We start from the raw sequence: 57,671 nt of genomic DNA, 5'->3' as shown, positions 1-57,671 counted from the left end.
ATTTCGTGAAACCAAATGTGCGAGCAGGGACCAGGCCAGTTCCGGATGTTTCTTGTAAACCTTAAGGTAATAGTAGGTCCTCGTAACATTATTTAAGTTTCCTAGATATCGTTTGGAGAGGATTTTTTCCTTTACTGTCTCTATACCAGGCCATGACAAAGGTACCGCCCTCCTTACTAACTCTTTAATCCAAATTGTATAGTGCCTTTGTATTAACCGAAAGGTAATAATTTCCTATTTTTATAATTTTCTGGAAACTCAAGAGACAAAGGGACGGTTCTCGTGCCTCATTTTGGTAGAAGTCATTTTCGGGATTTAAGTGATTACCAAGATTTCTTCCAATATAAAAAGGCAGTTCACAATTCGAAGGGTAGAAATTTGGATTGTGAACTGCCCCCCTATATAAACAGTTCTGACAAAATAATAAAAACAGAGTAGAACTAAGTCGCCTACTCTGTTTTTTAAATTAATTCTGCTTAATGTTTTATATAGTTAGAAACCTCAATTAGGTTAAGATCCGGGTCCCTGAAATATACTGAATTGATTCTTCCTAATGCACCAGTTCTTTCTATCGGCCCCTCAATAATGGTAATTCTATGCTTTTCTAGTGATTCTATTATTTCTTCTATAGGAGTATCCGTAATAAAACATAAATCAGCTGAGCCGGGTGTAGGTCTTATTGCTTTTGGCTCGAACTCCCTCCCACTTTGATGCAAATTTATTTTTTGATTTCCAAATTTAAGTGCTTTTCTGCCTTCACCAAAGGTTTGAACCTCCATACCCATAACTGAAGAGTAAAATTTACATGTAACTTCAATTTCTTTAACTGTTAAAACTAAATGATCTAACCCCTTAATATTCATCACACACACCTCTTAAAAACAATTCATTTTATTCAAAAACGTACTGAATCTATGCTGATACTTAAAAATCTTTCATGATTAGCTCAAAAATATCACAATTTTTTCCAGCTGCCAATATAGAAATTAATCTTGATTTTTCTTTAATCCCAAAGAGTAAGAGTAAAAGCGCAAAAAAATTTCCATAAAATTTAACAATTTGTTAAGAAATGATAAATTACGATTTCTATATATTAGGAGAAAAGGAGGTGTGTGCAGGAATGTCAGATGAACCACAAGAACTACCTCAGGAAGAACCTCAAGAGCAACCTTTAGAACGGAATCAAGAAAACATCAAAACTCTTAAAGATGAGATTAAAAATGAAATTAGAGAAGAATTAAAAGAAAAATTCATCCATTCTCGCAAGAAAAGAAAGCATCGAATAATTTATTCTGTTTGTGTCTTTGCACTCGGTGTTTTAATTGGCTTTGGCGGCGGAAGGGCAACTCATTCAGAGCATCACTTTGACCAAGTACACAAGGGACACTTTGAACATGGTAAATTTCAAAAATGGCATGATATGCGAAAATAGTTATATAAATAAATACAGCCTGGGAAGAAGTGCTCCCCTTCCTAGGCTGTATTTATTTGTATTTTAGTGTTATTTTAGGTAGCTTTGATATTTTAATTTGCCCATACCACAATTAGAATTAATTAAGTTTTCCTTGAAATTGATCATTTTTTTTCATTTCATGAATCGTCTCTTCAATTTCCCGGACAAAATATTTAAATACCTGATGATTCCCTGAATCACTAAAGTTCTTTTTATCAATTGAATTAAGCAGCCCAATAACTGCTTTAAACTTTATATCATCCAAAAATGGGATTTGGCTTTCCCCGTAGATTTCACCTTCAACTTCCACCTCCCCTTCGTCATTCTCCAGCCTAAATCTGAATTTTTCCGTGTTATCAGCGTTCAATTAAGCTCGCTCCCCTATTTAGATGCATGGGGACGGTTCTCGTGTCTCATTAGCGCTCGAAAATGAAGCACGAGAACCGTCCCAGTGTTTCACCCTTATATTTTTTTAATGATTTGCAAAAATATACACAGATAACTATCAATAATTAGGGCAAAATAATATAACTGAATACTAAAGAAAGAGGGTCTTAGGATGTTTTATACCTATAACCTATACAGTTCGGATCAATTGGGATTTACTAACTCTTATCACATCCAAACCGAATTGCCACCGCATAAATTTCGGGCCATTATGATGGAATTTCGGCGTGGAGGAAATAATGATCCTCAGGCATTTGTGAAATACATGCGCGAACATTTCCCCGATAGTTTTCGTTTGTTCGAGTATGATGATGTTGTGCAATATGATGCCGACCAAGAAAACTCGGTTATCCTTTCCAACCTTTTAGACCAAAATAATCAAACTATTTAGGGCTGTTGAAAAAATAGGTTCAACAGCCTTTTTACGGCTGCGAGGAAACCATATAGGAGTGGAATTAGAAATGAAAGGAAAAAGTGTCAAGACGATTCATGTTCTGTTATTACTGGTTGTAATCACCGTTTTAATTTGGTCACTTATCAAACCTGCAAGCTTCATGTCATGGACATTGGAAGCCACTCCTGCCATCATCATATTAATAATCGCAATATTAACGTTCAAAAAGTTTCGTCTTACTACCCTCTCTTACGTCATTATCTCTATTATGGCGATATTGATGTTTGTCGGCGGCCATTACACCTATTCAAAGGTTCCTCTATTTAATTGGATAAAAGATACTTTTGATTTCAAAAGAAATCACTACGATCGATTTGGACATTTTTTAAAAGGCATGTCGGGCATCGTAATTAGAGAATTATTATTAAGGAAAACCCCATTGAAAAAAGGGAAATGGTTATTTTGGATTGTGACAAGTATTACTCTAGCCATTTCTGCTATGTATGAAATCATTGAATGGATAAGTTTTATTATACTCCAGGGAGGAAAAACAGCTAAAAACTTTCTAGGCAACCAAGGTGATATATGGGATGCACAATGGGATATGGTATTAACCTTAGCTGGTACCATCATATCCTTACTACTTCTTTCCAAACTACATAATAAGTTGTTGCGAAAAGAATTAGGAAAGTGATGCATGGGGACGGTTCTCATGCATCACTTTCGCTAGAAAATGAGGCAAAAGAACCGTCCCCGTGTTTCATTCCTTTTTAATATGTTCCTCTATTTGTTCCTTATGTTTTAAGTCATGCTCGATCATTCCTGCAAAGTATTCTCCTATTGTCATGTGTTCTCTACCTGGGTAAGGTTCGGTGAATGTTTCTTCGGGGACCTTTTGTAAAAAGGATACAAGTTCCTTACGAACAGTGATAAATTCCGTAATAAGTTCCTCTTTGGAAATACCTGATCTAGCATATTGTGATGCATTTTTATTTACAGCTTCTACATCTATAGTTAACGCTGGAAATTCCTCATTAAGATAAATACAGGCTACTCGATTGGTTATTAAAAATTTGTCCCATGAAATAAAATGGGAAATGACATCTGCAATCCCCCATGCCCCTTCTTTAAAAGGCATAAACCAAAGATCATTTGAAATTTCCTTTAAAGAATCAACCCATTCTATTAAACTTATTTTTTCTTTAATAATTTGATCTTTTCTCATTTTTCCTCCTTCTTCTTAACTCTAATTTTCTTGGTTGATAAGTTAAGAATGTTGCGCCTCTAATAAATGGCGAATAAGTCTTTGCTCATTTTCTCTTGCATCATCAAGGTGAAAAGCATGTGAAGATTTCTCAGACCAATATAATGATTTTCCTTTTGGGGCATCAAGTACTTCAAAATAACGAGTGATTAGTTCAGGTAAAACATGTTTTTCTTTGCTACCGTGGATAAACATAACAGGTACATTTAAGGCTGGCACCTCACTGAAAAAATCAAATGTATTGATATCGTGAATCATTTCATCAGTATAGGAAAGCTTAAAACCTCTCACAAGGGAGTTATAAATATCCATAAGAGAATAATCCGGCGAGCGCAGCATGATTTTTAACCCCGAAAAAAAGGTAGCAGACTTTTTGTCACCCGCATCATAAAACATAGTACGATATTTTAACTGCCATTTCCTGATAACAGCCCACTGTTTAAAGTCCTTCGTATAAGGCGGTTCTCCTACCGCCGCAAGCTCCGCTAGCGCCTGTTTGTTGTTTGTCTCAGTGGCCATCTCAATCAGCCACTTATAGCTTAACTTATCATTTTCAACCCAGCTTGTAATCTGGGAAAAACCCGTATAAGAATAGTATTTTTCCGGATATTTGGACGCAAGGCTTAGTCCGATCACACTTCCCCAGGAATGAGCTGCTAGATGCAGTTTGTCTTGCTTAAACCGAGATCTTAAATAATCTGTGACATCTCTGGCATCATTGATAAATTGTTTCAATTGCATGGTTTCTTTTGGTATATCTTTGGAAAAAGATTTTCCTGTACCGCGTTGGTCCCAAAAAACCACGGTGAAATGTTTAATTAATTCTTTGGTGTTCATGACCAATGTGTAATCAGTGCCTCGATTTGATACACCAGGAACAGGCATACTGGGACCTCCATGTATAAAGAGCAATACGGGACTTCCTGGTTTTTCCGTCTGAATAAGAATGCTTTGATTTATACCGCCAATGGGAATAGTTTCAATTTGGCTAATTCCCTTTTCCGAGATCGTATAATCACTTTTTTTTAAAAGTTTCATTCGTGTTTGAACCCTCCATCTTTGCATACATTCAAAATATATGTCTTATAGCCTAATTATAACTTAATTGGGGTTTTCTGGATTAACAATTTTTCCAAAATAGAATTAAATCTCGAACATAAAAAAACTGCCAGAAGATTTCTATCAGTTTTGAGACACGGGGAGACACGGGGACGGTTCTCGTGCTTCATTTTTGCTAGAAAATGAGGCAGAAGAACCGTCCCCGTGTTTCTTTTTAGGGAAAATAATAGAAAAATAGAGTAGTCTTCTAGGGTGGATTACTCTTCTTTGAACGGAATCTCGCTCAATTATTTTTTCTTATGTTCTCTTTCCCTTTTAACATATAACGAATGCCTTTACTCGCTTTAATATTTTTCTTCCCGGGTAAAGTTCATTGAATTTTTCTTTTGGGATTAAGTCAGCTAAAATAATTAGAAACTTCACTAATGTTTACGGTTACATATTCACTTGGATAGTTCACAAATAATAAGAAAAATTCTCATTAGAAGAGGCGATACTACCTTAAAGTATCGCCAGTCTTCATTCTATCAGTTATTATTCCTTATAAGTTTTCATACTGTGATGACAACTTTTCCTTGAGCATGCCCCTGTTCAAAATACCTGAAAGCTTCTTCGACTTCACTCATCTTAAAAGTTTTATCAATAACTGGTTTTATTTTTCCGGCTTCAAGGAGTTCTTTTATATAAATTAAATCATTTTGGTTTTGCCTTTGTAATAAGCTAGTCATTTTTTTCCTTCCAGTAAGCGAGAACCAAGGCCCTAAGGTCATTGTTTGAAACAGCTGTGCACCCGAACCTCCGACGTGAACAAAAGTTCCATTAGCATTTAAAGACCGCTTATAAGCTGTAATCGGATGGTGTCCGTTAACACCGAGAATCAAGTCATACATCTGTCCTTTTTCGGTAAAATCCTCTTTTGTATAATCAATGACATGATCAGCCCCAATGGAACGAAGGATTTCTAAATTTCTCGTACTGCAAACACCTGTTACTTCTGCACCAAAAGATTTGGCAAGCTGTACCGCGAAAGTCCCAACACCACCAGAGGCACCATTTATCAAAACCTTCTGTCCCATCTGAATTTTGCCTTTATCCCTAAGACCTTGTAAGGCTGTAACTGCCGCCATCGGTACCGCAGCAGCTTCCTCAAATGTTATATTTTCTGGTTTTAATGCCAATGCATTCTCAGGAACAGATACATATTCAGCAAAACCACCCCAGCCAGCTCTGGAAAGATCTCCAAATACCTCTTGGCCTGGCTGAAACTGTTTAACATCTTTACCAACTGCTTCAACCCGACCTGCAATGTCACCTCCGGGTATGGAGTATTTTGGTTTTAGAAGACCGAAGGCAAAACGGGCTAAGAAGGGCTCTCCTTTCAGAAGTACTAGATTACCATAATTTAAGGATGCTGCATGAATCTTTACCAGTACCTGATGGTCCTCAGGAATAGGTTTATCTACTTCTGTCTGATTAAGAACATCAGGTGAACCATATTTGTTATAAACGATGGCTTTCATTAATTTCCCTCCATATCCCTAAGCCTTTATTTTGAGGAACTCGTTATCTTTAGAGGAGCTTCAAATGCTTTTTTTTGTAGTCAAGGCAGCAAGCGCAGATTCATTGAATCCTTTAACGATGAGCCATACGGCTAAAATCATTTCATTAGCAGCTACTGGCAGCGACAATAAAACACCCCAAACCGAAACTTGTTGGATGACTCCGAACATTTCTAACAACGCTGCTATAAAAACAAGCGTTGCCCCTGTCATACCCAAGATGGGTATGAATCTTGGTACGAGCTTTGATTTATAAAATATATAACTGTACATCATCGTATTTATGCCCAGCATGAAATTGGGACCAAGCATAAATGTCCAGTCATGTATTGCTTTTAGTACAGTACCTGAAGCATGAAAAGAGGCAATATCCGGAGCACCCGCCGCTGCAAATTCTCGGCTTAAGGTTAATAGGGACAGGACGCTTATTACACCAACCGTAATGATAATCGCTTCAAGAAATCTGAAACAAACATGCCAAAGAGCAATCGTTTCATTGTACCTTCTTAAAAAAGGAAACATAGTCGTTGCCGTACCAACCGCTGAAACGACAAGAATTAACTCCATAAGCGCTCCCGTTATCACCTGGCTTGCGTGTTCCGAACCTTTAATCAGGTAATCAGGACCCGTTAAGATAGGATTATATAAGTTTAGACCAATTACCGCCGTAACTGCCGCAAGAATAAACAATACTCCCACAATTTTCGCAGCTTTTTTATTTGAATTCATTTACTTATCCCCTTCTCTTAATAAATTCAAAAACGGTAAAGCAAAAAACCATCAAATTTCTTACTTATTTGTGTTTTCCCCATAGAAGAATACCTCTTCCAGCGGTAAGTTAAAGGCGCGAGCAATGCGAAAAGCAAGTTCTAGTGATGGGGAGTAGTTTCCCTTTTCGAGTGCCACGATGGTTTGTCTTGTAACGCCTACCTTGTCAGCCAGTTGCTGCTGGGTCATTTCATTATGGTCAAATCGTAATCGTCTAATATGATTGCCGACAAGATGTTTACCCATTATTAGACTCCTTTCCGATAGTGATAAAGTTTCGTAACGGATCCAGTCACATCGGAAATGAACCCCGAAATGATCAGGATCATGAACATGAACTGTGACGGCTGAAAGATAACCAGCGATCCCATTGCAAGTAAAAAGCCGAGTATAAAGACAAAAAAAGAATTTCGGTTCGCTTTCAAGTCAATTAACTTATCCAGTTCATCTGCGAATGTTGGTTCTTTTTCTCCAGTTGTCATTCTAAATAGGATATTGAAAAGAATGCTGATAATAATGTGGGCGACAATTGAAAGCAAAGTCAGGATGAGGACGAATGAACCCCAATAGCGAAAGGTTTCCAGCGACTCAAGCCCACCTTCAGGGTGACGTGGGTACATGTACAAGCAATAAGTTCCGAAAATGAGTATGGCGCTGATTAACGATACGATGCTTTTCTTTTCTTGATAGGTCATGGTTTCCCCCTTATTTTATTTTTTTCTATATTTAGTAAAATATGTTATACATAATGTAATATAAACTTTACATAAAGTAAAGTATAAATTACAAAAAAATACCGGATATTGCTAAATGGGCAATGTTCCGGCATGTGCTCTTACATTTTTCTGTCTTTCTAAAGAGGATTAGGGCAAATTTAATTAAAAATGTCCGCTATGTTCGTATCATCATTTTTGAAAATATGAAAAAACAAAAAGCCACATGTGGCAATAGATTTTTTAAATAATTACACTTAAATTTGTTTTCCAAAAGTAGAACCCTTGATGCATGGAAATGCACGGGGACGGTTCTTTTGCCTCATTTTCGCTAGAAAATGAGGCAAAAGAACCGTCCCCATGCTTCATTCAAAATGAATAGATTCCGCCCGATTTAATAAAAAGTCTGACGGATCTTTCCCGTATAAATATAATCGGTGCATCGGTCTTGTCATCGATACGTACAACAATTTGATGTCCAGGTCTGCTTGTGAGTATGGTTCTTCCAAGCAAACAAGTAAAACGGCATCGAACTCCAAGCCTTTTGATAAATAAGAAGGCAAAATCACGATATGCCCCTTCTTCATTTCTTGTTTTTCTTCTAATAACTGAATTGGAAGTTGGCTATTTTCCAAGAGTTGTTGTATTCTCTGGCATTCTTTATCGGTACGTCCAATAATCGCAATGGAGTGCAGCTCTTCCTCTTTGAGTGAGGATATATCGTGTTCCAGCAGCATCCTAACCTGTTCCAGATTCACAGGATCAATTTTTTTATAGCTCGGTTTTTGGCCATGACGAATGACCGGTTCGACCTTCGGCAATTCCTGATCAATCAATATCAGGATATCATTTGCCAAGTTCATGATTTCGACGGTTGTTCGGTAGCTTTTTTGCAAGGCTTGATAATTCGCATTTGGGAAAATCTCCTTCAGTACAGGTGTCCAGCTATTCAAGCCGCGATAGGAATGGATGCCTTGTGCCAAATCCCCCACGATGGTGAACAAGTCTGTTTCAAAGCCTTCTTTTAATGCAGCAAATTGAAAATAGCTGTAATCCTGTGCTTCATCAATGAAAATACTGCGCATTTTATGTTTTTCATCAATGCCTTCTAGCTTTGCCTGCATATAAAATAGCGGGGCTAAATCCTCAAGCTCGTATGCACCCCGTTCAAAGATACGCTGACAATATTTACTTAGAACCTTACATTCTTGATCAGTCAGAGTGGTGGAATGCTTTTGAAGCAAATCTGGAGATGTCATTAATTCCTTATACAAGGTAAAAATATCTTTCATGTCAAATGCATCCATATATTTTTTTACAGCGACCTTTGCCTCCTGATCGATCCTCTTTTTCCGTTGATCTTTCCTCTCCATCAGAGTGACCACTTTTTGCTTTCTTTTTTCTGGATCCTGCCTCCAGTTATAAAGGACTTTTTCAAGTGCTTCTTCGTATTTCTTGTTCAGTTTTGATAACATAATTGATTTTTTCCTTTTTAGATCATCTTCTAAAAGGTTTTTTATTTTTCCAAGCCTTTTGTAGATTGGTAAGTACGTATATTCTTTTAAAAATAGTCTTTTAAGCTTTTTCCCCTTCATGAGAACGGAAATTTCAATCACAAAATCCTCTTCTGGGGCAAGATTGCTTTCCAATTCCTTGATATATCGGTTGATTAATTCTTTAAATTCAAGTGAGCCTTTATAACTAGATACCCATTGCATCGATTTATTGGATCCGTTATTTTCAAGGAGCTTCATCAGCTTGGAGTTAGGTGAAAAAAGTTTTATTTTCTGGCCTAGACAGCTTCTCATAAAATCGATATAGGTGGTTTGATTGATTTTGTTGACACCGAGTTCTGGTAAGACTGCAGAAATATAATCAATAAACAGTCGGTTTGGCGCGAGTATCATTAATTTTTCTGGAGGAAATTGAAATCCAAAGGAATAGAGAAAGTAGGATATTCTATGGAGTGCGATCGTTGTTTTCCCGCTTCCGGCCGCTCCTTGAACAATGATGGGGTGCTTCAATGATGCCCGAATCACTTCATTTTGCTCATTTTGGATGGTCGCGACAATTTCTGTTAAGCGATTGTCCGCTTTACCTGACAAAGATTTCTGCAAAAGTTCATCGTGTGTGGTTAAATCGATGTCACTGATTTCTTTTAATAATCCCTCAACAATGTCATATTGCCTCTTTAAGGATAGATACCCTGTTTGGGTCTCACCATATGCTTCATAGGACACCTCTCCGAGCCGACCATCATAGTAGACATTGGCAATCGGCGACCGCCAATCCACAATTATAGGTTGCTGTGTGACCCGGTCAAACAGTGACACCTTGCCGATGTACAAAATTTCCTCTTTTTTCGTACTGTCGCTAGTGAAATCAATCCGTGAAAAATATGGTTTGCCAATCACACTCTCCAGTCTTTTCAATTCACTTTCGGCTAATTCAAGAAAACTTGCATTGGCGAGGAGATCCGTGTAACTCGTACTGCTATCCTTAGAATTCAGTTCAGCAAAGGATTGCCTCATATTTTCAACGAAAAATTCTCTATTCCCATGCGAAATTTCCAAAACAGTCCGTATATATTCCTTCGTAAACTCTAAGCGCTCCAGTTCTGCTTGATAATCTTTATGGCCACTTACAGAAACTTGATCTTTAGTTCCCATCCTATAATCACCTCACTAAGTGACGCACGGGGACGGTTCTCGTGCATCACTTTCCCTAGAAAATGAGGCATAAGAACCGTCCCCATGCATCAATTTTTAAATTTGAAAATCTCATCCACAGCTTGGTGGTATCCACCCGATTTTTGAAAAGATTCTCCGATGCTTGCAGCAGCTTTTTGGTAAGATGGTTGTTTTAATACTTGATCCACAGCTTCACTGAGTTGATTTGCAGTCAGGTTTTGCATTTGTAGTGTAATACCGGCCCCGAGTTTTGCAACTTGCCCTGCGATGATTGGCTGATCCGCGCTTTGCGGGATGACAATGAGCGGAACCCCGTTATAGAGACCCTCATGAACACTGTTCATTCCGCCATGAGTGATGAAAACCCTCGTGTATTTCAATACTTCTGTTTGTGGAACGTAATTTTTGACAATGAAGTTCCTAGGAATCTCCCCTAAATCGGATAAATGCGTTTTTTCCCCAATAGACATGATAACAGTATGGTCAGTGTTTCCAAATGCCTTAAAACAAAGCTTATAAAAATCTATTGCTTGGTTAAAGACAGTACCGAGTGAAATGTAAATTAGGTTTTTTCCCTGAATTGTAGGTAGGTCGAAGTTTTCTTGCATTGGTCGTAAAGAAATGGATGGACCCACAAATTTGTACGACTGGTCAAATGTTTCTCCAAAGGGTTGAAACTCCCTGGTTGTATAAACGATGGTAAGTGGTGCCGGGTTACAAAAAACTTCGTAAGGAGAATGGATCTCCACATCATATTTTTCTTCCAATTTTTTTGTGAGGTTCTGATACTCATCATGAATTTCCGTTGGGATATTTTTTGAAAGATGGTCCAACGTTTGATCAAATGATGCTTTTGTCTGTGCAAAAGAAGTACAAGAATTAACGGCCGGAAGTTTCAGGATCTGTGCAAGTATACGTCCACAGCCAAACATGGAATCGTGGATGATATAATCAAACTGTTCCCCTTCGATTTGCTCCAGAACACTAGGGATCATGATATCTGCCGTTCGCAAAAGACCGTTGATTCTTTCGAGTAAATACTTTCTTCCACCTGAAATAAAAGCTTTTATAAATTTATCACCATCAAACGTTCTTACGGTAGCTCCCGTCTTCTCAACACGTTCTCGAAAAGCCTCTATCGTAAAGTATACTACCTCTTCTCCACGCGAAACAAGCTCCCGCACAACTCCAAGAGTCGGATTAACATGTCCTTCAGAACCACCATTAATAAACAAAACACGTGCCATTATTAACACTCCTTTACTAATGAGGCATGGGGACGGTTCTCGCGCCTCACTTTATCGACCAAAGTGAGGCAAAAGAACCGTCCCCATGTTTCATTCTCTCCATCTAAATAGAGTTAAATCATAATGTTAATTTTTTGACCATATTGTACCAGATTACTCCGCCATGCTCTGATTTTGAAACGCCCATGTTGTTATAGCCAAATTTTTCATAGAAACCAATTAAGTCTTCTTTACATGTAAGTGTGATGGTCTCACGTTTTTTTGCAGTTGCTGCTTCTTCAATATGAGCAAGTAGCGCTGCCGCTACACCGCGTGTTTGAAAATGCGGAGTAACCGCTATTCCAAGGACACTTTGATGTCCGCCGGTCAGTGGATTAGCCTTAATTTCACGAAATAAGTCATCTGTAATATATGGTGTTTCAATCACAGGTCCATTAACAAAACCCACAATCGCACCTTTCCTTTCAGCCACAAAGAAACTATCTGGTATTACACGAATCCGCATTTCAAACGTTTCTTTCGTCGCAGCCTCTTCTATTGGAAAACACAGGCTTTCAATGATAGTTATCTCAGATAGATCTTCCATTTTAACATTACGGATATTCAACATTTTCAATTTGCCTCCAAATTCCAATAACATCTTGATGCTAATTCCCATTTGCCCCTACAAAATATAAGACTTCCACTTTATAAATTATTATTATCTCCATCTACTACTATAATAGGTTTTTGTTCAGAACAAAAGTAAAGTTTTAGATTTTCGAGGCACACGTGAGGCACGGGGACGGTTCTCGTGCCTCACTTTCTCTAGAAAATGAGGCAAAAGAACCGTCCCTGTGCATTCCCTGTGCATTCAAAATTGTACAAGCACTTTTTTTGAATCGGAATATACTGAAACCGAGTTTGAATGTTTGGGGGTGAGACTATGAAACCATGGTTCAACACTGATGGTATTAGTGAACGGGAAGATCGTTTGAAAAGTTCCATGCGTATGGTTTGGGAACAGCACGTATATTGGACAAGGTTGGTCATCAATAGCATAGCTTTTAATTTACCTGATTTAGCCGCGAATACCGCACGACTTCTCCGGAATGCCACAGATATGGGAAATTTATTAAAGCCTTTCTATGGAAATAAAATAGCAGCACAGTTCGCCAACTTAATAAGGGAGCACCTGGTTATTGCTGCTGAACTGGTTACAGCTGCGAAAGCAGGCAATCAAAGAGCTGTGGCAGATGCACGGAAAAGATGGTATGCGAATGGAGCAGAAATTGCCGAATTTCTAAGTAGAATCAATCCATTTATATCAAGAAAAGAATTCCAAGAAATGTTTTTTGAACATCTAGCCCTTACTGAAAGGGAAGCAGTATTAATACTCCAACAAAATTTTAAAGAAAGTATTGCAGTATTTGACAAAATTGAGTTGGAAGCTTTAGAAATGGCGGACACCATCACCTTCGCCATTGTAAAACAATTCCCTAGAAAGTTTTAAATATACCATGGGGACGGTTCAGCCAGCTCATTTTTAAGAAAGAATAAGCATTGGGAACCGTCCTTCTGGCATTTCCTTGGCTTTTGCTGCAAGAATTATATATATTGAAGTAAAGAACTTGGCGCTGGAGAGGTAGCAATGGAATTACAGAATATTAATACGATACTCATCGCACTTATTACTGTTTTAAATATATTATTTGCCATTGTGGTGATGTTTGTTGAGAGACGAGATGTCAGTTCTACCTGGGCGTGGCTTTTAGTCTTATTTTTTCTGCCCATTCTAGGGTTTTTGATTTATATCTTTTTGGGCCGCCAGTTAAAGCAAAAGAATTTTTACAAACTATCAGAAGAAGAGAGACGTTTTTTAAATGAAGCTGTAAGTGTGCAGATGGACCACCTAACTCGTTCTGATTTTCTACATAATCCTTTGCTTCAAAGGTATGGGGACCTAATTAAAATGAACATGAAGTCGTCGAACGCCTTACTTTCTAACGATAATGATGTACAGATTTTTCATCACGGAATAGACAAGTTCGATGCGTTGTTTCAAGATATTCGAAATGCAAAAATCGAGATTCATCTGCAATATTACATCATTCAGCGTGATTCCTTGGCGGTAAAGTTACGGGATGAACTGACAAAGAAAGCAAAGGAAGGAGTCCGGGTTCGCGTCCTCTACGATGAAGTGGGTTCACGGCGGATGAATCGTTCTTTTTTCAAGGAACTGATCGAGTGTGGCGGCGAAGTGGAAGTGTTTTTTCCTTCTTTTTTAAAATTAATCAACTTCCGGATTAATACAAGAAACCATCGGAAGATCTGTATTATTGATGGCGAGATTGCTTATATTGGCGGATTCAATATTGGAAATGAATATTTGGGGCTGGATAAAAAGTTCGGAAATTGGCGCGATACTCATCTACGAATACTGGGCGAGGCCGTCAATCATATTCAAGGGAGATTTGTGCTGGATTGGAAGCAGGCAACGGACCAGGAAACAATCAACCACGAAGCCTTTTCTATGAATCTGGAGCGGCATAGCGGAAGCAGTGCCATCCAAATTATCGCCAGTGGCCCAAATTCCACAACCGAACATTTGAAAAATATGTACTTGAAGCTGATCATGTCAGCGCAAAAAAGTGTCTATATCCAAACACCTTATTTTATTCCAGATAGCAGCTTTATGGATGCGTGCAAAATCGCCTTACTTTCCGGAGTAGATGTTCGGATCATGATTCCCAGCAAGCCCGACCATCCCTTTGTGTACTGGGCAAACTTGGCTTATGCCGGTGAGCTTTTGTCATATGGTGCGAAGATTTTGTTATATGAAAATGGGTTTTTACATGCCAAAACGATATTGGTGGACCAAGAGGTAGCCTCTGTCGGGACCACTAACATTGATATGCGCAGCTTCAGGCTAAACTTTGAAGTCAATGCCCTTATCTATGACGAAAAGATTGCTCACGATTTATATGATTTATTCATGGAAGATTCCAATTATTGTTCCGAACTTACCCTTACAAGGTATCAGGGACGATCCGGTTTCGTGCGAATCAAAGAATCCGTATCCCGCCTTCTGTCACCGATTTTATGAATCAGGATGATAAGAAGTGTGTTCTGGGTGATGCACGGGGACGGTTCTCGTGCATCACTTTCACTAGAAAATGAGGCCAAAGAACCGTCCCCATGCATTTTAACTATTTTCTTTTTTAAAACATCGGTAATAATAAAATTATAGTGCACTCTAAGTATAGACTATAATAAAGACAAGAACTTAACCATATTATTATTCTATTATATGATAGATTAGTTATATAACGTCAGAGGAGAACGTTCTTGTATTAACCATTTTTAAATTCATTTATATCAATAAATAACGGTTTTCCTTGTCCCAAAATAAGAAGGTGAACTGATAATCAAAATTCATCAACAGGTCCTAAATGGATAAAAGTTGTCATAAGACTTGGCCTGCCATATAACCAGATGTCTTTACCAGGCTTATTCTTTAATTTATTTACTTCTTATAGAATATGATCATTTATAAATATTGCTTTATTATCAGCTTCTTTTTGTGTTATGGAAAGTACATATTTTAAGTAATTCGCAAATGAAGCATCAACCACTGTTAGCGACATACTCGTCCTCCTAAATTAGTGGTGATAGTTCTTCTAACAATTGGTTTTCTGCCTAGATATCCTGTTTACTTGATACATGGTAAAAGAGAAAAGGATGGTTACTTTTCTCTTTTTTGGAGACCGCATTTTCTATTAATGTTCCTTTAGTGAAAGTTTGGATGGGTCAATATCATCCAATAGTTGAGTAATATCCTCCAGTGGAATATAGACTATTGGTGCAGGAATAATTCCACCAAAACCGGGAGCAATAACAGTGAATGTACTAGCCAGTATAAGAAGATCACCCTTAACTTCTACTACTGAGCCAACTGTTAATACACCAGCTTTTGTAACGACACCAACCATGTGTCCAAGTTTGGTATTTAAAATCTTTCTTAGTCTCTCAATTGCTCCATCATTATGGCTACGACTAGAACTCATATATATTTTCACCCCTTTCAATGATTTAGGAGAGGTTGTCCCCGTACTCTATATAAGATGCAATGATGTAAAAATTGAAAGGGCAGGTATCATAACTTATTAGACTGATTTCGTACAGTTTCTCCATTCCCAAGCCATTTTTGAGATGATACATAAAAGAAAATGACAGATTGGTCCATGCAACCCCTCACATGTCATCGATATTTCCGAATTCCAGTCAGCCTTATTTTATTTTTCTATCTCCGCTCTTTTTGTATTTAGCACCTCATTTAGAAACAAAGTTAATGATCAATTCGTCTAACCTGAAAAGGGGTGCTGTCTATGAAAAATTGGGCTATCTTTATTTTGATTATATTTGCCTTAACAGGTTGCCGGTCCACACCATTTGATGGGCATGCGGTAATTGATTGGGTTGATTTTGTAAAATGGGATGGTATTGAGTACGATGGAATTTACTCGGGTGTTTTGGCTGACGAAGAGTACCTTGGAGATAAAATTGGGACAGTGAAGTTCAAGGTAGCGGACAATGTGACGAACCCAAATTATAAAATTCGTAATGGAGATGCAGCGTTTCATGAAAAAGGCACAGAAATTTATGCGATTAAAGGTGTTCCACAATTTATTGCCGTCAAATCTAACCGCGAAATTAATGGGTATCGTGTTTATTATTCAAGAGAGGATTTCGATTATAAATGGCATTTTAAAGATATGCCAATCGAGAAAGTGAACCGAATAGAGGTTTATCTCGCTTACCAGCCGGAAGGGCCAAAAAAATTGGTAAACTTAGATAACCCAGATGAGATAAAGAAATTTCTTCAAGTTTTAAATGAAGGTGAGAGTAGTCCAAATTTCCAGCCAAATATGGATAAAGGTGATCCCATTGTTTATGACATGGTCTTTTATACGGATCAACCTATTGCCTATAAATATGATTTGCAGTTTGATGGTATCACCTATTATTGGCATCCATGGGATACAGCGATATTATCAAATGGAATCGGTGATTTCCTGCCAAAACAATAAAAATATAAATATAACAGATGCACGGGGACGGTTCTCGTGCATCACTTTCATTAGAAAATGAGGCAAAAGAACCGTCCCCGTGCATCATATTGTCGGCCAACTAAAATCATGTCTATAGTAAGTTTGCTTTAGCTTATTTAGGTCATATTCCCATTCCCCTATTGCATATCTAAATTTTGTTTCCCCATCCTTTTGGCCTTTTCTAAGTTTCACATTTTGAGCAATTGTATAGGCTACTTTTTTTAGACCAAGCTGATTCACCGCTGTCTCAAGAATTTTCCAGCGTTTTTCACGCGTCGACCCGGTAATTTGGTAACCTAGCTTCTTTAATTCACTCTCATCTTTAAAAACAGATTTTTCATCCTCGTATTTTCCGCCCTTTAAATCTGTACTTGGCCACGCAAAATGAATCAAAGCTGGATTTAGTGGTGCAATCGATACAGAGTCTGCCTGAGCGGATGAAGGTGTGAAAATTATTGCTTACTCATGAATAAAGCCGACTACCGTGTTTTGGGGATAGTCGGCTCTTATTCTTAAATCAATGAAGCTTCAAACTTAAATAGTCTTTCTTACATCCTTTCAACCATAATCGCCATGCCTTGGCCGCCACCGACACATAGTGTCGCGATTCCGTATCTTTCTTGACGGTCAATCATTTCATGGATGAGCGTTGTCACGATACGGGCACCAGTTGCTCCAACCGGATGTCCAAGCGCAATTGCTCCCCCATTCACATTTACCTTATTTACATCTAGCTTTAGTTCACGAATAACAGCCATTGCCTGAGAAGCAAAAGCTTCATTTAATTCAAAAAGACCGATATCTTCTACTTTTTTCCCAGTCCGTTCTAATAGTTTCGTAACTGCCGGAACAGGACCGATCCCCATTACTTCAGGAGAGACACCTACAGCTGACCAATCCACGATCTTAGCAAGCGGTTTTAGCCCTAAGCGTTCAGCCTCGCTTTCTTTCATTAAAACTAATGCAGAAGCTCCGTCATTCCTACCGCAAGCATTGCCTGCCGTAACGGTTCCGTTTGCCTTAAAAGCCGGCTTTAGGCTTGAAAGTTTTTCCAATGTTGTGTCAGGACGCGGGTGCTCATCCGTATCAACGATTCGTGTACCTTTTCTTTCTTTCACTTCGACTGGCACGATTTCTGCCTTAAACTTTTCATCTGCAATTGCTTTTGCAGCTCTTCTTTGGCTTTCCACTGCGAAAGCATCCTGATCTTCTCTTGAGATTTGATATCTTTCAGCTACATTTTCAGCCGTAATCCCCATTCCTAAGTCTTTTCCATATATTTCTTGAGGCTGCTGCCCTGCTTCTGTATTTGAATCTACTATTATTGTACGATCCCCGCCGAAACGTGCATTTCTGATATAGATCGGCCCCCTGCTCATATTTTCCGTACCGCCCGCAACGACGATCTTAGCCTGATTTGAGCTGATTTGCTGGACAGCTGAAGCAATTGCCTGCATCCCAGAGGCACACAATCTATTAACAGTAAAAGCAGGGGCAGTTTCAGGAATACCTGAACGGAGGGCTGCAACCCTTGCTACATTTGAGGATTCGGTACTTTGTCTAACCTCTCCAAAAATAACCTCTTCCACTTGGTCAGGCGTTATATTTGCTCTTTTAACGGCTTCCGTAATGGCAATACTCGCCAAATGGCCTGAACTGATTTCTTTAAATGCACCGCCATAACGTCCAATTGGTGTTCGAACAGCACTCACAATCACAATATTTTCACTCATGTTTTTCCTCTCCTCTACACATTACGAAGTTTTCGATTCTAAATAATCCAATCCTTGATCCTTGTCCTTGCCTTTTAAAATAGAAGGTTTAACAAAAATGGTAAATAGTAACCCGAAAATAAATACGGCTCCAGCCATAAACAAGATAGATAGATTATAGCCTGCCAATTTATCTCCTCCAGCTAAGCTGATAATATACCCGGTTAAAAGAGGAGCAACGATACCAGCGAGATTACCTGACGATGTTAAAATACTTGTCATTAATCCGCCCCGTTCACGCATTTCATTAATCATAATGGTTGGCCCGATTGGTAAAATGGTATAGGCAAGACCTTTTGCTATACACAATGCCGTAATAACCCAGATTGGATTTTGGAAAATCATTATAGAGGCAAACAATAATGCACCCACAATCATGGAGCCTCCAACAACGAATACCCTAGATGAGCGCCAATTTTGATTTTTCTTAAATAAATAATCAGATAGCATGGAAATACCTGTATAAATGACCACGGAAACAATCCCAATGACCATAACGCCATATCCCATTTGCGCCGGCGACATTTTTATGGATTCTACTAAATAAATAGGCAGCCAAACCGAAAACCAAACAACAAGGATATAAGTTGAAAAATAAGCAAGCGTGGTAAATAAGGCAGTTGGCGACGCCAAAAGTAATAGGAAATCTTTTAATTTGAGTTTCTCAATCTTCGCTTTCTTATTCTTTTGTACTTCCTTATAGACCTCAACTGGATTTTCCTTTGTGAAGAATTGAAACAACAAGAACCAGACAAAACTTACTGCACCCAGAATGGCAAATGCGATCTTCCACCCAAAAATGGTAATTAAAGAAACGAGGATTGGCGCAGCAATCATGGCCCCAACAGTACCGCCGCCAACGATCATGGAATTAGCAAAACCTTTTAGTTTCGGCGGGAACCACTTATCTGCATGGTTATAGGCAATTGGACTGTACGGTCCTTCGAATGCCCCTAACAAAACTCGATAAACGATTAAAAGCGGTAATGCAGCAATGGCCAAAACACCAAATTGTAAGGCTGTCCACGACAGCATGACCACTGCAAGTATTTTTTTCGTTCCATATTTATCCGCAAGTGCTGCTCCAAAGATACCTGTTACGGGATAAAGCCAGTAATAACTACTTCCTACTAGTCCCCACTCCACAGGACTAAGATTAAACTCTTTCATAATTGGTGCAGCCGCAAGTCCAATGATGGATTTATCTGCAAAATTTACGACTGCCCCTAAGAATAATAGCAGAAGAATAAACCAACGCATCATCAATCTCCTCTTTTCTTTGATTAAAGGTATTCGTTTTTCAACTGTGCCGCGATAATATTTTTTTGGATTTCGGAGGTTCCTTCATAAATTTTCGTTATTCTAGCATCCCGATAAAAACGTTCCACTGGGAATTCCGCAATATAGCCAAGGCCTCCGTGAATTTGTACTGCTTTATCTGCGGTACGATTATAAACTTCGGAACCAAGAAGTTTTACCATAGCTGCTTCCTTAATGACCTTCATCCCTTGATCGACCATCCAAGCCACACGATAAGTCATGCTCCGTAATGATTCGATATCAAGAGCCATATCAGCCAAATAATGTTGAATGATTTGCTGTTCAAAAATTGGTTTGCCAAATTGGATTCGCGAATTGGCATGTTGGATAGACATTTCCAACAGCTTTTCGCAAGAACCTAAGTTACGTGCTGCAAGTCCTGCCCGTCCATTGGCAAGAATTTTTAAAGCGTTTACATATCCTTGACCTTCTTGACCGAGCACATTTTCTGCTGGGACTTCACAATCTTCAAAGAAAATTTCGGCTGAATGGGATCCACGGAGACCCATTTTCTTTTCATTTTTTCCAATTGTAAAGCCTGGAAAGTCTTTTTCAACAATAAAGGACGTAATGCCTTTTGCACCTTTAGAAGGATCTGTCACAGCCATGACGGTAAAGACATCGGCGATCGGGGCATTGGTAATATAATGTTTGCTCCCATTCAGTATGTATTTGTCACCTTTTCTTACAGCAGTTGTTTTCAGATTTGTTGCATTTGAGCCAGCACTTGGTTCCGTTAAAGCAAACGCACCAATCATTTCTCCCCTTGCCATCGGCGGCAAATACTTCCGCTTTTGTTCTTCATTCCCCATTTCGACAATCCCTACGGAACCAATCCCCGTATGAGCACCAATGACAGTGGTATAGCCATTATGGGTTCTTCCTAATTCCTCATAAATGGCACATTTCCCCACCATACCAATACCGATTCCGCCATATTCCTCCGGGATACTTAATCCGAACAATCCCATTTCCTTGGACATGTTCATGATTTTTTCAGGAATTTCATTATTCTCTTCAATGTCCATTGCCAATGGATCCACTTCACTATCAATAAAATCACGAATACTTTGCTTTAAAAATTGAATGTCCTCTGAAAATCGAAAATCCATCTTTTTCACTTTCCTTTCTTAATTAAATATCCTTAAAATCCTTTGCCCTGTTGATTTCGACTATTTCATCCGATGGAGAGTTAATTGGATGAATCAGTTCCACATATAATACATTTGTTCCGTATACGGAACAAATATCCCAAAAAAATTTCTATTCCCTAAATGGGTAGGCTAATAGCTACTTTAAGAGATTCATATTATAATTTCACACAGGGAATTGCGTACCACTATTGGAACAATAATACTATTCGTTCAATTAATTCGTCAATAATATTTTTAATTTTTCTAATAAAATAAATCGTTAGACAATTAAGGGTTTACAATTTATAATTTGACACATTATATCTTTTTGTTTTTTCTGAAAATATACATAAGGAATAATTGTAAGGCATATTTGCTTTTTCCTTTAACCCTGTATAATTGAGTTACGGGAGATTATTAAAAAGGAGTTTACGTTATGGATACACCCAATGAAAGAGAAAAATCGGAGGTCCCTGCGCTTGAAGCCGCAATTAAGATTTTGGAATATTTAAGTAGATATAAGAGTAAAGAACGCTCGTTGTCGCAAATCTCAAAAAATTTATCAATCAACAAAAGTACTTGCCATAGAATTCTAAAATTACTAAATCACAATCGATTCGTTTCGTATGATGCGGACTCAAAACAGTATAGTCTTGGCTCCTATCTTATCATTTTAGGTTCTCGCGCATCAGAATTTATTGATTACCTCAAACTGGCTCAGCCCCACCTTAAATGGGTGTGTGAGGAAACGCGGATGACAAGTGTTTTACTTGAACCCATCTCAGATAATCGCTTAATGTACGTCGCTAAGGAAGAACTGGATGTTCCAGATTACCATGTTCATGTGTCTGTTAAAATAGGGCAGCATTTCCCAATAACGAGTGCCTCCTTCGGTAAGTGTTACTTGGCCTATTTGGAAGAACATAGAATGGAACAAATTCTTGAAAAAGTAAATTTGAAACAATTTACCGATAAGACAATTACAGACTTAGAAACGTATAAGGAGAGCTTAAAAGAGGTTCGTAGTAAGGGATTTGCAGTAAGTTATGAAGAACATACACCTGGGGTATTCGGTATTGCAGCCCCCATTTTTGATTATAGCGGCCAAATTGCCATGGTTATTGCCTGTCTCGGTTTTGCTACAAATGTAGACGAAGATTATGTTTCTATTTGTGGAGACAAACTTAAAAAAGCAGCAAGAAGTATTACAGAAGCACTGGGAGGAAAAGAACCTATCTTTAAAGTATGATAAATTCCATATTTCATAAACTTCCCTCTGCTTTTTATAGTTGTGTTACTCCAAATATAGATTGAGAATTTCCGACTTATGAATAATGCCAACCCCCCTATTTTTGGGATAGTTGGCTTTTATTCTTTATGTGACGATAATGAAATCACTAGCCTCTTTTTGGTAATATCTATTGGTTTATAGTCTCAAAATCAATCCCATACATAATAAACGGAATAAGCGATTTGATAAATTCTTCCGGTGGTACCTCTCTGTTTCTTCTCCATTCTACTGACGCTCCGTAGATTCCCCAACTTAACATGACAGCTGTCCTCTTTAGCGCATCATTTTCGTCCATTGAATGCCTTTTTAACAACATTTTGTAAAAAATAACTTCTAGTTGATCCCTGATAATGCGGGCGATGGTGTCTTCATAGCCTCTATGGCAGCGATTGGATAAGGAATTTTGAAAATTTGTAATGGCTACGAAAATACTAACAATGGTATCTTCATTTAGTTCGTTTTGATCAACCTGATCGGAATTCAAATTGATCAATAGGACTTCTGATAGGACCTTTTCTAATAAGTCATATTTATCCTCGAAATGATAATAAAAGGTCGCACGATTGACCATGGCCTCTGTTGTAATATCTTTAATGGTAATATCCTTGAATTCCTTTTTTCCCGAAAGTTCAATAAACGAATCCATGATTAATTTACGTGTCCGAAGAATTCTGGGGTCCGTTTTTTCCTGATCCATTCAAAAAAACCTCCTACTTTTTCGACAATTTTTCAAATATGTTGTATATACGATAAATCCAATTATCTATTGGTATTGGTGTTTTTCATTATGTACTACAATCCAATTGTACAACAAATATGAAATCAATTCTAAATAGGCAGCTTTTTTAACAAATACAAAGGAGGTAGTTTGATATGAAAGAAAATAATAACATGATTTGTGACTTAGAAACCGGTGTATGTGGTGTAGTTGAAGAGGAAAATATGGAAATCATTGATTTCAATCAACCAAAGAAAACCGTAAATGTATATTATGTGACGGACCCGATATGCTCCCATTGCTGGGCACTCGAACCAGTTCTTCGCCGTTTTGTAGAGCAGTATGGACAGCATTTTAACTTCCATACGGTTATGGGCGGGTTGCTGGAAAAATGGCATGATGGACCTATCGATCCTGCAAATGGAATCTTTAAACCTGCGGACGTGGCTGGTCACTGGAGAGAAGTTGGTGAAATTTCCCGCATGCCAATTGATGGGTCGCTCATGATTGACAATCCCGTTCAGTCATCCTATCCCCCTTCTCGCGTCTTTAAAGTGATTCAAAAAAATCATAACGACGACGCATTGGCCTTTGAATATTTACGACGTGCAAGAGAAGCCCTTTTCGCCTTTAATCAAAATATCTCAGATGAATCCATTTTGATAGAGATTGTCAACAAGCTTGGACTTGATGGAAAAGTTATTGTAAATGAAGCGGAACAACAAAACGGACAGCAATTATTAAAAGAAGATTTCATGTTGGCACGAAACCTCGGTGTTCGTGGGTTCCCAACCATTATCATCGTCAATGAAGAAAATAAAGGCGTTAAAATTGTCGGTGCTCGTCCATTGGAAAACTATGCTGCCGGGTTAAAGCAAGTTCTAAATCTGGAAGAACTGCAGCCAAAACAGCAATCACCTCTTTCGACCTTGCTTGAAAAAGAGAAACTTCTGTTTTCAAAAGAAATTGAAGTGATGTATGATGTTGAAAAATCGGAGATTAACAGCTTTATTAGCAAAGAACTTTCACCAAAAAGCTATCAAGTGAAGGAAATTCTTGGAGAACAGTATTTTACCACTACTACAAAATAAGGGGGATTAAAGATGGCATACGTATTACAAGTGGATTTCAACATGAATGGTCCATTCGGGGATGAAATGGCAGAGGCATTTACTGATTTAGCGAAAAGTATTAAGGAAGAACCTGGCTTCGTGTGGAAAATCTGGACAGAAAGCCCTGAAACAAATGAAGCAGGTGGGATTTATATTTTCGAAACAAAAGAAACAGCAGAACAATATTTAGATATGCATTCTAAACGGTTAGCCGGATTTGGTATATCTAAAGTAAACGCAAAAATCTTTGCCATCAATTCTAAGCTTACTGAGATTACTCATGGTCCTGTAAAATAAATGAATAAATAAGATGCACGGGGGCGGTTCTCGTGCATCACTTTTACTATAAGAAATGATGCACATGAACCGTCCTTGTGGATTTTTCATAATTCTAACGCTTTATTTACTGCTTCAATAGCATGTATGACTGTTGTATCGAACAGTGGAATTACAGAATCCTCTGGTTTCACCAGTAAACCAATTTCTGTACAACCTAATATAATCCCTTCGGCTCCCCTGTCCACTAAATTTTTGATCACTTTTTTATAATATTCTTTCGAGTTTTGCTTGATCGTGCCTACACATAATTCCTCATAAATCACACTATTGATTCGCTCTATTTCATCTTTATCGGGGATCACTACCTTTATCCCATTTGCCTCAATTCTAGATTTGTAGAAGTCTTCTACCATAGTATATTTCGTGCCAAGTAACCCAATCGTATTAATCTTCAGAGTCTGTATTTGTTTAACTGTTGCGTCTGCTATATGTAAGATCGGTATATGTATTTTTTCATTAATAGAATCGATGACCTTGTGCATGGTATTGGTGCAAATCACAATGAAATCTGCTCCGGCTTTTTCCAAGGACAGAGCGACTTCAGCCAATGCGAGCCCCGCGGATTCCCATTCTCCACTAGCCTGGTAACGTTCGATTTCATCAAAATCAACACTGTATAAAATGCACTTTGCCGAATGTAATCCTCCCAATTGGCGCTTAACTTCCTCATTGATGATTCGGTAATATTCTATGGAAGACTCCCAGCTCATTCCGCCTATTAAACCGATTGTTTTCAAATGCTTCTCCTCCATTTAATGGATAAGTATTCAAATTGTTTTTTTAAATCTCGCCATTCCGTTAGCTTCTGAGCTATGTTCCATTTTGCTTCTAGTTTTCGAAAGTTTCATGAGTTCCCTTTGGAAGTGCATCTAATTGATACAGCACATTTGCATCTGATAACTCGCACCAAAGCTCTTTAACCTTTTTTCCCTCAAAATAATAGATCATTATGCCTGTTTCCTTAATCCTTTGATTGGTAGAAGGAATATTAAACCAGCCACCTTTATATGTGCTGTGACCTGTATACCTTACAACCAGCTTATTATCTTGTTCAATAAAATCGTTTATTTCCCATTGATCGTCTTGAAAACAGGTGCGGTACCACCCCATAAAGTCCTTTAGCTTCTGACGAGTAGAATCACCACTAGACCCATGATAAATAAAATCTTCTGTGGTTACTTCATCTATAACGCTTAAATCTCCTTTTGTAAAAAATTCAAAAAACCACTGCTCTACTACTTTCTTTTTCTCTGAACTAATCATAATCTGACTCCATTTCTCTCTATCTAAACTTTAAAAACGCTAAACTATTATTTTCGTTACTAATGAAATAATTTCCTTCTTACCCTCACCAGAAAAAAATTACCGCGGCGGCACCGTCTAAGGCTAGAAAAACAGCGGTTACTCCAATTTCTGATGGTTCTAGCAGGCGTTTCATGCATTGTTTTCCTAAGATATGATGGTTTAGGGCTTCCTCATCCTCTGCTACCAATTTAGGTATTTGTTTTTCAATTAATTCTGTTCGTACTGGTCCAGGCATAATCGCATTTACCGTGATGCCACCCTTTGCCGTTTCAAGTGCTGCTGTTTGGGTGAATCCAACTACCGCAAATTTTGCAGCGACATAGTCAGATTTATAGGCGTCAGGAATTCTGCCATGAGGGGAAGAAATGTTAATGATTCGTCCCTTGTGTTGTTTTTTCATCGTAGGAATGACGTGTTTTGTCATGAGGAATGTCCCGGTTAAAATGACGCCAAATAAGAGATTCCATTTTTCTAAAGGGAATTCCACAAATGTTAACGCAAAAATTTTTGCCATCAATTCTAAGCTTACTGTGATTACTAGAGGTCCCGTAAAATAATAAATTGGAAAAACTTCAAAAAGAGTGGCGCGACCGCCACTCTTCTTCTTAGCAAAATAATGTACCGTAATGTTCTTGATAAAAAGCCTCAACTTATACAACATTAATGTACCAACGTAAATATCTAGGAGGTTTCAACAGTTTACGGTCCTCTCGGAATACTGTTCTTTTATAGTACGGCGAACAATTTTCCCTGTCGGATTTTTTGGCAGCTTTTCGACAAAGTCTACCGACTTAGGTATTTTATAGCCAGCCAATTTATCACGACAATAATCAATAATTTCTTGCTCTTCGACTACTTCTCCCGATTTCATCTCAACCACTGCATGCACTTTTTCGCCCCATAGTTCATCAAATAACCCAATGACTGCTACTTCGTACACTTTTGGATGACTTGCAATTACGTTCTCCACTTCTGTAGGATAGACATTTTCCCCTCCGCTGATGATAAGGTCTTTTTTTCTGTCTCCCAGGTAAATATAACCTTCCTTATCCATTCTGGCCATATCCCCTATTGATAACCAATCTTCTCGGTGTGCTTCGCTCGTCGCTTCAGGGTTCTCCCAATACTCATCTAATACTACGCAGATGCCTTTAACATAAATCTCTCCAATCTCACCTACGGGAACTTCATTTCCACTTTCATCCAGAAGACGTACTTCCTGACCTACTACAACTTGACCGACTGAACGAGCTTTTCTCGACTGATCCACAGGTCGCAATAAGGTTACGATACCTGCTTCAGTAGCACCGTAAAATTCATATAAATCTATCCCTTCAAAAAATTTAAGGGTCTCTTCTTTAGTTTTTGACATAATTGGAGCTGAACTACTCAAAAGCATCCGAAGAGAAGACACATCATACTTATTTTTAATTTTTCCAGGTAAATTCAATATCATAGTAAGCATAGTCGGAACCAACGAAGTAAAAGTAATTTTCTCTGTTTCAATAATACGTAATAACTCTTCTGGATTAAAGCCAGTAGAAGGAAAGACGACACTTGTTCCACCATTCAAAGCCACCATTTGTAGGAACCAAGTGGAATTCCCATGGAACATTGGCATTATTAACAGCATTTTATCTGTACAATTAATTCCCCCAAATTCCTTGGAGAACACGAGATGATTTGTTACCAGTTTTCGGTGAGTAATCACTGCTCCCTTTGGAAATCCCGTCGTACCGGAAGTATATCCTATTAAAAGAGGATCGTTTTCTCTAACATCCACCTCGGGATTATCTGATGATGAGGATCTTAACCACTCATCATAATTAATGTCTTTACCCTCTTCACCTAAACCTACATAATGTGCAAGACTAGGTGTATCTTCTTTAATCTCTTCGACTATTTCAGAAAAGGATTCTTCGTATATAATCGCCTTAGCTCTAGAGTTATTAATTACATACTTAACCTCCGTGGCAGTAAAACGAAAATTTACCGGAACCACAATAATACCTGCCTTGGCCAAACCATGGTGTACCTCAAGCCATTCTGCACGATTGTAAAACAAAACTGCACAACGATCCCCTTTTTTCAGTCCCATATTCATCAAGGCATTAGCTAATCGATTAGCTCTTTCTTCTACTTCAGCATAGGTATATCTCGTCTCACCAAAAATTATTGCCGTTTTGTTAGAGTATTTTGCAGCAGTAATAGATAGTAATTTTCCAAGTGTGAATTCCATTATGAACCCCCCTCACATTTATACTCTATTAGAGACCCGAAAACTTATATCTTCAAGGTTTTCGGGTCCACCCATTTATTGATAATTTAGAATTAAAAATTCGCTAAGAGGTTAACTACAATGAAGGCGGTTTCATATAACTTTGTTCCAAACTTTTACTATCTCTATTTGTTGAAAAACTTAATAATACGGATAATAGGGCAGCAAGAAGCATTCCAAAACCTAGTATATAAAACCCAGAACCAACATTTGAACCGTCACTAGCTAAGGCTACAATTGGTGGACCAATGACCCCACCAAAATTGCCAAATAAATTTATGAAACCATTATGCGAACCCGTGTGTTCTGGGGGGATATTATCCAAACACCAAGCCCACCACGCCCCAAATGGTGTATAAATCCCAATCGCACTTATGCAAAGCAAGAGGTAACTCAAAACCGGATCATGGATAAAATGACTCACTAAAAGCGCTGTTCCACCTAGTGTAAGTGGCCAAATTACATATTTTCCACGAGTCATATTCCTATCAGAAAGTCGTGAATTCAAAAACATCGCAATAGCACCCAGTAGTGGTGGGATGGCACTTAACATTCCTACGGTTGTTAGCGTGCCGCCGTTTATTGACTTTACCACTGTAGGCAGCCACAACCCATATGCGTATAATCCTGTCAACCAAAATAGGTAAATTAAACCGAGGACCCACAGACGGGATGACAATATCGATTTTATAAAGGGTTGTTTTTGAGTAGGACCATCATTTATTTTAATACCCCTATTGTTAAGAATGAACTCTCGTTCTTTCTCAGATAGCCTTTTATCCTCCATGGGGTCGTCAGCTAATAGGAAGATTGCAAATACCGCTAAGAGTATTGGGGGTAGGGCTTGTAGGAAAAACATCATTTTCCAATCCCATGTATCAATCATCCAACCTGCCAATGGAGACAAAATAACACTGGATAAAGGAATGGCTAAAAGGAATAATCCTGAGATTTGTGCACGTTCATTTACTGGAAACCATTTAATTGTCAAAACCATGAATGAGGGCCACATAGCACCTTCTGCCAATCCCAACAAAAACCGAACAGCTACTAGACTCTCATTTGACTGCATGAATCCAGTCAAGCAGCTGAAAATCCCAAATAACGTCGAAGCAGTAATAATAACCCACTTTGCACTAAATCGTTGGGCGATCCATCCTCCTGGCATTTGCGTTAAAATATAACCCCAAAAGAACGCCGACAACAATAAGCCCATTTCTTTTGATGTAAGACCCAATTCACTAGTCATGCTTGGTGCAGCCATTCCGATATTCGACCGATCTATAAAAGCAAATAAATATACTAGGAACAAGAACAATCCTATACGGTACCATCTGGTTTTTGGTGGTTGGTTACCTGATTTCAATCGCATATCATTCCCCTCGATAAGGTTATTCAGTTACACTTTTATAGTTAATAGGTTGATCCTCTGGAACTTGGGCAAGCCCCCTTGCCAAGTCGGGAGAAACGACATTTGCATCCGTTTCTACATTAACCAGTGCTGGAACACCGGCTTCGATAGATCTTTGCAGAGCATCTGGTAACTGCGACAGCTCTGTCACCCATTCTCCATGTCCCCCGAATGCTTCCATAATTAAGTCGTAGCGCGTACGATTTAAAGTAGTTCCAACTGTGTATTCTGGACCAAAGTCTAATTCCATTGCCTTTCTTTCAATATTCCAGCCTCCATTGTTACTAACAACGATTACGATTGGAATTTGGTGTCTCACTGCAGTGTCTAATTCCGATAAGGTAAATCCTAATGAGCCATCTCCAACTACCAATATTACTGGTGATTCTGGACGGGCAATTTTGGCAGCTATAGCTGCAGAAATGCCAATACCAATTGTGCCTAATGCTCCAGGATCTACGTAATGTCCTGGCAAGTCACGACCAAACGCAAGCCTGCCATAGGAAAGGATATCTCCGCCATCAGCAACTAAGGTTGTATCTTTCGTCAAATACTTATTTACTTCGTAACAAAGTCGAAGCGGATGGATCGGCGAAGATGTCAACTCGGCTGCTTGTCGATCTAATCGATCCCTGTTATCGCGATCCTTCTTTTGCAATTTCTGTACCCATGAAGTAAACTGTTTAGATACATTAGGATGATCTTGTAATGCCATATCTAGTTCCAAGAGAAATTTTCGAACGTCACTAATTACAGGTACATCAATAGGACGAGTTCGGGCGATTTCAGTTGGATCCGTATCTACCTGAACGAATATAGAATCTTTTGAGAACCGCGGCTCATAACCATAACCTAAAATAAAGTTAAGTCGTGCGCCGAGAATAATAACTACATCCGCAGTTGCCATTGCGAGCGAACGTGCTGCTCCCACATGCAGTGGATGTGTGTCCGGAAACACACCTTTGTTCAGAGATGTCGTCAAAACAGGTACTCCATGGCGCTCTGCAAAATCGATCAATGCTTCGTGAGCACCAGAAAAGAATGTGCCACCTCCGGCAATAATTAATGGTCTCTCTGCATTCCGCAAAATTGATGTCACTTTTTGGACAGCAGACAGATCAGGAGCTGGTGGGTCGACGACTAATGTGTCACTTACCTGTTCCAACCACTTTGGATCTGCCTCGGCTTTAAATACACTTGTCGGTATATCTAAGAAAACAGGTCCTGGCTTTCCACTACTCGTTGTTTGAAACGCTCTATTAACCCACATAGGGATTTTCTTTGTTTCAAAAATGAGTTCCGCAAATTTTGTAATTGGCTTCATAATACCCGCTTGATCAATTTCCTGCATCGCGCCCATTCCCATTTGAGGAATAGGTGCATGTGCTCCAATTACCACCATAGGTGTGGCAGCCTGAAAAGCTGTAGCAACACCGGTTGTTGTATTTGTTACTCCAGGGCCAGCCGTTGCTAATACAACAGCAGGTTGTCCCGTAAGACGAGCCCATGCATACGCCATATGAGCGGCAGCTTCCTCATGCCGTACATCAACAATACGGATTCCATAGTCAATCAAAGCCTTGTATACCAAACTAATGTGTCCACCATTAAGTGAAAAGACCTGTCGTACTCCCTTTTTATAGAGAGCCGCAACAAGCAGCTCAGCTCCATTCATGAATTTTCCCTCCAAAGTTTATAATTAAAATTACATTGATAACAAATCTAGCAAAAGATGAAAAACTAAGTTAAATTTAGTCAACTTCTCATCCAATATGGCACCTGCAGGACAATTCTCTTCAACTTTACAAATTAGCTCTAATAACTAGGGATCTGATTGGTAAACACTCGACTTACCTTCCTTTCCGATTTTAAAAACTTCTGGTGCGATTTCTAAACACATTTCTTTTCCTAGACATACGTTTTGATCAATAGTGACCTTCATGAAGAATCACCTCCTTTCAAGAAAATGCCTGCTTCACCAAGCATTCTTTCTTGCTCTTAACTTCCAATGAAAATAAACATATGAGCTTGTTAATTTAGAGTCGCCGTTTTTTATAAATTTAGAGTTTTCAGATAGTTTTGGTCGTAAAAATACCTTGATGTGTAGTAAGCACTCTCTAGTTGTTTCAGTTCGATCTTTCGAGTATTATTTGGGCAATTATAAAATAGTCTTAAACCATATTAATAGAATTGGAGTTAAGAAGCTTGTAATAGTTCCGGTAATAATAAATGCTATACTGCCAATTGCACCGGTTAATTCCCCCTCTTCCATGGCACGTACTGCTCCTAGTCCATGATATGAAACACCTATAACTAAACCTCTTGAAATAGGATCTTTAATCGAGAAACGATCCAAAAAGTATCCGACAGTTAGAAATCCAAATATTCCCGTGAAAAAGGTTATTCCGACAGTAATGGATGGGTCTCCTCCCATAATCTTAGATAGTTCCATCGCTATAGGAGTAGTAACGTGCTTCGGTACAATCGAGTACACCAAACTTGGAGGAAATCCTGCAGCGTAAAACAGCCAAAAGTTACTTAAGATTGCGGTTAAGGAACCAACGAAAGTACCTAAGAAGATTGCTTTCTTAAATTTTATTAAAACGGCCACATTTTTCTTGATAGGTACTGCTAGTGAAATGACTGCTGGACCTAAAAACCAAGATATGAGTTTTCCACCCTCATAATAGTCTTCATATGGAAATTTAAATCCTATTAAAACAGAGCCTACCATCAAAATGCTTAATATCATTGGGCTTGTCAATAAGGAAGGAATCTTTCCATTTACCCAAACAGCAATGCAGTAAACACTTACGGTTAATATCAAACCATAACCAATAGTGTAAGGATGTATCCCCATTCTTTACAATCACCCTTCCACTTTTTGGTCATTATTTATTTGTTTTTTATCCTTCTGCATGTAAATGGATGTAATAGCTGTTAAAGACATGACCAATATTGTAGAAATCAAAAACATGACTAACAACATAACCCCGTTATTTTTTAAAATATCTCCGGAATATAACAAGGCTACTCCATCAGGTACAAACATAATGGGCATAAACTTAATTAAGCATTGAGATCCATCTTCAATAAAATGTAGTGGAATAATATCTGCAATCAATAAAATTGCTAGAAGAACCATTCCCAATACACTTGCAGGAATTGGTATATGGATCCAAACAACTATTTGCTGCACCAGCCAATAAAAAATACAAAGCACCAAGATTTGTAAGGGGATTAGCAAAAATTTAAGTATTCTCATACACTTTTCCTTCCAATTAATAAATTATTTAGCTTGTTTATGAATTTTTTACCATCACTGATAATTGGTATATTAATTGTACGTGTACGACCTTTCTTACTTTAATCAGTCTATTTAATCTTTGAAAATCTTGATGGATGACCATAACTAAATATAAAATGTAGTCTTACCCCTAAAATTTTTAATACATTTGCATTTGCCGTTGCAAGTCAACGTGCAGCTAATACTTGTAAAGAGTGGGATTGAGATGAACCGGTGATCAGGTGACTAGTATAAATAAAAAACAACATTGATATAAGAAAGAATACTCTCCACAATTTGTAAAATGGTAGTTTTCTAATTTATAAGACCAGTGAGGCGTAAAGTATGTCCGTTCTTAAGGTTCATCCCGCTTTTGTTAAACTGCTGCTCAATCAGGAGAAATTTGTTTTCGAAGTCTTACTAAACCCTTAGATGAGTTTTATCGCTTTTTTTGCTGAAATAATCGGCAATACCCATTGCACTAATAGGTAATTCCAGTTGTAAGTAATCATATATTTGATGCGAATCAGGTACTCCTAATCTTGTTAATTCACCTTTAATACGATCAAACATTTGATCAGCAATCCATGTGTGGTCCTTATTTAGTTGTACAGCTTTTTCTCCAATTTCTACATAAAGCGGTAACCATGACTTGATTTGTTTAAACACTTCTTCTACATCTGAGGCAACGCCAAAATGTCCAAAATAAATGCGATCTACATTAAGTTTTTTTATTCTTTCAAGAGAATGCAAAGTTCCATCTGGTTTAAATTGATTCGGAGAAGTTAAAGGTAAAATTAATTTAATCCCAAGGTCTGCAAGAACTACCTCGCAGTTCATTCCTAGTGTATCACCCGTAAATATTCCATTACTAACTGAATCTAAAATGCAAAAATGGTGATCACTGTGACCCGGAGTATCAAAGAAAGTCAGTGCGCGGTTCTTACCAATCTGCAATGTTTCGCCATCTTCTTTAATGATGATTTTCTCTTCTGGTACGGGCAGAATTGGTTCAAAAAAACGGTTAAAATCATCGCCATAAACTGCTTTTGCTCCCAATTTTAGTCTAGAAGGATCAATTAAGTGACGAGCACCTTTAGGATGAACAAAAATGGTAGCGTTCGGACAGTCTTGCAATAATAATCCAGCTCCTCCAGAATGGTCAAGGTGAATATGAGTAACAATGATGTTTTTCACATTTCGTGGATCAATGTCTAATTCTTTTAATCCATTTAATATATGAGGCACAGACTTGCTAGAACCGGTCTCCACTAGTGTAATGTCATCCTCAATAATTACATATGTACCTGTACGATTAGATAATCCTAGGTCAAATACGTCGATTAGATGAATACGATTGCCAAGATCATAAAATTTAGTTATCATATTTATTTCCATTCCTTTTGCTTCGCTCAAAGTATAAAAGCAGTAAAATTTGTTCGCATTAAGTGTATTATTAATCTAAACAAAACGAGGACCAGTGCCAGATAAACATATATAGTTTAATAGTGTGTTTACTTAACCTATTGTTCCACTGGTCCTCATATATAGACTTACCCGAAAGTCTTATTCCCAGATATTCATCCCTCCTGCAAGCGGAGGAAGGTTCATTCACATATGTTCATGGTAATTCTAATAGCTCCCTAGGCTGGAAATTTAGACCCCCATTAGTCATCTTCCTCGATTATTATTGCACCAACAGGGCAATTCTCTTCTGCCTCACGGATTAAATCTGCTAATTTGGGATCTGGATTATAGGCTTGCGACTTACCATCTTCACCAAATTTAAAAGCTTCTGATACAATTCCGATACACATTCCATTACCTATACATACGTTTTTATTAACTGTAACCTTCATGAAGAATTACCCCCATTCAAGAAAGAATTAAAAGTTTTTTGTATAAATCTAGTTATATTTTTATATAAACATCAAGTGATTTTAAAAGGCGGCCTACCATTGTCGATTCCCAGCTTAATTGATCATGTGCTAATTCTAAATGGTTAATTCTTTGCAAAAAGGTGCTGACAGCAATTCTTACTTCTAATCGCGCTAATTGATTTCCAAGACAATAATGAGCTCCATGACCAAATCCAAGATGCGGATTTGGATCCCGAGTAATATCCAATTGATCTGGATTTTCAAATTTTTCCTCATCCCTATTAGCAGATGCATTTACAATTAGTAGTCGCTCACCTTTTTTTATGACTTTATTACGTATTTCGATGTCTTCGGTAGCAACTCGAACCACTGATTTGGCAGCTCCATCATAACGAACAAACTCCTCTACAGCTGTGTTAATTAATGACGGGTTCTCTTTTAACAATTTCATTTGATCAGGGTTTTTAAGAAGAGCTAGTAAACTATTAGCAATCATTCCTGTCGTTGTTTCATGTCCAGCTTGAAACAAAAGAATACTCTGAGCAATTAATTCTTCAGTACTTAAAATCCCTCCTTCATTTGCTTCAATAAGGGAACTAATAAGATCTGTTCCTGGGTTTCTTTTTCTTTCTTCGAATTTTTCTTCAAAGTAAGCCGACATCTCTTTAACAGCAAGAAAAGCTTTCATGTGTCGATCTTTTACCGATAAATCAATGAAAACTAAAGTATTAAGATCATGTGTCCAGGTTTTGATTTTATCAAAATCTTCCGTTGGCAGCCCCATCATTGCTGAAAGAACATTTGACGGAATTGAGAATGCATAGTCTGAGACAATATCTATACGTTCTCTTTTTTCAATTTCATCGATAGCTTGATTTACTATATCCTGTATTGTATCTCTCATTGCCCCGATAACTCGAGGAGAAAAGGCCTTTTGCAATACCTTGCGAATACGAGTGTGATTTGGCGGATCGGTTAAGGGCATCCACTTTTTCATTACTTCAGCAACATATTTTCCCTCTGTCGGCATTTTATCCATTACTTGTTTGCTAATACGATCTGCGGAAATTCGAGGATCTTGTAAAAGTGCATACACGTCATCATATTTAGTGATGATCCATCCTTTCCAACGATCATTCCAATATACCGGATCTTCTTGACGTATTTGTTTAAAATAGGAATAGGGATCACTGACAGCTTGAGGATCCAACAGGTCATTAGTAATTGCAATCATTAAAAATTCCTCCTTTAAATAGGTTTAATTTTATCTTGCTAAAATAATAATTGAACAAATGTTACCGCTTAAGTTCGAAATACCTCCTCCTCCCATCGTCTCTGCAACACCGACAAGTGGGAGTTTCCCGTTTTTCTCTATTTGCCTATTTTCTGCTCTTCCATGAAGCTGCAAATATATCTCATAAAGCTGTGCTACTCCTGTCGCTGCTAATGGGTGACCTTTGGACAATAATCCTCCACTTGTATTCACTGGTTTAGCTCCAGTTAATTCAGTTACACCATCACTAAGTAATTTACCGCTGTCACCAGGTTTGCAAAATTGCAGACCCTCATAAGCTAAAAGCTCGGCGATGGGATATGCATCATGCACTTCAGCAAAATCAATGTCATTAGGTCCCAATCCTGCATCTTCATAGGCTTTAGAAACAGTCTTATTAATTAACTTTTGACTCCAAACGCTTTCCTCAGGTTCGTAAACGGTATCTCCACTCATCAACACCGAGGACTTTACACAAACAGGATTTGAAATTCCTAATTTTTTCGCATAATCCTTTGACACTAGTATGGCAGCAGCTGCACCATCACCAATTGGGCAGCATTCTAATAGTTTAATAGGATCCGCGATTGGTCTTGATGACATAATTTCTTCAAGGGTCATTTTTTTACGATATTGAGATTTTGGATTTAAGGTCCCATTATAGTGATTCTTGACCGATACTTGAGCAAGTTGTTCTTCAGTTATGCCGTACCGATCCATATATCTGCGACTCATTAATGCATACTGAGCAGGTAGAATTAATCCTTGACTAACTTCATAATCTTCCAAATTTAAGGGTATAGGCCCGCTTATACTTGTTGATAATTGTTCAATACCAACAGCCAAAGCAACGTCTATGGCTCCCATAGACACTTGCAGCCATGCTTCCCGAAACGCACTTGAACCACTTGCGCAGGCATTTTCAACATTTGTTACAGGGATTCCTGTTAAACCAATTTCCATTAAAATTTTTTGACCGATTCCCATTTCCCCGTAAACGCTCCCAATAAAGGCAGCTTCAATTCTTTGTTTTTCGATCCCGCTATCTTTCAAAGCTTCAATAATTGCAGTGTACCCCAGCTTACTAATTGGCGTTTCTGGAAATTTTCCGAATGGTGTCATTCCCATCCCAATTACCGCAACATCTCTCATTTTTAAACCTCCTCTATTAACTTAAATTCAAATGCGTTGATGGTTTCTCCACCCTTTGTAGTGATGGTAGTACGGACTCCTTTCACACGTTTGTTACTATCCAGTTGTTGTTGACTCTTAACATTTACCCTTGCTAGTAGACGGACCCCTTCATCTAAATCAACAAAGGCTAGTGTATATGGTGCTTTATAAAACGGTGAATCTGTCCGAATAGTTGTATAGGAAAATATGCGGCCATATGAATTAATCTCAATATTCGTCAATGAGTCCAAACAATTAGCGCATATTTCTTTTAATGGAAAATATTTTCGTTCGCATTTAGGACAATAAGAACAATTCAGTTTAAGATTATCGTCCTGAGAATCAGGGACGATCAACTTTTCTAAGTTATACAATCAAATCACTCCAATTCATAAAATTCAGTTTAATGGGTTTATTAAGATCGTTCTGGATATGTAGGCTTAAAAGTTATGCGTATTTATAAAACCCTTCTCCTGTTTTCTTACCCAACATTCCTGCCTCCACATATTGCTTTAAAGTACGAGATACCCTAAACCGTTCCCCATAAGCTTCAAACATGTCAGAACTTAACATTAAAAATATATCTAGACCGATATGGTCAACTAATTCTAGGGGGCCCATGGGATGATTTAAACCTGTTTTTACAATTCCATCGAGTGTTTCTTTATCACATACGCCTTCTTCTAAAATCCTTATACCTTCTGAAATTACAGCTGCCGCGATACGGCTCACTACAAATCCCTGCACATCGTTCACTACATAAGGTTTTTTGCCAATTTGCTTTGTAATATCTACTACCATATCAACCGTATTCTCATCCGTTTTTAAACCGCGAATAATTTCAACTAATTCCATACGATGCGGTGGATTAGAAAAATGCATTCCTAAAACCCTACCAGTATTTTCACAAGCACTAGCAATGGAAGTAACACTTATTTGTGATGTATTCGTTGCTAGAATCGTATCTTCTGGCACCAAAGGTTCAATTTCACTAAAAATACGTTTCTTTAACTCAAGATTCTCCGGAACCGCTTCCACAATCAACGAATATTCAGCAATTTGACTGTCAATTTGTTCACTTGTTGAGATATGTGCAATAATTTGTTCAATTTCAGTATTGTTATAGTTAAAAGACAAATATTTCCTAATATATTGAAATGCTATCGTTAGTTGTTCTTTACTTTTATCAATCAGCAGAACATCACAGTTTGCTTCCGCAAAAACTTGAGCAATGCCGCGTCCCATTGTTCCTGCACCCACAACACATACCTTTAATCTATTCACTTTAATTCCCCCAAATTTTCATATTGTTACGACCTGCCTTCAATCCATTTTGCATCGTAGTTACCGATCGTAACGGATTAAATCGAATTCCATTTGGTTTTAAACAGTCTCAGATTTTTAAAGATTTATTGTTCTTCTTCAACCTCGAGTTCTACCCACCACCTTTATTAAATTTACAAACATTTATATTGTTAATAATTAGGGATTTTAGCTTACTAAATTCCCCACAATTGACCACTACTCTCATTAAATATATAAACATAGTAACCTGGTGATCTGATCACTAAGTCAAGCTTTAAATTGGATATCTGCTGTTTTGAAGAAGGTCATACGGGATATCATCTTTAGATAAGTTGCCAACTGGATTTGGTATCTGTACGATTCTTCTATTTCCACAATTCATATGTTGTAAATTAAACAAAAAAATATCTTTTAGTTTTTTATATGATGTTTTAATTCCAGTATTCACCCAACTCTATGATCGAACAGAATGCAACATGGTTATTAGGTGATCTGATCACTTTAGACAAAAAATATATTTCACTTTTTATCGATACTGTCTAAACAATGTATTAAATTATAAGGACCCATTTGAAAATATAAAAGATTTAAACACTTACTATGCAAACTAATTAAATCAATGTGGTTATTAGGTGATCTGATCACTTAATTTTAAAAAATACAATTTCAGCTTTTCTTCTCTGTGCAACGAGTGCTACCGCCCCCTCTCCAGAATCCTACGAACATCCAATAAATCTGTTTACATTAATAGATGGGTAGTCTATTTAGTTATTATAATTATAATAACTTAGTCAATTTTCTGTCAATAAAAAATATTCTTTATTTTAATAATCTTCTATTCTCTGCAACCTTCTGAGTTAACAGATTATTGATGGTTTTTATACAGTAAATATATTAAGAATGAAAAAAGATTAAGTTCTTTCAAAAAGCTTGCTGGAGGAAATGACCGTTAGGTGAAATCAGACGTTACCCCCTATTTAAGATCTAGCTAGGGTAGTCCCCATTATATGTCATTTATCACAATATACGTTGCTTTTATCGGGCCGTGTACTCCGACAACAAGGTTCAATTCAATATCCGCTGAGTTACTTGGGCCCGTGATAAAATTGATACAGGAGGGAATATGTCCCGTATTTTGGTACATTTGCCGCATTTTCAACGCTGCTTGAGTCATTCTTGGAACAAGCGAACTTTTGGGAATCAACATAATAGAGGTCGCCGGCAAAAAGCTGACAGTTCTTCCCCTGTCTTTGTCACTGAATAAAACGACCGTTCCAGACTCAGCAAGCGTTATCTCACTAATTGTGATCCCGACATTTGCACGCTCTGCCTGATGGACATTCTCTTCCCCTAATGTATAATCCCATTCAAAAACATCAACATGTTCAGATGGCCACTTTTCTTTCCACAGGGAATCAATACCCCATTTGGAGAATTGTTCATCCTTCCATGTTACAACTGGACCGCCGCCATATTCAGCGACCACATCATATACCACTGCCGGAAGTTCGGCCAAATCAACGGTAAAAATCTTTGTATGGATTTTTTTACAATGCTCTTTTAAAATCTCCAGCAGTTCATCCTGTGCAACATCCTTATAGATTTCGTACTGAGGCTGATACTTCCATTTCGGCCTTTCCATCAGAGCAGAAACCCGCGGACGGTTCAACCGGCTGACAATTTTATTTAAAAATTTATCTCGATTATAGATAGTGCCAATCATGACTTTTTGTCTCCTTTCTCCCGATTTTTAAACCAATCTCGGAATCTCTCTTTACTTGGTGCTGGAAAATCTCGAATTTCCGTCCAAGCCTTTAATAGTCCTGGACCTTTAGAAATTTTATCCCCTGAGATAAATGGAGACATAGCAGCAGGTGCAATCTTTGAACCAATTTTATAAAGAGTTAGTGATGCAGCACCTAACCCAAATGTCTTCATTAATAATTTTTCCGAAACAGGTGCTTTTCCTTCCTTTTCCACAATTACTTCCCGATGTTTATGCAGCAGGTTGTGAAGCGGAATTTTCACTGGACATACTTCTGTACAGGCCCCGCAAAGGGTGGATGCATATGGCAGCTCCTTGTATTCATCATAGCCCCCTAGCAGCGGTGTAAGAACGGCACCAATTGGTCCGGGATAAATGGAACCGTAAGAATGTCCGCCAATATGACGATATACCGGGCATACATTAATACATGCTGCGCAGCGGATACATTGCAATACTGACTGGAATTCACCACCAAGAATGTCGGATCTGCCATTATCAACAATGACCAGATGAAATTCTTCCGGTCCGTCGACATCCAGTTCTTCCCTCGGCCCAGTCAATACGGTGATATAGCTTGTCAGTTTTTGTCCAACTGCATTTCTTGTCAGCATACTGACGAGCACTTCCATTTCTTCAAAGGTTGGAACCAGCCGCTCCATTCCCATAACGGTGATTTGTGTTTTCGGCAGTGCCGTCACCAAGTCGGCATTCCCTTCATTTGTGACTAAACAAAAGGAACCAGTTTCTGCAACCGCAAAGTTACAGCCAGTTATCCCAATATCCGCTGCTAAAAACTTTTTCCGAAGAGTAACCCGTGCCTGATAAGCAAGTTCTTCAGGATTGGATGATTTCGTGTATCCTAATTTCTTTTCGAAAACTTCCCTGACCTGCTCTCTATTTTTATGCAATGCCGGTGCTACAATATGGGATGGCGGATCGTGCTCATCAAGCTGTAGTATGTATTCACCGAGATCTGTTTCAACAACTTCACAGCCTTCCTCTTCTAGCATTGCATTCAAGCTGATTTCTTCAGTCATCATCGATTTAGATTTCACAATCTTTTTCGCGTTTTTCTTTTGCACAATACTTCTGATGTATTCATTCGCTTCTTCCTTTGTCTGGGCGAAAAAGACGTGCCCTCCGCGTTTAGCAACATTTTCACTTAATTGCTCTAAGTAATAATCCAAATACTCAAGAACATGTTGCCTGATTTCTTCCCCATGATTGCGCCATTCCTGCCAGTTGCCCAAGTCCTCGGTTGTCGCTGCCTTGCGCTTCATGCTCATCCCATCTTGTGCAGAGGCAACTGCACCACGCATGAAATCATCATGAATTCCGTTATCAACACGTTCCGTAAACTGTTCCGTGCCAATCTTAATTGCCATTAGAAATCCCCCTATTATGATTTCAAATAAGTAATTAACTTAATAACTATTCAATACTTCTGCAATATGCAGGACCTTAACCGGTTTCCCTAATCTTTCAATCCGGCCGCCGATGTTCATAAGGCAGGCAGCATCTGCACCGACAAGGTAATCTGCTCCGGTTTCTTCAACATGGCGGACTTTCTCATCAACCATCTGCTCAGAAATTTGTGCCATTTTTACAGCAAAGGTACCTCCAAAACCGCAGCATTGTTCCTTACCTGGTAATTCAGTGAACTTCAAGCCTTTAACATTTTTCAATAGAATCATTGGCGGCTCTTTAACTCCTAATAATCTTGTCATATGGCAAGAGGTGTGATAAGTAACATTCCCCTCGAACCTGGCCCCGACATCCTCAATTTGTAAAACTTCCACGATAAATTGAGTTAACTCAAATGTTTTTTCTGCCAATGCCAATGCCTTTGGTTCCCAAACAGGATCTCCTGCAAAAATATGAGGATACTCCTTAAACATAAAAGCACATGAACCGGAAGGAGAGACTACATATTCGGCATCACTAAATGTTTCAATCATCCGCTTCATGGCCTCCTTTGATTCCTTTACATAACCACTATTATATGCCGGCTGGCCACAGCAAACCTGCGACTCAGGGAATTCAATTTCACAGCCCAATCTTTCAAGCAGTTCAACTGCCGCCTTGCCAACATTTCCCTGAAACATATCAACCATACACGTTGCAAATAGAGTAACCTTCATTTTTCTCTTCCCCTTAAAAAATTCTTTTTCACCTAGCAGGTCATCTGATGACCTAATTATTTAATATTCTATATATTACAACAATTTACCATCTTTAGAAAGGGTTTTCAGAAAAAAATGCTCTTAAAATTAAATAAGTAGTTCACTTTTTGTTGAGAAACAGTTGAAATAAAAGAGTAAAAAAAGTCCAAATAGCAATATTTGGACTTTTTCTTAATTGTATTTACATTCATTGCACCCCGTAAGGAAAATAACTATACCTAGTAAAAAACATAAACCCCAGCTAGGAACATATCAATTTTCTTCCACCATTTCATCGTATTGGTCAAATAGCTCCTGCGCACTAACTAAATGTGCAACTATTCGTTCCTCAGCTTTGGTAACATTTTGTTCCTTGATTGCTAAAAAAATCTCGCGATGTTCTGCCAATAATTTTTCTGGCATGTCTGGAGAGACATAAAATTTATCCCTGATAGCCCTCAATGCCTTTTGCATTATATTCGAAAGTTGTTCCATCAACGATATCAAAATTTTATTCTGACTGGCTTCTGCAATTGCAAAATGGAAGGCCCAGTCCGCTTCCCCACCAATATTAATAGATGTTAAATCCGATTCCATTTTGTTAATAGCTGTTTCAATTTTTTTTAAATCTTCGGCTGTTCTTCTTTGAGCAGCGAATGCTACCGTCCCCTTCTCTAAGATCTTACGAACATCTAACAAATTTGTTATGTCTTCTTTTGTAATGAGAAGATAATCGGGAATCGACTGGTTTAGAATAGAGGAATCAAAATTACGAATGAATGTCCCTTCTCCATGCCTTGTTTCTATCAAACCAATCGTTTTTAATACACTCAATGCTTCACGTATTGTTGATTGCCCAACATTAAACGAACTTGATAGTGAACGTACCGATGGTATTTTATCTCCAGGTTTTAAATCCCCATTAGATATAATTTCTTTTAGTTGTTCAACAACATCCTCATATAAATTTCTAGGCTTAACTTGCTGAATTTCCCACACATCCACCACTCCTTTTTTGTATATACCTATCTGAACCTAAAGTTATTAGGTTTTTGATGCTAGGTAATATATGTGAGTTTCTTTACAAAATCAGTTTTACAATGAATTTTTGGGCAACTATTCCACAAATAATTTATGTCTATTAGAAAATTAAATTTTACATTAAACATCTTTCTTTTTATATTTGTTCAATAACATCCTCAACTTTTTTCGTTACTCCCCTTGCTCATTTATTCACATTAACTGATTTATAAATGGTTATTAGGTGATCTGAACACTAGGTTACTATTTGAGTATATGAGCCAATGACCGTTTCTGTCAATATATATATACTGAAGATTATAATAATTAATTATATACTAGGTGATCTGTTCACTAGGTTGCCATGTGGTTTTTTGAAAAATATAAAAACATAAGACTTATATGTTTTTATTTATATAGAGTAATTGTTAGAATAAAGGAAGCATGATTAAACAAATAAATAGAAGGAAGTGCTCGCCTTGGATCAAGAGTTCGCAGGTCATACATTGTTTCAATCTGTACCATTTGGAAATGAAAGGTTAGAAAGCCGGTTAGTAATGGCTCCTATGACAAGGATGTTTTCGCCAGAAGGTGTACCAGGAGAAAATGTTGCTCAATATTACCGCAAACGTGCTGAGAATGGGATTGGACTCATCATAACTGAAGGAACAGCAATCAACCACCCAGCTGCAGTAATGAGCCCCGATATTCCCCGTTTTTATGGTGAGGACGCCTTAAATGGCTGGGCAAATGTTGTGCATGAAGTCCACCAGGCAGGTGGCAAAATCATTCCACAAATATGGCATGTAGGTGCAGCAAGAAGAGCAGGCAGTGAACCAAATGTTGACGCCCCTCCTGTCAGTCCGTCTGGATTTACTTTAAAAGGCCAAAGAAATGAGAAAATAAAGGCTTTAACGAAAGATGAAGTCGCTGAAATGATAGACGCCTACGCCGAAGCCGCAGCAAATGCGAAGCGCATCGGCTTTGACGGAATTGAATTGCATGGAGCACATGGATACTTAATCGATCAATTTTTTTGGGAACTAACAAACAAACGTACAGATGAGTATGGCGGGGATATAGGCGAGCGTTCAAAGTTTGCAGCAGATGTTGTTCGTGCTTGCCGGAAAGCAGTCGGGCAAGATTTTCCAATTGTCTTTCGTTATTCACAATGGAAAGGAACAGATTATCAAGCTAAATTAGCTAACAACTCTAAAGAGCTTGAACAATTGCTCACTCCTTTGGTTGAAGCTGGCGTAGACATTTTCCACTGCTCGACAAGACGAATCTGGGAACCTGAATTTAGGGATGAAGATCCATCATTAGGCTTAGCCGGCTGGACGAAACGAATTACTAAAAAGCCAACGATTGCGGTCGGTTCTGTTGGAATTAACCGCGCTTATCTGAGCAATCAGGATAATGATAATGTCACAATTGTAGACAATCTTAAAATTATAGATGAAAAAATCAAAGCAGGCGAATTTGACTATGTAGCCGTCGGCCGTGCCGTGCTAGCTGATCCAGAATGGGCAGTAAAACTCAAAAATGGCAACCTTGATCAAGTAATGCATTATACGAAGGAATCCGAGAAGCAACTGATTTAATTACCGTCAAAAACCGTCCGTTTTATCAACCTGCAAATACACTGGATAAGCCCTTCTTTATTGGAAGGGCTATTTTAAGTCCCCTTTAGTACCACTAGATTAGCAATACATAACCCCAAATCAGGGCTTTTAACGATATTCCTATAATTGATAATTTGAGACGATATACTTACTCTTTATTATTAAGATTGATACGTTCGAGGCGTTCGTTATCAGGCAAATCACCTTCGTCTACCCGATCATTCTCTAAATTTTTCCTAACACTTATTTTATACTCTCCTTCTTGATAAGAGTCTACTCTCCATGATTTATCGCTCATATACTATCTATCCTTTCATCTTCAATTTTTTACACATGATATCAGGTTGTACGACATCCACTACGTATTCATTTTGCCCCATTTCTTATTTTTTGCAGGAATATAATTAAAAATTATTGCAAATAGCAAGGTATATGCTGGTAATTACATAAAGAATGAAGAATGGGTGATAATGAGGGGAAGAGATAAACTTTAGTGATAAAAGGAGTTCATATGTCAGAACATAAACCGAATTTTCGTAAAGAACCGATTCAACCATCCCATGAAAATGAACCCGCTTTTAATGTATTTCTAGATGAGAAATTAGTGGCAGAAATACGCGGGCGTGATTCTCAACATCAAACAGTCATCCCCATGAGGGAATTAAGCGATTATGAAGAGGACAAACTTCATGAATTTATTGCTGCAATGTATAGCGAAGACGAATATTGACCAACAGCTAATTTGGCATGAGTTCTGTATATAACTAGACTCATGCCTTTTATTTTATTTTAGTATGTGAACAAGATAATAAAGTGGTTGGATTTGCAACTTTTGGTCCTTTTAGAGCATGGCCCGCTTATAAATATTCCATCGAACATTCTGTTTATGTAAATAAGGAATACAGAAAAAAAGGAATTGGGACTTGTTTATTGAAGGAATTAATCGCTATTGCCAAGGAAAAGGAGTATATGACTTTAATTGCTGGAATTGATGCAGCCAATGAAAAAAGCATTGCCATGCATAAAAACTTTGGCTTTGTTCATTCAGGTACAATAAAAAAGGCAGGTTTTAAATTTAATAGATGGCTTGACTTAGCATTTTATCAATTAGAACTTAACGGACCTAAAAATCCTACAGAAGAATAAAAATAGCCAATACGATACATTCCAAGGACGAATATTAACCCACAAGCTACTCGGGCATGAGTTCCATATTGAACTGGACTCATGCCTTTTAATATGCCTTAATTAACTTGTAATAAAAGTATATATACTTTTGTAATTCTACTTTAAAAAGCGCTTCCCCGCTCTCCTTTGACTTACAAAAAAAATTACGATGCGGGTAAATCTTTTGCATTTCAGATAAATTCAGGAAAACAATAGTGTGATAAAATAGGAGAAAAACCTGCTAACGGAGGATTCTATGATTTGGATTTTGGTTCTAGTCTTTTTGTTTGCTTTTTTGATGGGCGTTTTTCAGGTTCCCATCTGGATCATGTTTGGCGTATTAGCTGTTGCGGTTGTTTTTATCCTTGTTCGAAACCAGCTTATATTTGGTAAAGACGCCGAAAAGATAATGTCGTACTTAAATAAATCGAAATCTCCACATTTGCAATTCCTATACCATAATCTTCACGGGAACCTACCAGCAGCGGAACAAGCCATGGGGAAAATCCGTTCCAAAAAATTAAAACAAAACTCCGAATTGATGCTCTTAATGGAGTATAAACAATATGAAAAAGCAAAAGAACTTCTTTCGAAAATGGCTGGACATAAAACAAAGTGGTACACTTTGGCGGATATCGCTATTAATGAAGGTGATGATGCGTCATTCAAACAATATAAAGATAAGATTGCAGACACCTTTTTCCTAAAGATATTGGAAGTCGATCAAGCCGTTTATGATGGGAAAAAGGAAGAGGCGGTTGCGCTGCTGGATAAAATGCTTCCTAACCTTAGAGGTTATAAATTACTAACCGCCTTCCAGTATCGAAAGCAAATACTTGAAGGAAGAGTCTGAACGAATTTACCAAATACGGAAAGCCCGAAAGCATATGATTTCGGGCTTTTATTTATGTAAAATACAAAACCCCTTTTTGTCCTCATTTTCACTGTACGTGACAATAGCATTCACAGCCCTCTCCCGCATGCTTTGAAAAAGCCACCTATTTTTCAGGTGACTATAGAGATGTTTTTTCAACTTATAGTCACAATAAATAATGTCTACACTTTTGGTAAATACTTTAAGAAGTTTTAATTTGGATTCGATCTGTAAAAGGAGCGGAAATAATGGAAAATATAGCTGATAATGTCCATATAGGTGAACTAATAGCCATTTCCAAGGTTTTTCAATTAAATCCGTATCAAATGGTAACATTACTAGAAAACGGTGAAATGGAAGTATTCGAAAATAAGGAAGCTTTTTTTGAAAAATACGGGAATAAGGAAACTTATGAGGAATTATCAGATTGGTGCGAGTTAAATAATGGAAAAATCTTTACTAAAACAAAATAGGACCGGAAAGGAATACAACCTTGCATTAGCCGTCAATGACCATGGTGGTCCAGAAATTGTCACCCCCTCGAAGTGTCCTCCTTGCACAAATCGTGGTCGTTAATCCCAAGCCTGTTATCATTGAAGCACGAGAACCGTCCGAGACCACTGAAAAACACTTCCAAATAATTGGAATGTGAATTTTTTAGGATTATAACTTAAATAAATAGAAAAATCCCCCAATTTGGTATAATGGAATTGTCGAGAAACCATAACCAAGAGGGGGATTTTCCGTGCTTAAAGACAAAAATATGCAATTAAGCATCTATTCATTATTATACGATAAAATTCCAAATAATCATATGCTCAGAAAGATTAATAATGCCGTTGATTTTAGTTTTATTAATGAACACCTAAAGGATTCTTATTGTAAGTATTATGGAAGACCTGCTAAAGAACCTGAACTAATGGTTAAACTTTTATTACTACAGAAATTTTACAATTTATCGGATCAAAGAGTTATTGAAGATGCTTCCTTGAATCTTGCCTTTATGTATTTTCTAGACATCAATCCGGATGAAGAAATGCCCCATCCAAGTTTATTAGCCAAATTCAGAGTGCATAAATTAGAAGATGGAACACTGGATGAATTCCTTACAGAGGTTGTGAAACAATGTGTGGAAAAAGGGATTGTAAAAGGAACTGGAGTCAGTGTCGATACTACCCATACCGAGGCGAACACATTTAAGGCAACACCCGAAAGAGTGATGAAGCAGCTGGCTAAAAAAATCTTCAAAACTATAAAAGAAGAAACCGGTGAGGTACCTGAATCCATCAATCAAGATATCCCTGAATACAAAGAAATTGAAGATCACAAAGAGGCTAAAGAAACGATGAAATCCTTTCTGGAAGAGACGATCTCCCAGGTGGAAGAACAGGTTGAAGTTGAGAAGAACCCTAAAGTAAACGAAGTACTTGAAATGGCAAAAGAAATCATAAGTGACCCTAAATTTATAGAGCAGAAAGGCGTTCGCTCAATCGTTGACCAAGAGGCCCGGGTGAGCCACAAAAGTAAAACCCAGACTTTCTTTGGGTATAAAACGGAATATGCGATTACAACAGAAGATTTTATTATAACAGCTGTAAGAGTTAATAATGGTGCTTATGTAGATGGAACTCAGTTTGATGAACTTATCGAGCTAACCAAGAAAAGTGGAATCTCAATTAAGGAAGTATTCGGAGACCGAGCATACTTTAAGAAGCCTATTTTAGATAAAATAAAAGAATTAGACGCCACAGCCTACATACCCGTCAACCCTATGGCCTATAGGGTTGACGAAGAATTATTTAGCTACAATAAAGATTCTGATGAATGGTTTTGTGCGCAAGGAAATAGAACAGAAGGGAAAAAATACAAAAAAGATAAGCGTGGCCGGGAATCCTATAAATATTATTTTGAAAAGGAAAAATGTAGGACCTGCCCCTTTAGAGAAGAATGTATAAAGGGAACGACTGTAAGAAGAGTCTTAGAAGTCGGAATCAACACCCCAGAACTCTATGAGTATAGCCAAAAACAAAAAACAGAGGAGTTCCGAGAGAACTACAAAAAACGGGCTTGCCAAGAATGGAAGAATGGGGAAATGAAAAATTTCCACGGGCTAGATCGTGCCAAAGGGTACGGTCTAAAAAGCATGTCCAAACAAGCGAAATTAACCGCATTAGCGGTAAATTTAAAGAGGATAGGAAACATCCTACCCTCTTAAAACTCCTCAAAACCCCTAATTATTAAACCTTAATGTCTATTTATTGAAAATATTGGATATTCCCCATCTGTTTTCCGCAGTAGATTGCATGGCCAGCCTTACTATGTTAAAAAAAGTCGACTTTTTCAGTGGTCTCGAACCGTCCCCGTGCCTCATGAAAAAAGGCGCTAATCCTTTATGGATCAACGCCCTAGTTAGTTTCACAATCTTACCTTACATTGCAGTGATTCCGCCATCAACAATAAATTCGGCACCAGTTGAGTAGCTTGATTCATCAGAAGCTAAGTAAAGAACTAGGTTTGTTACTTCTTCAGGCTGCGCAACTCGTTTTAATGGAATATGTTTTGCGAATTCCTCTACCGCCGCTTTTGTATCTTCTTGCACGACCATAGGAGTTGCAATCACACCTGGATGTACAGAATTCACGCGGATGCCATAGTGTGAACATTCCACCGCAGCTGCTTTTGTCATGCCGCGAACAGCGAATTTTGTATCTGTATAACCAACAGCACCGCCAACAATACCATTGATGGAAGATATGTTCACAATAGACCCACCGCCTGCTTTTTGCATGGATGGAATAACTGTTTTCATTCCTAAGAATACTGAAACTTGGTTAATATCCACGATGCGACGGTATTCTTCTTCTGTAGTTTCTAGAATTGATTTCGCCATTGTAATACCAGCGTTGTTTACTAAGATATTGACTGGTCCAAATTTTTCTTCTGCCTTAGCAACAACATTGGCCCAATCTTCAGCACTCGTAACATTTTGTTTTAAAAACAATGCATTTTCACCTAATTCACTTGCGAACTGGCTGCCTTTTTCTTCATTTAGGTCAGTTAATACAACTTTTGCGCCTTCCTCAACAAAGCGTCTAGCGTGAGCTGCACCCATACCTTGTGCAGCACCAGTGATAATTGCAACTTTTCCTTCTAAACGAGCCATAAAAATTCTCCTTTTCCATTACTATATTTTTGTATATATTTGCTATGTGCAAAGTACTTTAAGTATTTAGATTGTCATAAAATTGATGATTAGAGACTAAAATGACAACTTTTTATTATCAGAGATATTAGCTAATAATTTTTTTTGAATTTCAATGTAATTTGTAAGTTCTTCCTCAGAAAGAATACTAAATAATTCCGTATGAATTTTTTCTCCGATAGCTTCAGCTTCTTTTCGAGCTTCGATTCCTTTATTTGTGATTCTTAGATAAACCGTCCTTCGATCACCTTTATCGTAAGTCCTTTCTATTAAATCAAGCTTAACAAGTTTTTCTGCCATATTCGTGATCGTACTTTTCGAATATCCTAGTGCTTCGGTTAAATCAATTTGTTTTAAAGGTCCTCTAGCTTCTATTTCAGCTAAAACAACAATTGTTGATATACCAATGGGATAAGAAAATTCATTTGTAAAACGAACAATATTTTCATTGGTTATCTGTTGAATCATATGGGTAAGATTGAAAATATTATTATAACTGTCCATTTAAAACCCCTTCTAGCTAACGTATTTGAATCGAACCTCTATCAACCATAAGTCTTTGTTGTGTAAGATATTTTTATCTAAAGAAGCTGAGAAAGTTTATCTATAAACATTATAGTATTAAAATGTTTATATGTAAACTAAATTCAAACGCAACCTTGTAACTTTGAGTCTAGTAGGGATTTATGATTTTCAGAAAAATATTAATAAAGCTTCTTCAATTACAGGACCTTTGCACCCGTTACTGAGGGAATAGGTCCATCCTTGTGTGTTTACCAGCTAGATCACAGCTTTGATTGCAATCGGATTCCACGAGAATTTGTCCAGCTGGTAAGTATGTTGAATAGGATTAATTCCTATTCAATTGATAGATGAGTTGCACAACACCAGAGGAAAACGTTCTTGTATCAACCAGTTTTAAATTCAACCTCTGTTTAATATCAATAAACAACGCTCTTCCTTCTCCAAGAATAACAGGGTGAACCGATAATCTAAATTCATCTACAAGCCCTAAATTAATAAAAGTTGTAATAAGACTTGCCCCGCCATATAACCAGATGTCTTTGCCAGGCTTATTCTTTAATTTATTAACTTCTTCTTGAATATGATCGTTGATGAAGATAGCTTTATTACCAGCCTCTTTTTGCGTTCTGGAAAACACGTATTTTTCTTTACTATGAACTAACTCCCAAATTTCTTTATCGGCATCAGAATCTTCAATAGTTGGAGTAAATTGTCCCCATAAATCGTAGCTTTTTCTTCCATACAGAATTGTATCAATTTGATGTAAGAAATCAATAAATCCCATCTCTGAATCCATGATGCACCAATCAATTTCCCCATTTTTTCCTTCAATTAAACCATCTAATGTAACAGCTAAATCTAAAATTATTTTTCTTTGTCTTACGTTATTAGACATACCTCTTCCTCCCTTTAATCATTTAGATATTGTTTCTACAGTTAACATTTTTATTTTTCAATATTGGCAGCATTTATTTCTAATTATAGTTACTTCTTTATTAAACTGCACCGTTATTTAGTTGATATTCTTTATTCTCCAGTCTATCCCATCTTCTGGTCGAGCATTGAGGAAGTCAATTTGTTATGTGTTGTCTGTGAAGAAAATCGACCCAGTCCAGATCATTTAATTCTTTGTAATGATAGTCATGAAAACTTAAAACAACGATGACAAGCATTGCTGCATAGAGATAAAAAAAAGAAAAAAATCAACTTTTAATTGAAGGAGGTTTTTATGATGGGTATTTTAGCGAAAATCAACTGTAAATTAAAAGGTCACGTTTATGAAGAAACAAATCAGAGACCCGATGGATGGGGGTATATTGCTACTTGGTTTGTATGTAACCGATGTGGCGATGAAAAAGTAGTCACGGAGCGCGAGGAGGAAGTTTAAGGCTAGTCATCAACTGAAGGTGCCTACGGATCCATTTTTAGAAATGTGTTAAAAGAAAACTTTTTGAATAACTGAGGAGGATTTGGGATGTCCCGATCCTCTTTAATCCCCTGTTTGTTTAAGTACATTAATTCCAAAATCTGAGAGCCACATTAATTACATATTACGTATTTTTCATTTATTTTTCATTCTTTTATATACCACAAAAATAAACCGGTATGTTTCGAAAATTATATTAAGATTAGTATAAATCTCGAATGCATCCTCTAATTTTCAAAAAATCTGTTTTAATTGGAGTGGTAAATATGAAAAAAAACGAGTCTGATTTGCCTAAAGAATGGATTGAGTTAGTAAAAGAAGCAATGGAATCTAATATTACTAAAGACGATTTTAAGATTTTTTTAGAAAAAGAAAAAGAGAAAAGGAAAAACCATAAATTATAGAGTTTATAGTTAACTTACATAGAATAAAAATAAGCCTATACATATAAGATTTATCTTAATTCTTTAAATGTATAGGCTAGTTAACATTAAATATCTAGTTTACGAGTACCGATCCATTTCACCATTTCAGGATCCCTGTGAGAAAAGAACAAGCTTTCATTCGTATCTAATGCAGCAATTTTCTCCATATCCTCTTGGGTTATTTCAAAGTCAAAGATATTGAAGTTTTCGATGATTCTTTCCTTACGAACAGACTTTGGAATCGCAACGACACCTCTTTGTGTTAACCAACGTAAAGCCACCTGGGCAACAGATTTATTGTGTTTTTCGGCTATTGATACTAAAACTTCGTTCTGGAACATGTTATTTTTTCCTTCTGCAAACGGACCCCAGGACTCGATTTGAACATTATTCTCTTTCATCAATTTAGCACTTTCTATTTGCTGACAGAAAGGATGTGTTTCAATTTGGTTTACAGCAGGAACCACTTCATTATGAATAAGGAAATCGGTCAGACGATCCGGATAGAAGTTGCTGACTCCAATTGCTCTAATCTTTCCCTCGCGGTACAATTCTTCCATCGCACGCCATGAACCGTAAACATCGCCATATGGCTGATGAATTAAGTACAAATCCAAATAATCCAGTTGCAGTCTGTCCAGCGATTTTTCAAATGCTTTCTTTGTGTGTTCATAGCCTGTATCCTGAACCCATAATTTCGTAGTAATAAACAGTTCCTCTCTTGGCACACCGCTCCGCTTAATAGCTCTGCCAACTGCTTCTTCATTTAGATAAGAGGCAGCGGTATCGATAAGACGATAGCCTGCCATAATAGCGTCATAAACAGCTTGTTCACATTCTTTTTCATCTTGAATTTGAAAAACACCAAAACCGAGTATCGGCATTTCTACACCATTGTTTAAAATAACTTTTTGCATTAAAAATTCCTCCTCTGTCTCTTATTTACCCACTCTATTAGCGAATTCTGCCGGGTAGCGATCTCCCGAAATTTCAATCTTTGATATTGCGTCGTTCAAATCTTTCAGTTCTTCATGAGTCAGCTCAACTTCCGCTGCCCCAAGATTTTCTTCTAGACGTTCCAGTTTCCTTGTGCCTGGAATTGGAACAATCCATGGCTTCTGAGCAAGTACCCATGCTAGAGCGATTTGAGCAGGAGTTGCATCTTTCTCTGCTGCAATCTTCTTTATCAGTTCGACCAATATCTGATTCGCTTCGATATTTTCCGGTTTGAAGCGAGGAACAATACTGCGAAAATCGGAGCTAACGAATGTTGCATTTTTATCAATTTTTCCGGTTAGGAAGCCCTTGCCCAGAGGACTGAACGGCACAAAGCCGATTCCAAGTTCTTCAAGGGCAGGCAGCAGTTGTTCTTCAGGACTTCTCCACATCATGGAGTATTCGCTTTGAATGGCAGCGACTGGCTGAACTGCGTGAGCGCGGCGAATCGTCCTACACCTGCCTCAGAAAGCCCCCAATGTTTAACCTTACCTTCCTTGATTAGGTCTTGTACTACTCCGGCGACTTCTTCAATTGGGACATTTGGGTCGACACGATGCTGATAGTAGAAGTCAATGGTGTCAACTCTAAGGCGACTTAGCGAACCTTCAACTGATTGCCTGATAGTCTCCGGCTTGCTGTCAAGGACCTGCTTGCCATTTTCCATTTGGATACCGAATTTAGTGGCAATGACCACTTTTCCCTTGAAAGGCTTAAGCGCTTCACCAACCAACTCCTCATTCACATATGGCCCATAAACCTCGGCTGTGTCGAAGAAAGTAACGCCTCGATCAATTGCTGCATGAATCAGCGAAATCATCTCTTTCTTGTCCGATGCCGGACCATAACCATGACTCATTCCCATACAGCCAAGACCTATAGCAGAAACTTCTAAGCCGCTATTTCCTAATTTTCGCTTTTGCATATTTTATCTTCCTTTCTTTTTTGCAAAAAGATAAATTAATGTCTTTTAACCCGCATCCTCATTATGTAACAAATGAAATCACGCCTGGTATCACAATCATGTCAAATGATTGCATAATCCTCTCACAACCATTTACGCAGAACGTAAATTAGCTTTATAATGGGACCATCATGGATGAGGAAAGTAAAGGAGAATTCTATGTTTGAACAATTATATAGACAAAGAGTTGAGCTCACAAAAATCATAGAGGGTCGCACAGGACGGGACGGTACTCAAATGACTGCTATACCGACTTTATTTTTCTCGCGTTACTCTGATGAAACTGGCCCAAACTACGGAGTTTACAAGCCTTCCGTATGCATTATTGTTCAAGGGATGAAGGAAGTTTTGTTGTCACAGGAACGTTTTCAGTACGGGCCTGCTGATTACCTTGTCGCATCCGTTAACCTGCCAATTACCGGACAAGTTACGGAAGCCTCTTGCGAAGTCCCTTATCTGGCACTAAAACTTGAATTTACTCCGAGTGAAATACTAGAGGTGTTACGAGAATTCCAAATGGGAGTTGATAAGAAGGAAAATGCTAGACGAGGTTTGTATGTAAGTAAAATAGAGCCATCTCTGTTAGACGCGGTAACCAGATTAGCTCGACTCCTAGATCATCCAAAGGATATCCCGGTACTTGCTCCTTTAATTAGGAAAGAAATCATCTATAGAGTGCTGCGAGGAGAACATGGAGGAATGCTAAAACAAATAGCCATCGAAGGAAGTTCCACCAATCAAATCAGTGACGTGATTGAACATATCATGAATAACTATGAAAAGTCTTTTAAAATTGAGGAACTTGCGGAACTAGCAAATATGAGTGTTTCTTCACTACATCGGCATTTTAAAGAGGTAACAGCAATGAGCCCGATTCAATTCCAAAAACAACTGAGGCTTCAAGAGGCTCGGAGTTTGTTATTATCCGAATCAGCGGACGCAGCAGATGTTGCATTCCGGGTTGGCTATGAAAGCCCCTCACAATTCAGCCGTGAATATTCACGCATGTTTGGTTTACCACCTAAAGAAGATGTAAAGCGGTTGAGAGATCACCATGACAAAACGATAAACCTATGAATCCCCTTCCTTCTGGTGGGGGTCCTTTTTTTCTTTTCGTGGTGCAAATAAAATTTTCTCCTAATCCTAAAGATCGTAATCTATTCCCAAATTAGTAATCTTTGAAGGTCGAGAACCGTCCGACGCCGCTGAAAAATAATCCCTTTAGAAGCTGAATTACTACTTTACTACGGATCACAGGCAAAATAGGTGGCTTATATTTTACTTGTGCCTCACTTTTCTTGCGCTCACAGGAAAAATAGATGCTTTATTAAAGACATTTTCACCCCAAGCCGGGGTAGTTTTGTCCTTAATAAGGTGAACTAAAGAGTTTTTTCAGTGGTCTCGAACCGTACCCCGCTGCTTCACCATTCTACCAATCTTTGAAGCACGAGAACCGTCCCCATGCTTCAAAGGCACGGGGACCACCCCCCGTGCCTTAATTTTGCTTATTCTTTTACGACTAGCTTGAGTGGTGCAGGGATGTTTTTAGGAACTTTCTTTCCTTTGAGTACGTCTATGCCGGCATCGATTGCAAGCTTTCCGATTAAATCTGGCTGCTGCGCAACGGTTGCTTCCATTTTCCCTGCTTTGATTGCATTTAGGGCATCGTCGTTACCATCAAAACCAATGACCATGATGTCTTTACCAGAACTGTTGATTGCTTCAATAGCCCCTAGTGCCATTTCATCATTATGAGCAAAAACGGCCTTAATATCAGGGTTTGCTTGAAGCAAGTTCTCCATAACGGTTAATCCTTTGGTACGGTCGAAATCAGCAGCTTGTTTTGCCGTTACCTTTAATTTCTGATCCGCGATATTATGGAATCCTTTTCCCCTTTCCCGTGTTGCAGAGGCACCTGGAACACCTTCAAGTTCAGCTACCTGAACATTTTCCCCAAGCTTCTTGACAATATAATCTGCTGCCATTTCCCCGCCCTTTATATTATCTGAAGCCACTAATGTTGCCACTTTCCCTTTTTCTGCCGAACGGTCCAGCGTAACCACCGGGATTCCGATGTTGTTAGCTGATTGGACGGCTGTGGAGATGGCTGCAGAATCAGTTGGATTAATTAGCAGAAGGTCCACACCCTGCTGAATTAAATCCTCCACATCATTAATTTGTTTGGCAGAGTCATTTTGAGCATCAACTACTTTTACTTGTACGCCTAATGCCTTTGCCTCTTTTTGAACACCATCTCTTAATGAAACGAAGAATGGGTTATTTAAGGTTGAAACAGATAAACCAATCTTAATATCTTTTAAATTCTCTTTTTTCGCCGGCTTTGCCCATTCAGGAGGCTGCATGGAACAGGCGCCCATTAACAATAGTGACAGTGATATGAGTAATACAGCTAATTTTTTCATAAAAAATCCGCTCCTTATGCTGACTTCTTCCGGTCAAGTAATACAGCGATGGCAATAACAATCCCTTTTACTACCATTTGGTAGAATGAAGATACACCTAGAAGATTTAAGCCGTTGTTTAACGTACCAATAATTAAGGCACCAATCAACGTTCCAAAAATTCTGCCCTTACCGCCGGATAAGCTTGTCCCGCCTAATACGACCGCAGCAATGGCATCCAGTTCATAAGAGGTACCTGCTGTTGGCTGTGCGGAATTCAAACGTGATGTTAAAATGGCCCCTGCTAAGGCAGACAGTAAACCAGACAGACCGTAAATCATCACCTTCACATTTGACACTTTAATACCGGAAATAATAGCCGCCTTTTCATTGCCGCCAATCGCATATGTTTTTCGTCCAAATGGTGTTTTATGGAGAATAACATACAATAATACAAACATGATGATCATCGTTACAGCTGGAACAGGTATTCCCAAGAAATAACCTCGGCCAAATAACTGGAATAAAATATTATCACCAAGCCCAGTGATGGGATTCCCTTTTGTATAGACAAGTGTCAGTCCTCTAAAAACCGTCATCGTTGCCAATGTGGCAATAAATGGAGCCATTTTCCCTTTGGTAATCAGAAGACCATTCACCATTCCCATGATTCCGCCGAGTAAACAGCCGATGATAATCGCTAAGATTGGGTCAAAACCAGAGACAATCATCCCTGCCGTTAAAGCACTACCTAAGGCAAGAATCGACCCTACGGATAAATCAATTCCCCCTGTTAAAATAACAAATGTCATCCCAAAAGCAATCAGAGCATTAA

60 protein-coding genes and 4 pseudogenes (1 of these 64 only partly in view) are annotated in these 57,671 nt (G+C 38.1%); 18 read left to right on the top strand and 46 right to left on the bottom strand.

The window, feature by feature from the left end; genetic code table 11:
* Positions 1-159: the 5' portion of a DUF2515 family protein gene (locus KHB02_RS03340; protein WP_213145974.1), read on the bottom strand. It extends 1,017 nt beyond the left edge of the window; the window shows 159 of its 1,176 coding nt (coding positions 1-159); it begins with the start codon at positions 157-159; its stop codon lies off the left edge, out of view.
* Positions 160-476: 317 nt separating this feature from the next.
* Complete coding sequence (locus tag KHB02_RS03335) at positions 477-863, bottom strand: VOC family protein (protein WP_213146074.1); 387 nt, start codon at positions 861-863, stop codon at positions 477-479.
* A 257-nt stretch (positions 864-1,120) separates the two neighbouring features.
* Here KHB02_RS03335 and KHB02_RS03330 point away from each other — a divergent pair, with 257 nt between their 5' ends.
* Complete coding sequence (locus tag KHB02_RS03330) at positions 1,121-1,432, top strand: hypothetical protein (protein WP_213145973.1); 312 nt, start codon at positions 1,121-1,123, stop codon at positions 1,430-1,432.
* Between the two features lie 118 nt (positions 1,433-1,550).
* Here the strand turns inward: KHB02_RS03330 and KHB02_RS03325 are convergent, their stop codons facing one another.
* Positions 1,551-1,820, bottom strand: coding sequence for a hypothetical protein (locus tag KHB02_RS03325; RefSeq protein WP_213145972.1), 270 nt, complete (start codon positions 1,818-1,820; stop codon positions 1,551-1,553).
* Between the two features lie 192 nt (positions 1,821-2,012).
* Between KHB02_RS03325 and KHB02_RS03320 the strand changes: the two genes are divergently transcribed.
* Positions 2,013-2,291, top strand: a complete 279-nt coding sequence (locus KHB02_RS03320) for a hypothetical protein (RefSeq protein ID WP_213145971.1) — start codon at positions 2,013-2,015, stop codon at positions 2,289-2,291.
* Between the two features lie 70 nt (positions 2,292-2,361).
* Positions 2,362-2,988 (top strand): DUF2238 domain-containing protein, encoded by a 627-nt coding sequence (locus KHB02_RS03315; protein ID WP_213146073.1) that lies wholly within the window; start codon positions 2,362-2,364, stop codon positions 2,986-2,988.
* Between the two features lie 66 nt (positions 2,989-3,054).
* Here KHB02_RS03315 and KHB02_RS03310 read toward each other — a convergent pair whose 3' ends face one another.
* The 9 genes from KHB02_RS03310 to KHB02_RS03270 all read right to left on the bottom strand — a co-directional run bounded on the left by KHB02_RS03310 (position 3,055) and on the right by KHB02_RS03270 (position 12,204).
* The gene (locus KHB02_RS03310) at positions 3,055-3,519 is read right to left on the bottom strand and encodes a DinB family protein (protein ID WP_213145970.1); all 465 of its coding nucleotides are present in this window, start codon (positions 3,517-3,519) and stop codon (positions 3,055-3,057) included.
* Positions 3,520-3,561: 42 nt separating this feature from the next.
* Positions 3,562-4,596, bottom strand: coding sequence for an alpha/beta hydrolase (locus KHB02_RS03305; protein WP_213145969.1), 1,035 nt, complete (start codon positions 4,594-4,596; stop codon positions 3,562-3,564).
* A gap of 572 nt (positions 4,597-5,168) precedes the next feature.
* On the bottom strand, positions 5,169-6,137 hold the full coding sequence (locus KHB02_RS03300; RefSeq protein ID WP_213145968.1) for an NAD(P)-dependent alcohol dehydrogenase: 969 nt from the start codon (positions 6,135-6,137) through the stop codon (positions 5,169-5,171).
* A gap of 60 nt (positions 6,138-6,197) precedes the next feature.
* Positions 6,198-6,905: a DUF4386 domain-containing protein gene (locus KHB02_RS03295; RefSeq protein WP_213145967.1), complete on the bottom strand. Its 708-nt coding sequence runs from the start codon at positions 6,903-6,905 to the stop codon at positions 6,198-6,200.
* A gap of 60 nt (positions 6,906-6,965) precedes the next feature.
* Positions 6,966-7,190, bottom strand: a complete 225-nt coding sequence (locus KHB02_RS03290) for a helix-turn-helix transcriptional regulator (RefSeq protein WP_213145966.1) — start codon at positions 7,188-7,190, stop codon at positions 6,966-6,968.
* A 2-nt stretch (positions 7,191-7,192) separates the two neighbouring features.
* Entirely contained in the window at positions 7,193-7,639 is a 447-nt protein-coding gene (locus tag KHB02_RS03285) for a hypothetical protein (protein WP_213145965.1), read from the bottom strand.
* Positions 7,640-8,022: 383 nt separating this feature from the next.
* Complete coding sequence (gene helD / locus KHB02_RS03280) at positions 8,023-10,326, bottom strand: RNA polymerase recycling motor HelD (protein WP_213145964.1); 2,304 nt, start codon at positions 10,324-10,326, stop codon at positions 8,023-8,025.
* Between the two features lie 89 nt (positions 10,327-10,415).
* Positions 10,416-11,594 carry a macrolide family glycosyltransferase gene (locus tag KHB02_RS03275; RefSeq protein ID WP_213145963.1) on the bottom strand — a complete coding sequence of 393 codons (1,179 nt, stop codon included), beginning with the start codon at positions 11,592-11,594 and terminating at the stop codon, positions 10,416-10,418.
* A gap of 118 nt (positions 11,595-11,712) precedes the next feature.
* Positions 11,713-12,204 carry a GNAT family N-acetyltransferase gene (locus KHB02_RS03270; RefSeq protein WP_213146072.1) on the bottom strand — a complete coding sequence of 164 codons (492 nt, stop codon included), beginning with the start codon at positions 12,202-12,204 and terminating at the stop codon, positions 11,713-11,715.
* A 315-nt stretch (positions 12,205-12,519) separates the two neighbouring features.
* On the opposite strand from KHB02_RS03270, the gene KHB02_RS03265 reads away from it, so the two are divergent.
* Both KHB02_RS03265 and cls read left to right on the top strand, forming a co-directional pair.
* The gene (locus KHB02_RS03265) at positions 12,520-13,086 is read left to right on the top strand and encodes an acetylglutamate kinase (RefSeq protein WP_241113691.1); all 567 of its coding nucleotides are present in this window, start codon (positions 12,520-12,522) and stop codon (positions 13,084-13,086) included.
* Between the two features lie 138 nt (positions 13,087-13,224).
* On the top strand, positions 13,225-14,679 hold the full coding sequence (gene cls, locus KHB02_RS03260; protein ID WP_213145962.1) for a cardiolipin synthase: 1,455 nt from the start codon (positions 13,225-13,227) through the stop codon (positions 14,677-14,679).
* Positions 14,680-14,895: 216 nt separating this feature from the next.
* On the opposite strand, the pseudogene KHB02_RS03255 reads toward cls, so the two are convergent.
* Both KHB02_RS03255 and KHB02_RS03250 read right to left on the bottom strand, forming a co-directional pair.
* Positions 14,896-15,178, bottom strand: a pseudogene (locus KHB02_RS03255) (dihydrofolate reductase family protein); the annotation flags it as partial.
* A 174-nt stretch (positions 15,179-15,352) separates the two neighbouring features.
* Entirely contained in the window at positions 15,353-15,640 is a 288-nt protein-coding gene (locus KHB02_RS03250; protein ID WP_213145961.1) for a hypothetical protein, read from the bottom strand.
* Between the two features lie 321 nt (positions 15,641-15,961).
* On the opposite strand from KHB02_RS03250, the gene KHB02_RS03245 reads away from it, so the two are divergent.
* The gene (locus KHB02_RS03245; protein ID WP_213145960.1) at positions 15,962-16,663 is read left to right on the top strand and encodes a hypothetical protein; all 702 of its coding nucleotides are present in this window, start codon (positions 15,962-15,964) and stop codon (positions 16,661-16,663) included.
* Positions 16,664-16,747: 84 nt separating this feature from the next.
* On the opposite strand, the gene KHB02_RS03240 is transcribed toward KHB02_RS03245, so the two are convergent.
* From KHB02_RS03240 to KHB02_RS03225, 4 genes are all read right to left on the bottom strand, one after another.
* Positions 16,748-17,077: a hypothetical protein gene (locus tag KHB02_RS03240; RefSeq protein ID WP_213145959.1), complete on the bottom strand. Its 330-nt coding sequence runs from the start codon at positions 17,075-17,077 to the stop codon at positions 16,748-16,750.
* A 155-nt stretch (positions 17,078-17,232) separates the two neighbouring features.
* Positions 17,233-18,417, bottom strand: a complete 1,185-nt coding sequence (locus tag KHB02_RS03235; RefSeq protein WP_213145958.1) for a thiolase family protein — start codon at positions 18,415-18,417, stop codon at positions 17,233-17,235.
* Positions 18,418-18,438: 21 nt separating this feature from the next.
* Positions 18,439-19,719: an MFS transporter gene (locus tag KHB02_RS03230; protein WP_213145957.1), complete on the bottom strand. Its 1,281-nt coding sequence runs from the start codon at positions 19,717-19,719 to the stop codon at positions 18,439-18,441.
* 20 nt (positions 19,720-19,739) lie between these two features.
* A complete protein-coding gene (locus KHB02_RS03225; RefSeq protein WP_213146070.1) occupies positions 19,740-20,888 on the bottom strand; it encodes an acyl-CoA dehydrogenase family protein in 1,149 nt (382 codons plus the stop codon).
* Between the two features lie 457 nt (positions 20,889-21,345).
* Between KHB02_RS03225 and KHB02_RS03220 the strand changes: the two genes are divergently transcribed.
* Positions 21,346-22,158: an IclR family transcriptional regulator gene (locus tag KHB02_RS03220; RefSeq protein ID WP_213145956.1), complete on the top strand. Its 813-nt coding sequence runs from the start codon at positions 21,346-21,348 to the stop codon at positions 22,156-22,158.
* A gap of 169 nt (positions 22,159-22,327) precedes the next feature.
* Here KHB02_RS03220 and KHB02_RS03215 read toward each other — a convergent pair whose 3' ends face one another.
* Positions 22,328-22,897: a TetR/AcrR family transcriptional regulator gene (locus tag KHB02_RS03215; RefSeq protein WP_213145955.1), complete on the bottom strand. Its 570-nt coding sequence runs from the start codon at positions 22,895-22,897 to the stop codon at positions 22,328-22,330.
* A 176-nt stretch (positions 22,898-23,073) separates the two neighbouring features.
* Here KHB02_RS03215 and KHB02_RS03210 point away from each other — a divergent pair, with 176 nt between their 5' ends.
* Both KHB02_RS03210 and KHB02_RS03205 read left to right on the top strand, forming a co-directional pair.
* Positions 23,074-24,009 carry a DsbA family protein gene (locus tag KHB02_RS03210; RefSeq protein ID WP_213145954.1) on the top strand — a complete coding sequence of 312 codons (936 nt, stop codon included), beginning with the start codon at positions 23,074-23,076 and terminating at the stop codon, positions 24,007-24,009.
* Between the two features lie 12 nt (positions 24,010-24,021).
* Positions 24,022-24,327 (top strand): monooxygenase, encoded by a 306-nt coding sequence (locus tag KHB02_RS03205; RefSeq protein ID WP_213145953.1) that lies wholly within the window; start codon positions 24,022-24,024, stop codon positions 24,325-24,327.
* A gap of 86 nt (positions 24,328-24,413) precedes the next feature.
* Here the strand turns inward: KHB02_RS03205 and KHB02_RS03200 are convergent, their stop codons facing one another.
* The 19 genes from KHB02_RS03200 to KHB02_RS29890 form a co-directional block, all read right to left on the bottom strand.
* A complete protein-coding gene (locus KHB02_RS03200; protein WP_213145952.1) occupies positions 24,414-25,106 on the bottom strand; it encodes an aspartate/glutamate racemase family protein in 693 nt (230 codons plus the stop codon).
* 91 nt (positions 25,107-25,197) lie between these two features.
* On the bottom strand, positions 25,198-25,632 hold the full coding sequence (locus KHB02_RS03195) for an ester cyclase (RefSeq protein WP_213145951.1): 435 nt from the start codon (positions 25,630-25,632) through the stop codon (positions 25,198-25,200).
* An 85-nt stretch (positions 25,633-25,717) separates the two neighbouring features.
* Positions 25,718-26,188 (bottom strand): SDR family NAD(P)-dependent oxidoreductase, encoded by a 471-nt coding sequence (locus KHB02_RS03190; protein ID WP_241113690.1) that lies wholly within the window; start codon positions 26,186-26,188, stop codon positions 25,718-25,720.
* A gap of 177 nt (positions 26,189-26,365) precedes the next feature.
* Positions 26,366-27,913 (bottom strand): long-chain-fatty-acid--CoA ligase, encoded by a 1,548-nt coding sequence (locus tag KHB02_RS03185; RefSeq protein WP_213145949.1) that lies wholly within the window; start codon positions 27,911-27,913, stop codon positions 26,366-26,368.
* A gap of 115 nt (positions 27,914-28,028) precedes the next feature.
* The gene (locus tag KHB02_RS03180; protein ID WP_213145948.1) at positions 28,029-29,318 is read right to left on the bottom strand and encodes an MFS transporter; all 1,290 of its coding nucleotides are present in this window, start codon (positions 29,316-29,318) and stop codon (positions 28,029-28,031) included.
* Between the two features lie 25 nt (positions 29,319-29,343).
* On the bottom strand, positions 29,344-31,038 hold the full coding sequence (locus tag KHB02_RS03175) for a thiamine pyrophosphate-binding protein (RefSeq protein WP_213119616.1): 1,695 nt from the start codon (positions 31,036-31,038) through the stop codon (positions 29,344-29,346).
* A gap of 147 nt (positions 31,039-31,185) precedes the next feature.
* Complete coding sequence (locus tag KHB02_RS03170; protein ID WP_213119615.1) at positions 31,186-31,305, bottom strand: ferredoxin; 120 nt, start codon at positions 31,303-31,305, stop codon at positions 31,186-31,188.
* A 216-nt stretch (positions 31,306-31,521) separates the two neighbouring features.
* Entirely contained in the window at positions 31,522-32,223 is a 702-nt protein-coding gene (locus tag KHB02_RS03165; RefSeq protein WP_213145947.1) for an LrgB family protein, read from the bottom strand.
* Between the two features lie 9 nt (positions 32,224-32,232).
* On the bottom strand, positions 32,233-32,628 hold the full coding sequence (locus KHB02_RS03160; RefSeq protein ID WP_213145946.1) for a CidA/LrgA family protein: 396 nt from the start codon (positions 32,626-32,628) through the stop codon (positions 32,233-32,235).
* A 441-nt stretch (positions 32,629-33,069) separates the two neighbouring features.
* Positions 33,070-34,047 carry an MBL fold metallo-hydrolase gene (locus KHB02_RS03155; RefSeq protein ID WP_241113689.1) on the bottom strand — a complete coding sequence of 326 codons (978 nt, stop codon included), beginning with the start codon at positions 34,045-34,047 and terminating at the stop codon, positions 33,070-33,072.
* 269 nt (positions 34,048-34,316) lie between these two features.
* Positions 34,317-34,508 carry a ferredoxin gene (locus tag KHB02_RS03150; protein ID WP_213145945.1) on the bottom strand — a complete coding sequence of 64 codons (192 nt, stop codon included), beginning with the start codon at positions 34,506-34,508 and terminating at the stop codon, positions 34,317-34,319.
* Between the two features lie 52 nt (positions 34,509-34,560).
* The gene (locus KHB02_RS03145) at positions 34,561-35,763 is read right to left on the bottom strand and encodes a cytochrome P450 (RefSeq protein ID WP_213145944.1); all 1,203 of its coding nucleotides are present in this window, start codon (positions 35,761-35,763) and stop codon (positions 34,561-34,563) included.
* A gap of 30 nt (positions 35,764-35,793) precedes the next feature.
* Positions 35,794-36,954 carry a thiolase family protein gene (locus KHB02_RS03140; RefSeq protein ID WP_213145943.1) on the bottom strand — a complete coding sequence of 387 codons (1,161 nt, stop codon included), beginning with the start codon at positions 36,952-36,954 and terminating at the stop codon, positions 35,794-35,796.
* Positions 36,955-36,956: 2 nt separating this feature from the next.
* Complete coding sequence (locus KHB02_RS03135; protein ID WP_213145942.1) at positions 36,957-37,349, bottom strand: Zn-ribbon domain-containing OB-fold protein; 393 nt, start codon at positions 37,347-37,349, stop codon at positions 36,957-36,959.
* A gap of 73 nt (positions 37,350-37,422) precedes the next feature.
* Positions 37,423-38,259 (bottom strand): 3-hydroxyacyl-CoA dehydrogenase family protein, encoded by an 837-nt coding sequence (locus KHB02_RS03130; protein WP_213145941.1) that lies wholly within the window; start codon positions 38,257-38,259, stop codon positions 37,423-37,425.
* 1,024 nt (positions 38,260-39,283) lie between these two features.
* Positions 39,284-40,003 carry a LutC/YkgG family protein gene (locus KHB02_RS03125; RefSeq protein ID WP_213145940.1) on the bottom strand — a complete coding sequence of 240 codons (720 nt, stop codon included), beginning with the start codon at positions 40,001-40,003 and terminating at the stop codon, positions 39,284-39,286.
* A complete protein-coding gene (locus KHB02_RS03120) occupies positions 40,000-41,433 on the bottom strand; it encodes a LutB/LldF family L-lactate oxidation iron-sulfur protein (protein WP_213145939.1) in 1,434 nt (477 codons plus the stop codon). The genes KHB02_RS03125 and KHB02_RS03120 overlap by 4 nt, the downstream gene beginning before the upstream one ends.
* Before the next feature lie 39 nt (positions 41,434-41,472).
* Positions 41,473-42,189 (bottom strand): (Fe-S)-binding protein, encoded by a 717-nt coding sequence (locus KHB02_RS03115; protein WP_213145938.1) that lies wholly within the window; start codon positions 42,187-42,189, stop codon positions 41,473-41,475.
* Between the two features lie 294 nt (positions 42,190-42,483).
* A complete protein-coding gene (locus KHB02_RS29890; protein WP_213145937.1) occupies positions 42,484-43,209 on the bottom strand; it encodes a FadR/GntR family transcriptional regulator in 726 nt (241 codons plus the stop codon).
* Between the two features lie 500 nt (positions 43,210-43,709).
* Here KHB02_RS29890 and KHB02_RS03105 point away from each other — a divergent pair, with 500 nt between their 5' ends.
* Positions 43,710-44,834: an NADH:flavin oxidoreductase gene (locus KHB02_RS03105; RefSeq protein ID WP_213145936.1), complete on the top strand. Its 1,125-nt coding sequence runs from the start codon at positions 43,710-43,712 to the stop codon at positions 44,832-44,834.
* A gap of 169 nt (positions 44,835-45,003) precedes the next feature.
* Here the strand turns inward: KHB02_RS03105 and KHB02_RS03100 are convergent, their stop codons facing one another.
* Positions 45,004-45,153, bottom strand: coding sequence for a hypothetical protein (locus KHB02_RS03100; RefSeq protein WP_213145935.1), 150 nt, complete (start codon positions 45,151-45,153; stop codon positions 45,004-45,006).
* 213 nt (positions 45,154-45,366) lie between these two features.
* Here KHB02_RS03100 and KHB02_RS03095 point away from each other — a divergent pair, with 213 nt between their 5' ends.
* From KHB02_RS03095 to KHB02_RS03075, 5 genes and pseudogenes are all read left to right on the top strand, one after another.
* Positions 45,367-45,585: a hypothetical protein gene (locus tag KHB02_RS03095; RefSeq protein WP_213145934.1), complete on the top strand. Its 219-nt coding sequence runs from the start codon at positions 45,367-45,369 to the stop codon at positions 45,583-45,585.
* Positions 45,586-45,635: 50 nt separating this feature from the next.
* Positions 45,636-46,001: pseudogene (locus tag KHB02_RS03090) on the top strand (N-acetyltransferase family protein); the annotation flags it as partial.
* 277 nt (positions 46,002-46,278) lie between these two features.
* Positions 46,279-46,875, top strand: coding sequence for a hypothetical protein (locus tag KHB02_RS03085; protein ID WP_213145933.1), 597 nt, complete (start codon positions 46,279-46,281; stop codon positions 46,873-46,875).
* Between the two features lie 269 nt (positions 46,876-47,144).
* Positions 47,145-47,369, top strand: coding sequence for a hypothetical protein (locus KHB02_RS03080; protein WP_213145932.1), 225 nt, complete (start codon positions 47,145-47,147; stop codon positions 47,367-47,369).
* A gap of 272 nt (positions 47,370-47,641) precedes the next feature.
* Positions 47,642-49,108, top strand: a pseudogene (locus KHB02_RS03075) (IS1182 family transposase); the annotation flags it as partial.
* A 216-nt stretch (positions 49,109-49,324) separates the two neighbouring features.
* Here the strand turns inward: KHB02_RS03075 and KHB02_RS03070 are convergent.
* From KHB02_RS03070 to KHB02_RS03060, 3 genes are all read right to left on the bottom strand, one after another.
* Positions 49,325-50,059 (bottom strand): glucose 1-dehydrogenase, encoded by a 735-nt coding sequence (locus tag KHB02_RS03070; protein WP_213145931.1) that lies wholly within the window; start codon positions 50,057-50,059, stop codon positions 49,325-49,327.
* A 96-nt stretch (positions 50,060-50,155) separates the two neighbouring features.
* Positions 50,156-50,602: a MarR family winged helix-turn-helix transcriptional regulator gene (locus tag KHB02_RS03065; protein WP_213145930.1), complete on the bottom strand. Its 447-nt coding sequence runs from the start codon at positions 50,600-50,602 to the stop codon at positions 50,156-50,158.
* A gap of 346 nt (positions 50,603-50,948) precedes the next feature.
* On the bottom strand, positions 50,949-51,518 hold the full coding sequence (locus KHB02_RS03060; RefSeq protein ID WP_213145929.1) for a dihydrofolate reductase family protein: 570 nt from the start codon (positions 51,516-51,518) through the stop codon (positions 50,949-50,951).
* Between the two features lie 333 nt (positions 51,519-51,851).
* On the opposite strand from KHB02_RS03060, the gene KHB02_RS03055 reads away from it, so the two are divergent.
* Both KHB02_RS03055 and KHB02_RS03050 read left to right on the top strand, forming a co-directional pair.
* The gene (locus tag KHB02_RS03055) at positions 51,852-52,010 is read left to right on the top strand and encodes a hypothetical protein (protein ID WP_213145928.1); all 159 of its coding nucleotides are present in this window, start codon (positions 51,852-51,854) and stop codon (positions 52,008-52,010) included.
* Between the two features lie 305 nt (positions 52,011-52,315).
* A complete protein-coding gene (locus tag KHB02_RS03050; RefSeq protein ID WP_213145927.1) occupies positions 52,316-52,453 on the top strand; it encodes an anti-repressor SinI family protein in 138 nt (45 codons plus the stop codon).
* Between the two features lie 86 nt (positions 52,454-52,539).
* On the opposite strand, the gene KHB02_RS03045 is transcribed toward KHB02_RS03050, so the two are convergent.
* Positions 52,540-53,391, bottom strand: coding sequence for an aldo/keto reductase (locus KHB02_RS03045; protein ID WP_213145926.1), 852 nt, complete (start codon positions 53,389-53,391; stop codon positions 52,540-52,542).
* 21 nt (positions 53,392-53,412) lie between these two features.
* Positions 53,413-54,395 (bottom strand): annotated as a pseudogene (locus KHB02_RS03040) (aldo/keto reductase).
* 198 nt (positions 54,396-54,593) lie between these two features.
* Here KHB02_RS03040 and KHB02_RS03035 point away from each other — a divergent pair.
* Positions 54,594-55,511 carry an AraC family transcriptional regulator gene (locus tag KHB02_RS03035; RefSeq protein WP_213145925.1) on the top strand — a complete coding sequence of 306 codons (918 nt, stop codon included), beginning with the start codon at positions 54,594-54,596 and terminating at the stop codon, positions 55,509-55,511.
* 428 nt (positions 55,512-55,939) lie between these two features.
* Here the strand turns inward: KHB02_RS03035 and rbsB are convergent, their stop codons facing one another.
* Complete coding sequence (gene rbsB / locus KHB02_RS03030; RefSeq protein WP_213145924.1) at positions 55,940-56,857, bottom strand: ribose ABC transporter substrate-binding protein RbsB; 918 nt, start codon at positions 56,855-56,857, stop codon at positions 55,940-55,942.
* 14 nt (positions 56,858-56,871) lie between these two features.
* Positions 56,872-57,671 (bottom strand): ABC transporter permease subunit (gene rbsC / locus KHB02_RS03025; RefSeq protein ID WP_241113688.1); only part of this gene is annotated, 800 nt, incomplete at its 5' end.

This window comes from Neobacillus citreus (assembly GCF_018343545.2).
In the GTDB taxonomy this organism is placed as follows: domain Bacteria; phylum Bacillota; class Bacilli; order Bacillales; family Cytobacillaceae; genus Neobacillus; species Neobacillus citreus.
Note: the sequence above shows the minus strand (reverse complement) of the source record. Positions and strands in the feature narration are given on the sequence as shown.

Excerpts from the sequence above, each read along its gene's own strand:
- KHB02_RS03070 (WP_213145931.1), bottom strand. The coding sequence starts at position 50,059 with ATGGCTCGTTTAGAAGGAAAAGTTGCAATTATCACTGGTGCTGCACAA.
- KHB02_RS03225 (WP_213146070.1), bottom strand. The coding sequence starts at position 20,888 with ATGGATTTTCGATTTTCAGAGGACATTCAATTTTTAAAGCAAAGTATT.
- KHB02_RS03210 (WP_213145954.1), top strand. The coding sequence starts at position 23,074 with ATGAAAGAAAATAATAACATGATTTGTGACTTAGAAACCGGTGTATGT.
- KHB02_RS03125 (WP_213145940.1), bottom strand. The coding sequence starts at position 40,003 with ATGATTGGCACTATCTATAATCGAGATAAATTTTTAAATAAAATTGTC.
- KHB02_RS03050 (WP_213145927.1), top strand. The coding sequence starts at position 52,316 with ATGAAAAAAAACGAGTCTGATTTGCCTAAAGAATGGATTGAGTTAGTA.
- KHB02_RS03235 (WP_213145958.1), bottom strand. The coding sequence starts at position 18,417 with ATGAGTGAAAATATTGTGATTGTGAGTGCTGTTCGAACACCAATTGGA.
- KHB02_RS03290 (WP_213145966.1), bottom strand. The coding sequence starts at position 7,190 with ATGGGTAAACATCTTGTCGGCAATCATATTAGACGATTACGATTTGAC.
- KHB02_RS03215 (WP_213145955.1), bottom strand. The coding sequence starts at position 22,897 with ATGGATCAGGAAAAAACGGACCCCAGAATTCTTCGGACACGTAAATTA.
- KHB02_RS03060 (WP_213145929.1), bottom strand. The coding sequence starts at position 51,518 with ATGTCTAATAACGTAAGACAAAGAAAAATAATTTTAGATTTAGCTGTT.
- KHB02_RS03295 (WP_213145967.1), bottom strand. The coding sequence starts at position 6,905 with ATGAATTCAAATAAAAAAGCTGCGAAAATTGTGGGAGTATTGTTTATT.
- KHB02_RS03320 (WP_213145971.1), top strand. The coding sequence starts at position 2,013 with ATGTTTTATACCTATAACCTATACAGTTCGGATCAATTGGGATTTACT.
- helD (WP_213145964.1), bottom strand. The coding sequence starts at position 10,326 with ATGGGAACTAAAGATCAAGTTTCTGTAAGTGGCCATAAAGATTATCAA.
- KHB02_RS03310 (WP_213145970.1), bottom strand. The coding sequence starts at position 3,519 with ATGAGAAAAGATCAAATTATTAAAGAAAAAATAAGTTTAATAGAATGG.
- KHB02_RS03275 (WP_213145963.1), bottom strand. The coding sequence starts at position 11,594 with ATGGCACGTGTTTTGTTTATTAATGGTGGTTCTGAAGGACATGTTAAT.
- KHB02_RS03065 (WP_213145930.1), bottom strand. The coding sequence starts at position 50,602 with ATGGACAGTTATAATAATATTTTCAATCTTACCCATATGATTCAACAG.
- KHB02_RS03195 (WP_213145951.1), bottom strand. The coding sequence starts at position 25,632 with ATGATTAGTTCAGAGAAAAAGAAAGTAGTAGAGCAGTGGTTTTTTGAA.
- KHB02_RS03250 (WP_213145961.1), bottom strand. The coding sequence starts at position 15,640 with ATGAGTTCTAGTCGTAGCCATAATGATGGAGCAATTGAGAGACTAAGA.
- KHB02_RS03150 (WP_213145945.1), bottom strand. The coding sequence starts at position 34,508 with ATGAAGGTTACAGTTAATAAAAACGTATGTATAGGTAATGGAATGTGT.
- KHB02_RS03315 (WP_213146073.1), top strand. The coding sequence starts at position 2,362 with ATGAAAGGAAAAAGTGTCAAGACGATTCATGTTCTGTTATTACTGGTT.
- KHB02_RS03035 (WP_213145925.1), top strand. The coding sequence starts at position 54,594 with ATGTTTGAACAATTATATAGACAAAGAGTTGAGCTCACAAAAATCATA.
- KHB02_RS03165 (WP_213145947.1), bottom strand. The coding sequence starts at position 32,223 with ATGGGGATACATCCTTACACTATTGGTTATGGTTTGATATTAACCGTA.
- KHB02_RS03115 (WP_213145938.1), bottom strand. The coding sequence starts at position 42,189 with ATGAAGGTTACTCTATTTGCAACGTGTATGGTTGATATGTTTCAGGGA.
- KHB02_RS03270 (WP_213146072.1), bottom strand. The coding sequence starts at position 12,204 with ATGTTGAATATCCGTAATGTTAAAATGGAAGATCTATCTGAGATAACT.
- KHB02_RS03175 (WP_213119616.1), bottom strand. The coding sequence starts at position 31,038 with ATGAATGGAGCTGAGCTGCTTGTTGCGGCTCTCTATAAAAAGGGAGTA.
- KHB02_RS03100 (WP_213145935.1), bottom strand. The coding sequence starts at position 45,153 with ATGAGCGATAAATCATGGAGAGTAGACTCTTATCAAGAAGGAGAGTAT.
- KHB02_RS03335 (WP_213146074.1), bottom strand. The coding sequence starts at position 863 with ATGAATATTAAGGGGTTAGATCATTTAGTTTTAACAGTTAAAGAAATT.
- KHB02_RS03095 (WP_213145934.1), top strand. The coding sequence starts at position 45,367 with ATGTCAGAACATAAACCGAATTTTCGTAAAGAACCGATTCAACCATCC.
- KHB02_RS03305 (WP_213145969.1), bottom strand. The coding sequence starts at position 4,596 with ATGAAACTTTTAAAAAAAAGTGATTATACGATCTCGGAAAAGGGAATT.
- KHB02_RS03155 (WP_241113689.1), bottom strand. The coding sequence starts at position 34,047 with ATGGAAATAAATATGATAACTAAATTTTATGATCTTGGCAATCGTATT.
- KHB02_RS03220 (WP_213145956.1), top strand. The coding sequence starts at position 21,346 with ATGGATACACCCAATGAAAGAGAAAAATCGGAGGTCCCTGCGCTTGAA.
- KHB02_RS03330 (WP_213145973.1), top strand. The coding sequence starts at position 1,121 with ATGTCAGATGAACCACAAGAACTACCTCAGGAAGAACCTCAAGAGCAA.
- KHB02_RS03205 (WP_213145953.1), top strand. The coding sequence starts at position 24,022 with ATGGCATACGTATTACAAGTGGATTTCAACATGAATGGTCCATTCGGG.
- KHB02_RS03045 (WP_213145926.1), bottom strand. The coding sequence starts at position 53,391 with ATGCAAAAAGTTATTTTAAACAATGGTGTAGAAATGCCGATACTCGGT.
- KHB02_RS03170 (WP_213119615.1), bottom strand. The coding sequence starts at position 31,305 with ATGAAGGTCACTATTGATCAAAACGTATGTCTAGGAAAAGAAATGTGT.
- KHB02_RS03160 (WP_213145946.1), bottom strand. The coding sequence starts at position 32,628 with ATGAGAATACTTAAATTTTTGCTAATCCCCTTACAAATCTTGGTGCTT.
- KHB02_RS03055 (WP_213145928.1), top strand. The coding sequence starts at position 51,852 with ATGATGGGTATTTTAGCGAAAATCAACTGTAAATTAAAAGGTCACGTT.
- KHB02_RS03190 (WP_241113690.1), bottom strand. The coding sequence starts at position 26,188 with ATGGCAAAAATTTTTGCGTTAACATTTGTGGAATTCCCTTTAGAAAAA.
- rbsB (WP_213145924.1), bottom strand. The coding sequence starts at position 56,857 with ATGAAAAAATTAGCTGTATTACTCATATCACTGTCACTATTGTTAATG.
- cls (WP_213145962.1), top strand. The coding sequence starts at position 13,225 with ATGGAATTACAGAATATTAATACGATACTCATCGCACTTATTACTGTT.
- KHB02_RS03245 (WP_213145960.1), top strand. The coding sequence starts at position 15,962 with ATGAAAAATTGGGCTATCTTTATTTTGATTATATTTGCCTTAACAGGT.
- KHB02_RS03085 (WP_213145933.1), top strand. The coding sequence starts at position 46,279 with ATGATTTGGATTTTGGTTCTAGTCTTTTTGTTTGCTTTTTTGATGGGC.
- KHB02_RS03120 (WP_213145939.1), bottom strand. The coding sequence starts at position 41,433 with ATGGCAATTAAGATTGGCACGGAACAGTTTACGGAACGTGTTGATAAC.
- KHB02_RS03080 (WP_213145932.1), top strand. The coding sequence starts at position 47,145 with ATGGAAAATATAGCTGATAATGTCCATATAGGTGAACTAATAGCCATT.
- KHB02_RS03300 (WP_213145968.1), bottom strand. The coding sequence starts at position 6,137 with ATGAAAGCCATCGTTTATAACAAATATGGTTCACCTGATGTTCTTAAT.
- KHB02_RS03145 (WP_213145944.1), bottom strand. The coding sequence starts at position 35,763 with ATGATTGCAATTACTAATGACCTGTTGGATCCTCAAGCTGTCAGTGAT.
- KHB02_RS03285 (WP_213145965.1), bottom strand. The coding sequence starts at position 7,639 with ATGACCTATCAAGAAAAGAAAAGCATCGTATCGTTAATCAGCGCCATA.
- KHB02_RS03185 (WP_213145949.1), bottom strand. The coding sequence starts at position 27,913 with ATGGAATTCACACTTGGAAAATTACTATCTATTACTGCTGCAAAATAC.
- KHB02_RS03230 (WP_213145957.1), bottom strand. The coding sequence starts at position 19,719 with ATGATGCGTTGGTTTATTCTTCTGCTATTATTCTTAGGGGCAGTCGTA.
- KHB02_RS03265 (WP_241113691.1), top strand. The coding sequence starts at position 12,520 with ATGAAACCATGGTTCAACACTGATGGTATTAGTGAACGGGAAGATCGT.
- KHB02_RS03140 (WP_213145943.1), bottom strand. The coding sequence starts at position 36,954 with ATGAGAGATGTTGCGGTAATTGGGATGGGAATGACACCATTCGGAAAA.